This is a genomic window from Aquabacterium parvum, assembly GCF_001447195.1.
Lineage (GTDB): Bacteria > Pseudomonadota > Gammaproteobacteria > Burkholderiales > Burkholderiaceae_C > Aquabacterium > Aquabacterium parvum.
Genome location: NZ_LFRI01000165.1, coordinates 1 through 55,032 on the forward strand (window position 1 = coordinate 1; position 55,032 = coordinate 55,032).

52 protein-coding genes are annotated in these 55,032 nt (G+C 67.4%); 29 read left to right on the forward strand and 23 right to left on the reverse strand.

Going from position 1 to position 55,032, the window contains the following annotated elements:
- Positions 1-251 (forward strand): AzlD domain-containing protein (locus tag ABG80_RS21295; RefSeq protein WP_200964273.1); only part of this gene is annotated, 251 nt, incomplete at its 5' end.
- 89 nt (positions 252-340) lie between these two features.
- On the forward strand, positions 341-1,534 hold the full coding sequence (locus ABG80_RS06365) for a phosphoglycerate kinase (RefSeq protein ID WP_058086920.1): 1,194 nt from the start codon (positions 341-343) through the stop codon (positions 1,532-1,534).
- A gap of 200 nt (positions 1,535-1,734) precedes the next feature.
- Here the strand turns inward: ABG80_RS06365 and ABG80_RS06370 are convergent, their stop codons facing one another.
- From ABG80_RS06370 to ABG80_RS06385, 4 genes are all read right to left on the reverse strand, one after another.
- A complete protein-coding gene (locus ABG80_RS06370) occupies positions 1,735-2,604 on the reverse strand; it encodes a metal-dependent hydrolase (RefSeq protein WP_058086921.1) in 870 nt (289 codons plus the stop codon).
- 37 nt (positions 2,605-2,641) lie between these two features.
- Positions 2,642-3,529, reverse strand: a complete 888-nt coding sequence (locus ABG80_RS06375; RefSeq protein WP_058086922.1) for a metal-dependent hydrolase — start codon at positions 3,527-3,529, stop codon at positions 2,642-2,644.
- 229 nt (positions 3,530-3,758) lie between these two features.
- A complete protein-coding gene (locus tag ABG80_RS06380; RefSeq protein ID WP_058086923.1) occupies positions 3,759-4,856 on the reverse strand; it encodes a helix-turn-helix transcriptional regulator in 1,098 nt (365 codons plus the stop codon).
- Positions 4,857-4,878: 22 nt separating this feature from the next.
- Positions 4,879-5,712 (reverse strand): alpha/beta fold hydrolase, encoded by an 834-nt coding sequence (locus ABG80_RS06385; RefSeq protein WP_058086996.1) that lies wholly within the window; start codon positions 5,710-5,712, stop codon positions 4,879-4,881.
- Positions 5,713-5,937: 225 nt separating this feature from the next.
- Here ABG80_RS06385 and pyk point away from each other — a divergent pair, with 225 nt between their 5' ends.
- Together pyk and fba are read left to right on the forward strand one after the other, a co-directional pair.
- Positions 5,938-7,389: a pyruvate kinase gene (gene pyk, locus ABG80_RS06390; protein ID WP_058086997.1), complete on the forward strand. Its 1,452-nt coding sequence runs from the start codon at positions 5,938-5,940 to the stop codon at positions 7,387-7,389.
- Between the two features lie 138 nt (positions 7,390-7,527).
- Positions 7,528-8,592, forward strand: a complete 1,065-nt coding sequence (gene fba, locus ABG80_RS06395) for a class II fructose-bisphosphate aldolase (RefSeq protein WP_058086924.1) — start codon at positions 7,528-7,530, stop codon at positions 8,590-8,592.
- Between the two features lie 49 nt (positions 8,593-8,641).
- Here fba and ABG80_RS06400 read toward each other — a convergent pair whose 3' ends face one another.
- A complete protein-coding gene (locus ABG80_RS06400) occupies positions 8,642-9,232 on the reverse strand; it encodes a helix-turn-helix transcriptional regulator (protein ID WP_058086925.1) in 591 nt (196 codons plus the stop codon).
- A complete protein-coding gene (locus ABG80_RS06405; RefSeq protein ID WP_058086926.1) occupies positions 9,233-9,649 on the reverse strand; it encodes an AraC family transcriptional regulator ligand-binding domain-containing protein in 417 nt (138 codons plus the stop codon).
- A 243-nt stretch (positions 9,650-9,892) separates the two neighbouring features.
- Between ABG80_RS06405 and ABG80_RS06410 the strand changes: the two genes are divergently transcribed.
- The 4 genes from ABG80_RS06410 (at position 9,893) to ABG80_RS06425 (ending at position 13,958) form a co-directional block, all read left to right on the forward strand.
- The gene (locus ABG80_RS06410; RefSeq protein WP_321166033.1) at positions 9,893-10,720 is read left to right on the forward strand and encodes a lipase family alpha/beta hydrolase; all 828 of its coding nucleotides are present in this window, start codon (positions 9,893-9,895) and stop codon (positions 10,718-10,720) included.
- 106 nt (positions 10,721-10,826) lie between these two features.
- Positions 10,827-11,876, forward strand: a complete 1,050-nt coding sequence (locus tag ABG80_RS06415) for a lipase secretion chaperone (RefSeq protein WP_058086927.1) — start codon at positions 10,827-10,829, stop codon at positions 11,874-11,876.
- Between the two features lie 150 nt (positions 11,877-12,026).
- Entirely contained in the window at positions 12,027-12,998 is a 972-nt protein-coding gene (locus ABG80_RS06420; RefSeq protein WP_200964274.1) for a lipase family alpha/beta hydrolase, read from the forward strand.
- 48 nt (positions 12,999-13,046) lie between these two features.
- Positions 13,047-13,958, forward strand: a complete 912-nt coding sequence (locus ABG80_RS06425; protein WP_058086928.1) for a phosphoribosylaminoimidazolesuccinocarboxamide synthase — start codon at positions 13,047-13,049, stop codon at positions 13,956-13,958.
- A 4-nt stretch (positions 13,959-13,962) separates the two neighbouring features.
- On the opposite strand, the gene yihA is transcribed toward ABG80_RS06425, so the two are convergent.
- Positions 13,963-14,847, reverse strand: coding sequence for a ribosome biogenesis GTP-binding protein YihA/YsxC (yihA, locus tag ABG80_RS06430; protein ID WP_083505879.1), 885 nt, complete (start codon positions 14,845-14,847; stop codon positions 13,963-13,965).
- 137 nt (positions 14,848-14,984) lie between these two features.
- On the opposite strand from yihA, the gene ABG80_RS06435 reads away from it, so the two are divergent.
- From ABG80_RS06435 to ABG80_RS06470, 8 genes are all read left to right on the forward strand, one after another.
- Positions 14,985-15,611 (forward strand): c-type cytochrome, encoded by a 627-nt coding sequence (locus tag ABG80_RS06435; RefSeq protein WP_058086929.1) that lies wholly within the window; start codon positions 14,985-14,987, stop codon positions 15,609-15,611.
- A gap of 200 nt (positions 15,612-15,811) precedes the next feature.
- Positions 15,812-18,028: a cytochrome c biogenesis protein ResB gene (locus ABG80_RS06440; RefSeq protein ID WP_058086930.1), complete on the forward strand. Its 2,217-nt coding sequence runs from the start codon at positions 15,812-15,814 to the stop codon at positions 18,026-18,028.
- 66 nt (positions 18,029-18,094) lie between these two features.
- Positions 18,095-19,459 (forward strand): c-type cytochrome biogenesis protein CcsB, encoded by a 1,365-nt coding sequence (ccsB, locus tag ABG80_RS06445; RefSeq protein WP_058086931.1) that lies wholly within the window; start codon positions 18,095-18,097, stop codon positions 19,457-19,459.
- A 7-nt stretch (positions 19,460-19,466) separates the two neighbouring features.
- Positions 19,467-20,219 (forward strand): Crp/Fnr family transcriptional regulator, encoded by a 753-nt coding sequence (locus ABG80_RS06450; protein WP_083505880.1) that lies wholly within the window; start codon positions 19,467-19,469, stop codon positions 20,217-20,219.
- A gap of 164 nt (positions 20,220-20,383) precedes the next feature.
- Positions 20,384-22,714: a hypothetical protein gene (locus ABG80_RS06455; protein WP_058086932.1), complete on the forward strand. Its 2,331-nt coding sequence runs from the start codon at positions 20,384-20,386 to the stop codon at positions 22,712-22,714.
- Between the two features lie 10 nt (positions 22,715-22,724).
- Complete coding sequence (locus ABG80_RS06460; RefSeq protein WP_058086933.1) at positions 22,725-23,348, forward strand: hypothetical protein; 624 nt, start codon at positions 22,725-22,727, stop codon at positions 23,346-23,348.
- Between the two features lie 70 nt (positions 23,349-23,418).
- On the forward strand, positions 23,419-23,838 hold the full coding sequence (locus ABG80_RS06465; RefSeq protein WP_200964275.1) for a hypothetical protein: 420 nt from the start codon (positions 23,419-23,421) through the stop codon (positions 23,836-23,838).
- Between the two features lie 93 nt (positions 23,839-23,931).
- Positions 23,932-26,022: a TonB-dependent receptor family protein gene (locus ABG80_RS06470; protein WP_058086934.1), complete on the forward strand. Its 2,091-nt coding sequence runs from the start codon at positions 23,932-23,934 to the stop codon at positions 26,020-26,022.
- 21 nt (positions 26,023-26,043) lie between these two features.
- On the opposite strand, the gene ABG80_RS06475 is transcribed toward ABG80_RS06470, so the two are convergent.
- The 10 genes from ABG80_RS06475 to ABG80_RS06520 all read right to left on the reverse strand — a co-directional run bounded on the left by ABG80_RS06475 (position 26,044) and on the right by ABG80_RS06520 (position 37,513).
- Entirely contained in the window at positions 26,044-26,889 is an 846-nt protein-coding gene (locus ABG80_RS06475) for a carbon-nitrogen hydrolase family protein (protein ID WP_058086935.1), read from the reverse strand.
- Between the two features lie 120 nt (positions 26,890-27,009).
- Positions 27,010-27,741, reverse strand: a complete 732-nt coding sequence (locus tag ABG80_RS06480; protein WP_058086936.1) for an energy transducer TonB — start codon at positions 27,739-27,741, stop codon at positions 27,010-27,012.
- Between the two features lie 16 nt (positions 27,742-27,757).
- The gene (locus ABG80_RS06485; protein ID WP_160322468.1) at positions 27,758-32,083 is read right to left on the reverse strand and encodes a pilus assembly protein; all 4,326 of its coding nucleotides are present in this window, start codon (positions 32,081-32,083) and stop codon (positions 27,758-27,760) included.
- A 41-nt stretch (positions 32,084-32,124) separates the two neighbouring features.
- Positions 32,125-32,742, reverse strand: a complete 618-nt coding sequence (locus ABG80_RS06490) for a pilus assembly PilX family protein (RefSeq protein WP_152987494.1) — start codon at positions 32,740-32,742, stop codon at positions 32,125-32,127.
- A gap of 50 nt (positions 32,743-32,792) precedes the next feature.
- On the reverse strand, positions 32,793-33,899 hold the full coding sequence (locus tag ABG80_RS06495) for a PilW family protein (protein ID WP_058086939.1): 1,107 nt from the start codon (positions 33,897-33,899) through the stop codon (positions 32,793-32,795).
- A 4-nt stretch (positions 33,900-33,903) separates the two neighbouring features.
- Positions 33,904-34,335, reverse strand: a complete 432-nt coding sequence (locus ABG80_RS06500; RefSeq protein WP_083505881.1) for a type IV pilus modification PilV family protein — start codon at positions 34,333-34,335, stop codon at positions 33,904-33,906.
- A 14-nt stretch (positions 34,336-34,349) separates the two neighbouring features.
- On the reverse strand, positions 34,350-34,955 hold the full coding sequence (locus ABG80_RS06505; protein WP_058086941.1) for a GspH/FimT family pseudopilin: 606 nt from the start codon (positions 34,953-34,955) through the stop codon (positions 34,350-34,352).
- Between the two features lie 8 nt (positions 34,956-34,963).
- Positions 34,964-35,446, reverse strand: coding sequence for a type IV pilin protein (locus ABG80_RS06510; protein ID WP_083505882.1), 483 nt, complete (start codon positions 35,444-35,446; stop codon positions 34,964-34,966).
- A 164-nt stretch (positions 35,447-35,610) separates the two neighbouring features.
- On the reverse strand, positions 35,611-36,486 hold the full coding sequence (locus ABG80_RS06515) for a sulfurtransferase (RefSeq protein WP_058086942.1): 876 nt from the start codon (positions 36,484-36,486) through the stop codon (positions 35,611-35,613).
- A gap of 28 nt (positions 36,487-36,514) precedes the next feature.
- Positions 36,515-37,513 (reverse strand): tetratricopeptide repeat protein, encoded by a 999-nt coding sequence (locus tag ABG80_RS06520; RefSeq protein WP_058086943.1) that lies wholly within the window; start codon positions 37,511-37,513, stop codon positions 36,515-36,517.
- A gap of 159 nt (positions 37,514-37,672) precedes the next feature.
- Between ABG80_RS06520 and purE the strand changes: the two genes are divergently transcribed.
- The 4 genes from purE to ABG80_RS06540 all read left to right on the forward strand — a co-directional run bounded on the left by purE (position 37,673) and on the right by ABG80_RS06540 (position 41,754).
- Positions 37,673-38,152, forward strand: a complete 480-nt coding sequence (gene purE / locus ABG80_RS06525) for a 5-(carboxyamino)imidazole ribonucleotide mutase (protein WP_058087000.1) — start codon at positions 37,673-37,675, stop codon at positions 38,150-38,152.
- Complete coding sequence (locus tag ABG80_RS06530) at positions 38,149-39,333, forward strand: 5-(carboxyamino)imidazole ribonucleotide synthase (protein WP_058086944.1); 1,185 nt, start codon at positions 38,149-38,151, stop codon at positions 39,331-39,333. The genes purE and ABG80_RS06530 overlap by 4 nt, the downstream gene beginning before the upstream one ends.
- Before the next feature lie 49 nt (positions 39,334-39,382).
- On the forward strand, positions 39,383-40,453 hold the full coding sequence (locus tag ABG80_RS06535; protein WP_058086945.1) for an L-threonylcarbamoyladenylate synthase: 1,071 nt from the start codon (positions 39,383-39,385) through the stop codon (positions 40,451-40,453).
- 95 nt (positions 40,454-40,548) lie between these two features.
- Positions 40,549-41,754: an SGNH/GDSL hydrolase family protein gene (locus ABG80_RS06540; protein WP_058086946.1), complete on the forward strand. Its 1,206-nt coding sequence runs from the start codon at positions 40,549-40,551 to the stop codon at positions 41,752-41,754.
- Here the strand turns inward: ABG80_RS06540 and ABG80_RS06545 are convergent.
- Positions 41,739-42,062 carry a SemiSWEET family sugar transporter gene (locus ABG80_RS06545; protein WP_058086947.1) on the reverse strand — a complete coding sequence of 108 codons (324 nt, stop codon included), beginning with the start codon at positions 42,060-42,062 and terminating at the stop codon, positions 41,739-41,741. The genes ABG80_RS06540 and ABG80_RS06545 overlap by 16 nt on opposite strands.
- 56 nt (positions 42,063-42,118) lie before the next feature.
- Positions 42,119-43,723 carry a D-alanyl-D-alanine carboxypeptidase/D-alanyl-D-alanine-endopeptidase gene (locus tag ABG80_RS06550; protein ID WP_058086948.1) on the reverse strand — a complete coding sequence of 535 codons (1,605 nt, stop codon included), beginning with the start codon at positions 43,721-43,723 and terminating at the stop codon, positions 42,119-42,121.
- 66 nt (positions 43,724-43,789) lie between these two features.
- On the opposite strand from ABG80_RS06550, the gene tsaB reads away from it, so the two are divergent.
- The 3 genes from tsaB (at position 43,790) to ABG80_RS06565 (ending at position 46,121) form a co-directional block, all read left to right on the forward strand.
- Positions 43,790-44,563 (forward strand): tRNA (adenosine(37)-N6)-threonylcarbamoyltransferase complex dimerization subunit type 1 TsaB, encoded by a 774-nt coding sequence (gene tsaB / locus ABG80_RS06555; RefSeq protein WP_058086949.1) that lies wholly within the window; start codon positions 43,790-43,792, stop codon positions 44,561-44,563.
- Positions 44,564-44,629: 66 nt separating this feature from the next.
- Positions 44,630-45,163, forward strand: a complete 534-nt coding sequence (gene rimI / locus ABG80_RS06560; RefSeq protein ID WP_083505883.1) for a ribosomal protein S18-alanine N-acetyltransferase — start codon at positions 44,630-44,632, stop codon at positions 45,161-45,163.
- Positions 45,150-46,121, forward strand: coding sequence for a uracil-DNA glycosylase (locus ABG80_RS06565; RefSeq protein WP_058086950.1), 972 nt, complete (start codon positions 45,150-45,152; stop codon positions 46,119-46,121). The genes rimI and ABG80_RS06565 overlap by 14 nt, the downstream gene beginning before the upstream one ends.
- 30 nt (positions 46,122-46,151) lie before the next feature.
- Here the strand turns inward: ABG80_RS06565 and ABG80_RS06570 are convergent, their stop codons facing one another.
- Together ABG80_RS06570 and hemB are read right to left on the reverse strand one after the other, a co-directional pair.
- Positions 46,152-47,450 (reverse strand): magnesium transporter CorA family protein, encoded by a 1,299-nt coding sequence (locus ABG80_RS06570; protein WP_058086951.1) that lies wholly within the window; start codon positions 47,448-47,450, stop codon positions 46,152-46,154.
- A gap of 39 nt (positions 47,451-47,489) precedes the next feature.
- Positions 47,490-48,488, reverse strand: a complete 999-nt coding sequence (gene hemB / locus ABG80_RS06575; protein ID WP_058086952.1) for a porphobilinogen synthase — start codon at positions 48,486-48,488, stop codon at positions 47,490-47,492.
- A gap of 271 nt (positions 48,489-48,759) precedes the next feature.
- On the opposite strand from hemB, the gene ABG80_RS06580 reads away from it, so the two are divergent.
- The 6 genes from ABG80_RS06580 (at position 48,760) to ABG80_RS06605 (ending at position 53,061) form a co-directional block, all read left to right on the forward strand.
- Entirely contained in the window at positions 48,760-49,206 is a 447-nt protein-coding gene (locus tag ABG80_RS06580; protein ID WP_058086953.1) for a CopD family protein, read from the forward strand.
- 7 nt (positions 49,207-49,213) lie between these two features.
- On the forward strand, positions 49,214-50,371 hold the full coding sequence (locus tag ABG80_RS06585) for a VanZ family protein (protein ID WP_058086954.1): 1,158 nt from the start codon (positions 49,214-49,216) through the stop codon (positions 50,369-50,371).
- A 9-nt stretch (positions 50,372-50,380) separates the two neighbouring features.
- Entirely contained in the window at positions 50,381-50,707 is a 327-nt protein-coding gene (locus ABG80_RS06590; RefSeq protein WP_058086955.1) for a (2Fe-2S) ferredoxin domain-containing protein, read from the forward strand.
- 24 nt (positions 50,708-50,731) lie between these two features.
- Positions 50,732-51,409: an alpha/beta hydrolase gene (locus tag ABG80_RS06595; RefSeq protein ID WP_058086956.1), complete on the forward strand. Its 678-nt coding sequence runs from the start codon at positions 50,732-50,734 to the stop codon at positions 51,407-51,409.
- A 115-nt stretch (positions 51,410-51,524) separates the two neighbouring features.
- The gene (locus ABG80_RS06600; protein WP_083505884.1) at positions 51,525-52,754 is read left to right on the forward strand and encodes a D-alanyl-D-alanine carboxypeptidase family protein; all 1,230 of its coding nucleotides are present in this window, start codon (positions 51,525-51,527) and stop codon (positions 52,752-52,754) included.
- Positions 52,755-52,764: 10 nt separating this feature from the next.
- Positions 52,765-53,061 (forward strand): DUF493 family protein, encoded by a 297-nt coding sequence (locus ABG80_RS06605; RefSeq protein WP_058086957.1) that lies wholly within the window; start codon positions 52,765-52,767, stop codon positions 53,059-53,061.
- 88 nt (positions 53,062-53,149) lie between these two features.
- Here ABG80_RS06605 and ABG80_RS06610 read toward each other — a convergent pair whose 3' ends face one another.
- Both ABG80_RS06610 and ABG80_RS22530 read right to left on the reverse strand, forming a co-directional pair.
- Positions 53,150-53,572 (reverse strand): hypothetical protein, encoded by a 423-nt coding sequence (locus ABG80_RS06610; RefSeq protein WP_058086958.1) that lies wholly within the window; start codon positions 53,570-53,572, stop codon positions 53,150-53,152.
- 7 nt (positions 53,573-53,579) lie between these two features.
- Positions 53,580-54,917 (reverse strand): hypothetical protein, encoded by a 1,338-nt coding sequence (locus ABG80_RS22530; RefSeq protein ID WP_160322469.1) that lies wholly within the window; start codon positions 54,915-54,917, stop codon positions 53,580-53,582.
- Positions 54,918-55,032: the final 115 nt, after the last annotated feature.

A 55,032-nucleotide genomic window follows, 5' to 3' on the forward strand; every position in this document is an offset into this window, starting at 1 on the left:
GGTGTGGGGCTTCATGGGCTGCCAAATTTGCAAGAAAGCGCGGGGCCGGTATTTGTTTCCTTGCAAATATCGCACCACACTTCAACCAAAATAGCATTGCAGATCAATGGCTTGCGAGTTGTTCAGGACGGACTAAGTTGGCTGCAGCGCCCGCGGCGGCGGCCTGGGCCTGGTGGCGCAAGGACATGCTCAGCACCATTTTGGTCGGCATGGCGGTGTACTTGGCGCTCAAGCTGGGGGTGGGTTGGTGAAAGGGGCTGGGATCCTGCAGGCTGGGGTTTTCTATAATCCCGTGGTTTTGTCCCCAGCATTCACCGACACCGCGGACGCGGCCGACACCATGAACATCATCCGATTCGAAGACCTCGTCGCCCAGGGCCAAGCCTCGGGCAAGCGCGTGTTCATCCGCGCCGACCTGAACGTGCCGCTGGACGACGCCGGCAACATCACCGAAGACACCCGCGTGCGCGCTTCGGTGCCGGCCATCGAGCTGGCGCTCAAGGCCAACGCTGCCGTGATGGTGACTTCTCACCTGGGCCGCCCGACCGAAGGCGAATTCAAACCCGAGGATTCGCTGGCTCCGGTGGCCAAGCGCCTGGGCGAGTTGCTGGGCCGCGAAGTGAAGCTGGTGAGCAACTGGGTGGATGGCGTGGACGTGGCCCCGGGCCAGGTCGTGCTGCTGGAGAACTGCCGCCTCAACAAGGGCGAGAAGAAGAACAACGAAGAGCTGTCCAAAAAGCTGGCCGCGCTGTGCGACATCTTCGTGCACGACGCCTTTGGCACGGCTCACCGCGCTGAAGCGACGACTTATGGCATCGCTCAGTTCGCCAAGGTGGCTTCTGCCGGCCCTCTGCTGGCCGCCGAGATCGACGCCATCAACAAAGCCCTGGCTGCTCCGAAGCGCCCGTTGATCGCCATCGTGGCCGGCTCGAAGGTGTCGACCAAGCTGACCATCCTGGAGTCGCTGTCAAAGAACGTGGACGGCCTGATCGTGGGCGGCGGCATCGCCAACACCTTCATGCTGGCCGCTGGCCTGAAGATCGGCAAGTCGCTGGCCGAGCCCGATCTGGTGGGCGCGGCCAAGGCCGTGATCGAGTCGATGAAGGCGCGTGGTGCCGAGGTGCCCATCCCTGAAGACGTGGTGGTGGCCAAGACCTTTGCGGCAGATGCACCAGCCACCGTCAAGGCAGCCACAGAGGTGGCCGATGACGACATGATCCTGGACATCGGGCCGAAGACGGCTGCCAAGCTGGCCGCGCAGCTCAAGGCTGCCGGCACGGTGGTGTGGAACGGTCCGGTGGGCGTGTTCGAGTTCGCTGCCTTCGAGCAAGGCACCAAGGCCATCGCGCAGGCGATCGCCGAGTCGAGCGCCTTCAGCATCGCCGGTGGTGGCGACACGCTGGCGGCCATCGCCAAGTACGGCATCGAAAAGGACGTGGGCTACATCTCGACCGGTGGTGGTGCATTCCTGGAAGTGCTGGAAGGCAAGACGCTGCCGGCGTTCGAAATCCTGACCCAGCGCGCGGCGGGTTGACGCCAGCGGCCTGGGCGCGCGCCTTCGGGTGCTGGTGCCCGACGCGTCCCCCGCCTCCTTGCGCAACCCGATGAGGCAAGCGGGGCGCCGCAAGGTGCAGATCGCAGCCACCCAAGGCAAAAGGCCTCCCAAGCATGGGAGGCCTTTTCGTTTTCAGCGCCTGAACGACGACGCGTGACCGATGCCTGCGGGGCGCGGATTCAGGCGCCAGCCGCGTGCAGGACCTCGCCGGCCTGGATCGGGTCGCCCGTGCGGTTGAAGGTGTCGAGCCAGAGGTGATAGGTGCGCATCTGACCGGCGTGCCAGGGATGAAAGCCGGGTTTGTAGTACTGCAGGTAGTGGCCCAGGATCGGCATGTACAAGCCACCCGGCTTGAAGATCCACCACATGCCCTGGGCCATGAGCTTGAAGCGCTGCCAGCCTTTGAAGCCGTCGACCTTGAGCATGTAGCGCGTGGTCAGCAGCGAGTGGATGTTGAAGCCGAGGGTGACCACGGCCATGGCCCAGACGCGGCGCAGGTAGCCCACCTTGGCGACCTTCTGCATCACGTCGAAGGCCACGGCCTTGTGCTCGATCTCTTCCATGGCGTGCCAGGCGTACATGGCGCGCATGCGTGGGTCGGCCTGTGCCAGCACTTCTTTCTTCTCGAAGAAGCTGTGGGCCATGATGGCCGTCATGTGCTCGGCGGCGGCGGTTTCGGCCAGCGTCTGCTTTTTGGGCAGGTATTTGCGCAGCACGTTGAACAGCATGTTGTGCGTGAAGCGCTCGAGCGCGTCGACGTCGATGCCTTGAGCCTTGAGGCGGTTGTTGTACTGGCTGTGCACGATGCCGTGCTGGCCTTCCTGGCGCATGAAGTCCTTGATTTCGGCCAGCAGCTTGGGATCGCTGACCTGGTCGCGGTAATCGCGCACGCAGGAGATGAAGTAGCGCTCGCCTTCGGGGAAGATGGTGGACATCGCGTCGAAGAAACGGGTCTTGAAGGCGTCGCCGCCGAACCAGTACTTCGGGATGTCGCCTTCGAGGTCGAAGTCGAGCTTTTCGCGCGGGACGATGGGGTGGTCTTGGCTCATGGCAGGGCTCCTGTCAGGCTCCGGGCGATGGTGATGGTCAGCCGTGTTGCTGGCTCAAGGCCAGGCGGTTGCCTGCTTCGATGGGGCTGCCGGTTTCCTTGAGCAGCTTGAGCCAAGGCTCGTAGCTGGGCACCACGGGCTCTTGCCACGGGTGGAAGCTGGGCTTGAGGTAGCTGAAGTACTTGCCCATCATGGGCATGAAGATGCCGCCGGGCTTGTAGAGCCACCACAGGCCCTTGGCCCAGATCTTGGTGCGCTGCCAGCGGCTGAAGCCATCGACCTGGAACATGTGCTTCATGATCCGGAAGACGTGGTAGGGGAACAGGGCCGTGACCAGCAGCATGGAGCTGATGCGGGTCCAGTAGCTGGCCTTGGCATGGTCTTGCAGCACGTCGAAGGCGACGCCCTTGTGCTCCATCTCTTCCATGGCGTGCCAGACGTAGAGGGCGCGGATGCGTTCGTCGGCGTTGGCGAAGATGGCGGGGCGCTCGACGAAGCAGTCGGCCATGATGGCGGTGATGTGCTCGGAGGCCGTGGTGATGCCCAGCGTGAACTCGCGCGAGAACACCTTGCGGATGATGCCGAAGAGGCGGTGCTCCTGGCCTTTGAGGATGGCATCGACGTCAACGCCCTGTGCTTTGAGGCGGTTGTTGTACTGCGTGTGCAGCATGCTGTGCTGGGCTTCCTGGCGGGTGAAGTCCTTGATTTCCTGCAGCAGCTTGGGGTCGTCGATGCGGTCCTTGAAGTCGCGCACGCAGGTGATGAAGAACTTCTCGCCCACCGGGAACAGGGTGGACAAGGCATCGAAGAAGCGGGTCTTGAACGGGTCGTTGTCGAGCCAGTACTTGGGGATGTTGCCGTCCAAGTCGAAGTCCAGCTTTTCGCGCGGGACGATCGGGGGTGGGGTCTGTTGTTCGTGTTGCATGGTTTGTCTCCTCGGACGCGTTGCGCCTGACTGCTAGAGGCAATCGGTCTGATGAGTCCGAACTGTAGGCAGCGCACCCCGGGAAGACCATGCAAGGCAGCGACAGAAAGCGAAATTTCGCGACATCGTCCCACTAGGGAAAACGCGTGGTATCGGGTTTGCCGCGGTTTCAGCTTGACTGGCTGGGGGCGCACGGTCCCCGCGTGTGGGTGGGCTGGTGCGGCTTCGATCAGCGCAGGGCTTTGCGGAATTGGCTGGGGGTCTGACCAGACCACCGCGTGAAGGCAAGCGTGAAGCTGCGCCGGTCCGTGAAACCCAGCCGCTCGCTGATGTCTTCGATGCTGAGCTCGGGCTGGCGCAGCCAGGCTTGTGCCAGGCGATGTCGCACGCGGGACTGGATGGCCGAGTGGCTGTCGCCGATGTCCTTGAGCCGGCGTTGCAGGGTGCGGGGATGCAGGCCCAGTTCCTGGGCCAGGGCCTCGACACCCAGTCCGAGCAGGCGTGGTTTGTCGGCGAACGCCTGCTCGATCTGTTGGGCCAGTTGCTGACCGGGCGCGGTGCCGCCCTCGTTGGCTTCGGGCTGGACGCGTTGTGCCACCTGTTGCACCACCCGCTGACCGGCTTGTTCGTGCAGGCTGGGGAAAGCACCACGCAGGGGCTGGTCCAGCAGGCTGCGTTCGAACCACAGGGCATCGATGTCGGCGCCCCAGGTGATCGGCACCTGGAAGTGGGCGTTGACCTTGTCGGCGTCCTGGTGGGGGAGGTGTCGCAACGAGATGCGCCCGATCAGCGGCTGGCCGCCAAGCAGCATCTTGCAGAACTTGACTACGGTGGTGAAGATGCCTTCGGCGAAAGGCCAGCCGATGGCCGGGTCGTTGTCGGGCACTTCAAAGCTCAGCGCCAGGCGCGCTTCGTGCCCGTGCTCGGAGAGCTTGAAGCGCATGTACGGGTTGACCAGCTGCGGGATCCATTCGAGGGCCCGCGTGGCGTCGCGCAGCGTGGCGCTGGTGGTGATGAAGGTCTCGACGTCTGAGAGGTACTCGAAGGCGAAGGTCTCACCCAGGGCCAGCGGGAAGTGTTGAGCGCTGCCGTTGCGGCGCGTGGCTTCCACGCAATGGTGCATGACGCGCTGGATGGTGACGCGGTCGACGGTGGAGGTGGCAGGGTGCAGGTGCAGGGTGTCGAGGCCTTCCTGGCGGAAGATGGCCTCGATGTCGACGCCGCACAGGCGGGCCGCACGGACCCAGTTCGTCACGGTGACGAAGGGGATGCGTTGTGGCAGCGGGGGCTCACCAGTGGGCGGTGGGGCGGGGCGGGTGTCGGGCACGGTTTGGAGCGATGGGACCAGCTCAATCAGGCGAGGACGCCAAGTCTGCCTCGAAGCGACGCAGCCAGGTCAGCACCTCGGCGACGGTCTCGCGCGGGCGCTCGAAGGGGTAGAGGTGCGAGCCATCGATCCAGGACAGGCGCTTGCCCACGATTTGCCGGGTGCCCGAGAGGCCGACCAGCCGTGATTCACGCGAGCGGGTGCCGCCGATGAAGGCCACCGGGCACTGGAAGGGGTGGCGTTTGAATTCCTGCAGCAGGCCGTGCGGCATGGTGTTGTAGATGGCGGTCTCGACCTCGCGGCGAAAGCTCAGCAGGCGGGCGCGGCCGTCGGCGTGGCCTTCCGTGCCGCGCGCCAGGTAATCGGCCAAGACGGCGGGATCGAACGCTGCGAACTTGCGCTTGGCGGAGAAGTGCTCGTGCACGGCGCGCTGGTTGGGCCACTCCTGGGTGCGCTGGGCCGAGATGCGTGAGGGCATCACCTGACCCATGGTGCGGGTCTGCTTGGCCAGGGCGATGCCGGTGGCCTTCCAGCCGTGCAGCAGCGGTGAGTCGAGCACGACCACGCCGCGCGCCAGGTGCGGGTGGCGGTTGGCCACCATCATGCTCAGGTAGCCGCCCAAAGAATGGCCGACCAGGTAGGCGGGCTCATCGACCTCGTGCTCGATGAACTGCTTGAGCTGCTCGACCAGGTGCGGCCAGTCGGTGGTGACCGGGTGACGCGGGTCGTGGCCCAGCTTGTCGATGGCGCGCACCTCGAAGCCTGCCGCGCGCCAGCCATCGAACAGCACGCGGTAGGTGCTGGCCGGGAAGCTGTTGGCGTGCGAGAAGACGATGGTGCGCTGGGTTGGGCTCATGCCTGGGTTGGGCGAGTTCGGCATCGGGATGCCAAAAAGTGTAAGCGGGTTGACGCAAGGCTGCCGAGTCCAGGCTTGCCGCGAGGGTGCCGGTCGTGAACCAGGCCCGCTGGCGCCAGGTTTGTGGTGCATCGCCACAGTCTGTGATCGTGCGGTTTTTCCGCGATTCACCTCGTGGGATTTGGTGTGACACTGGTGGTCAACCTGACTCTCGAAACCGTCACCATGCCACGTGCCACCAAGATCGTTGCCACCCTGGGCCCAGCTTCCTCCACCCCTGAGGTGCTGGATGCGATGCTGAAAGCCGGGGTCGACGTGGTGCGGCTGAACTTCTCGCATGGCAAGGCACAGGACCACATCGATCGCGCGCAGCTGGTGCGCGAGGCCGCGGCCCGCGTCGGCAAGGTGGTGGCCATCATGGCCGACCTGCAAGGCCCCAAGATTCGCGTGGGCAAGTTCGCCGAGGGCAAGGTCATGCTCGAGCCGGGCCAGCCCTTCGTGCTGGACGCCAGCCGCACCGAACCGGGTGACTTGGGCGGCGTGGGCCTGGACTACAAGGAGCTGCCGCGCGATGTGAAGCCCGGCGACACCCTGTTGCTCAACGATGGCCTGATCGTGCTGACGGTCGAGTCGGTCAAGGGCGACGAGGTGCACACCAAGGTCAAACTGGGTGGTGAGCTGTCCAACAACAAGGGCATCAACAAGCAAGGCGGTGGCTTGACCGCGCCCGCGCTGACGGCCAAGGACATGGAGGACATCCGCACGGCGGCGAGCTTCCAGTGCGACTACATCGCCGTGTCCTTCCCCAAGAACGCCACCGACATGGAGATGGCGCGCCAGCTGTGCAACGTGGCCGGCGAGCCCTGGAAGCACCGCCCGGCGCTGATCGCCAAGATCGAGCGCACCGAGGCCATCCCCAACCTGGAGGCCATCCTCAAGGCCTCGGACGGCATCATGGTGGCCCGTGGCGACCTGGCCGTCGAGGTGGGCAACGCCGCCGTGCCAGCCCTGCAAAAACGCATGATCCGCCTGGCGCGCGACATGGACAAGGTCGTCATCACCGCCACGCAGATGATGGAGTCGATGATCGTCAACCCGGTGCCCACGCGCGCCGAGGTGTCCGACGTGGCCAACGCCGTGCTCGACGGCACCGACGCCGTCATGCTGAGCGCCGAGACGGCGGCCGGCAAGTACCCCATCGAGACGGTCGAGCAGATGGCCAACATCGCCACCGAAGCGGAATGGGCCGAAGAGGTGTCGCTGGACGCCGATTTCAGCAACAAGACCTTCGCGCGCATCGACCAGTCCATCGCCATGGGGGCGCTGTTCACGGCTCACCACCTGGGCTGCAAGGCCATCATCGCGTTGACCGAGTCGGGCTCGACTGCGCTGTGGATGAGCCGCCACAAGATCCACATCCCCATCTTCGCGCTGACGGCCCAGCCGATCTCGCTGCGCAAGATGGCGCTCTACCGCAACGTGCGCCCGCTGCTCGTGCCCAGTTTCACCGACCGCGACGAGGCCCTCAACAAGGCCGAAGCCATCCTGGTCGAGCAGGGGGTGCTGCGACCGGGCGACACCTACGCCATCACCTGTGGCGAGCCCATGGGCCACCCTGGCGGCACCAACATGCTCAAGGTGTGCGAGGTCAAGGCACCGGCCACCTGGCGCTCCTGAAACCGGGGATGGGCCCGGCTGGCGAGCCTCGTTAGAATCTCGGACGGTTTTCAGGGCCGGGTCGGCTGGCGGCGCCACGAGCGCACCCCAGCCGACGCGGCTTTTTCGTCATCCATCTGTCCGATTTTGGGGATTTCCATGCCACTCGTTTCCATGCGCCAGCTGCTGGACCACGCCGCCGAACACAACTACGGCATCCCGGCGTTCAACGTCAACAACCTGGAGCAGGTCCAGGCCGTGATGGCAGCGGCCGATGAAGTCGGCGCCCCCGTGATCCTGCAGGCCTCCGCTGGTGCCCGCAAGTATGCTGGCGAGTCCTTCATCAAGCACCTGATCCAGGCTGCGGTCGAGGCCTACCCGCACATCCCCCTGGTGATGCACCAGGACCATGGCACCAGCCCGAAGGTGTGCGCCGGCGCCATCGACCTGGGCTTCGGCTCGGTGATGATGGACGGCTCGCTGAAAGAAGACGGCAAGACCCCGGCCGACTTCGACTACAACGTCGAGGTCACCCGCAAGGTCGTGGAAATGGCCCACAAGGTCGGCGTGACCGTGGAAGGCGAGCTGGGCTGCCTGGGCAACCTGGAAACCGGTGAAGCCGGCGAAGAAGACGGCATCGGCGCCGAAGGCAAGCTGGACCACAGCCAGATGCTGACCGACCCCGAAGAAGCCGCCGTGTTCGTCAAGGCCACCCAGCTGGACGCCCTGGCGATCGCCATCGGCACCAGCCACGGCGCCTACAAGTTCTCGCGCAAGCCCACGGGCGACATCCTGGCCATCAGCCGCGTCAAGGAAATCCACCAGCGCATCCCCAACACCCACCTGGTGATGCACGGCTCGTCTTCCGTGCCCGCCGAGCTGCTGGCCATCATCAACCAGTACGGCGGCAAGATGAAGGAAACCTACGGCGTGCCGGTTGAAGAAATTCAAGAAGCCATCAAGCACGGCGTGCGCAAGATCAACATCGACACCGACATCCGCCTGGCGATGACCGGTGCCGTGCGCAAGTTCATGTTCGAGAACCCGGACAAGTTCGACGCCCGCGAGTGGCTCAAGCCCGCCCGCGAAGCCGCCAAGGCCGTGTGCAAGCAGCGTTACATCGAGTTCGGCTGCGAAGGCCAGGCTGGCAAGATCAAGGCCATCTCGCTGGTGGACATCGCTGCCGCTTACGCCAGCGGCAAGCTGGCCCAGGTCGTGGCCTGATTCCTGGCGTCTGCCACGAAAGCCAAGGGTTCACCGCCCTCGGCTTTTTTCATGGGCGCTCGGTGCGCCGAGCTTTGCGCCAGGCGCCTGGGGCTTCTCCTGTCCAGCGTTTGAAGGCGTGGTTGAAAGCGCTTTGGTTGGCGAACCCGAGCTTGAGGGCCACGTCGGCCACCGACAGCTGTGCTTGACCGAGCAGGCGCAAGGCGCGCTCTTGCTGCAGCCGATCGACCAATTGACGGAACTGAAGCCCCTCCAGGTCCAGCCGATGCTGCAGCGTGCGAGGGGTCACGCCCAATGACGCGGCCACCTGGGTCAAGCTCGGGCGCGAGCCCTCCAGGGCGCGTCGGATGGTGTGCTTGACCATGCCCAACCAGGTGTCGGGGGCGCAGGCCATTTGCACCAGGCGTTCTTCGGCCAAGGCCAGCAGCCGGGCATGCACCTCGGCGCTCGCATCCTGCAGGGGCAGCCAAGCGTGGCTCGCCGGGGCGATCAGCTGGTTGCTGTCCTGGTTGAAGCGAACGGTGCCGCCAAAGGTGCTTTGAAAGAGTTGCAGATCCTGCGGATGCGGCGGAGGCGCAAAGCCGAAGTCGGCGTCACAAGCCAGGTCCTGGCGGCCAGTCAGGGCCCGTGCCTGGTGCACCTACAAACCGAGCGCAAACATGATGTGTGCCGGGGTCGGCGCGGCCATCACGGGCAGCCAGGTCATGCGAACTTGGCCCTCCTGCAGCGACAACGCCGTCAGGCTGACCTGATCGAGCAAAGGCTCGTATCGGTGCAGCACCAGCGCGGCATCGGCCAGGGTGGGGCAGGCCATCGCCAGGTAGCCCACGAGCCCCAGGTGCCTGGGCTGCACATGTGCGGCCAGCCTGAGGGGGTAGACCGGGTCGTTCAACACCGTGCACACGTGCGCCAGGAGGCGCGAGCTCAGCTGGCCATCCAGCCGCTGGGATGCGGGCGTCTGCAGCAAATGGCGCACCTCGTCGCCGAGGATGCTGACCGGGTCATGTCCGGATTTTTCCAGGTGTTCGAGCAGCGCATGCGCGTAACCCGCGATCACAGCGCCTGATTTGTCGTCAAAGATTCCTGGTGCATTCCCGGGTTTTGCGTCTCGGAACAAGGTGTCTGCGTGCCTTCGCAATACCCCGTTGTGGGGAGGTTTTGAAAATGGTCGCCAGGCCTGCCGCGCTCTATCGGCCCTGGTTCCTCGAAGGACGCCAGTGGATCCCAGGAGTGCTCATTCCCCGAATGGGGGATACCCGGAGGCCAGTTCTCCGCTCTGCAACCAACTGGAAGTCCCCACATGAAACAACAAGTCCGGCTCCTCGCCACTTCGGCGGCCACCCTTGCACTCTGGTCCGCACTCCCGGCTGCGGCCAGCACCTACGGCCAGACGCGCTATCCGATCGTGCTGGCGCATGGCATGACTGGCTTCGACAACATCGGGCCGATCGACTACTGGTATCGCATCCCGTCGAACCTGCGTGCCAACGGCGCCACCGTCTACGTCACCCAGGTTTCGGCGTTCAACTCGTCCGAGTTGCGCGACGAGCAACTGCTGGAGCAGGTCGAGGAGATCGTGGCCGTCAGCGGCAAGCCCAAGGTCAACCTGATCGGCCACAGCCATGGCAACCACTCGTCGCGTTACGTCGCCGGCGTGCGGCCTGACCTGGTCGCGTCGGTGACCTCGGTGTCGGGGCCCACCTTCGGCTCCCCGGTGGCCGACGTGGTGCAGGGCGTCTCCGATCTGGGCGGGCCGACGCTGACCAAGGTGGTTGCATCGGTGGTCAGTGGCCTGGGCAAGCTGGTGGCCCTGCTCTCGGGCAACCCCCAGCTGCCGCAGGATTCGTTCGCGGGCATGCAGTCCCTGACCACCAAGGGCGCTGCGGACTTCAATCGGCGCTTCCCGGGGGGGGGGGGCCCTCCACGCCTTGTGCACAAGGGCCCGAGGTGGCCAATGGCGTGCGCTACTACTCGTGGAGCGGGGTGGGGCAGATCCACAACCTGCTGGATCCGGCCGATTACGCGCTGGCGCTGTCGGGCCAGGCCTTCTTGGGCAAGCCGAATGACGGCCTGGTCGGGCAGTGCTCCAGCCACCTGGGCAAGGTCATCCGGGACGACTACCGCATGAACCACTTGCACACGGTCAACCAGCTCTTCGGGTTGGTGGGCCTGGGCGTTGACCCAGTCGGGACGTACCGCGTTCACGCCAACCGACTGAAGTTGGCGGGCCTGTGATGAAGCGACGCGGGTGGGAGGGGATCGCTGGCCTCGCGCTGGCGGCGTCCGGGGCGCTGTGGTGGGGCTGGCGCCCTGCGAGCGCTCCCGCTGTCGCTTCGCAAGACGGCGGGGATGCGCCGGGCGGATGGCACGCGCTGATCCAGGCGAGTGCCCCATCCGGCCCGGGGCTGCAGTCAGGGGTGGAAGGCTTGCCTGCGTCCCTTCAGGGCACCGAGCTCGATGGTCAGGTGCGTGCCGACGCGCAGGGGCGCTTGGTGGTCGATCGGGCGCTGCGCGACCGGTTTGACTACTTCCTCTCCTTGATCGGGGAGGAGCCCGAAGCCCGGGTTCTGGCGCGGCTGGATGCGCACCTCAAGTCCTTGCTGCCACCGCAGGCCCTGGCCACCGCCCGCGACCTGCTGGCCCGCTACATGGCTTTCCAGCAAGCGCGAGCCCGACTCGGGCAGCAAGACCCCCAGGCCGACGTGAGCACGCTGGAGCCGGACGTGCTCAGGGCCCGTTTCGAGCGCATTCATTCGCTCAAGCAGGCGCATTTCGATGCGCAGGAGCTCGCGGCCTTTTTCGGGGATGACGATGCCGAGGACCGCTACACCCTCGCGCGCCTGAGCCTGTGGCGAGACGCCTCGCTGGACAGCACGGCCAAGGCACTGCGGCTCAAGGCCTTGCAAGCGCAGTTGCCGCCAGCCTTGCGCGAGCGCCTGACGGTGGCCGACACCGTGGCCGATCTGCGTGCCCTGCGCGAGGACTGGCAGTCACGGGGCGGTGACGCCCAGGCCCTGCGGTCTGCGCGGCTGGCCCTGGTCGGGCAAGAGGTCACCGACCGGCTCGAGGCCCTCGATGCCAGGCGCGATGATTGGCGCGAAAGGGTGGCGAGCTACCTGCAGGGCCGCGCGGCGTTGCAGGCCGACCCCAGCCTGAGCACGACCTTGCGCGAGCAGGCGGAGTTGGCGCTCAGGCAGCGGCACTTCACTCCCCAGGAGTGGCCAAGGCTGGAGGCCTGGACGCAGGCCCAGGCTCAAGGCGTCTCGCTCGGGTCACCTCGGTGACACCGCCCGCCCCCCGATGCGGGGGCGGTTTCGTTCGCTGGCGGAGGTAACATCCCGCGCCACTCAGCGGGTGGCGCGGTAACGCCCCTGGCGAAAGGAAACGCAGTGTCGAGCAAGCAAGCTGGGGGGCTCCCCCTGAGAAGAATGGGCGTGATCGGGGCCTTGGTGACCACCATGGCGTGGCCGGTCAGCACGGTGGGGCAGCCAGCGCCAGGCGCCGAGGTGTCCGCTCCCGTGGTGGTCGGTGGGGCTGCCGCATCGCCCTCGGGGCCGCGCTACCCCATCGTGCTGGTGCACGGCATGATGGGCTTCAAGGAGCTGGACCTGGGCTGGCTTGGCAAGCTGCCTTATTGGCGCGGCATCGTCGATGCCTTGGTGGCCGAGGGCGCCACGGTGCGCGTGGTGCAGGTGTCGGCCTTCAACACGTCCGAGGTCCGTGGCGAGCAACTGATCCCGCAAGTCGAGCAGATCCTGCGCGAAACCGGCGCGCAGAAGGTCCACCTGATCGGCCACAGCCACGGCAGCCAGACCAGCCGCTATGTGGCGGGCAAAAAACCCGAGTGGGTGGCTTCCGTGACCGCCGTCGCAGGCCCGACCTTCGGCTCGGAGTTTGGCGGCTGGATGCAGAAACAGGTCAAAGGCGACACCTGGGCAGCGAGCCTCATCATGGGCTTGGGACATCAGATCGGTCGTTTCGTGAACTGGGCCAGCGGCACCGATTTGCCGCAGGACGTCGGGGCAGCGCTGGCTTCCTTGCACAGCGAGGGCGCAGCCGATTTCAACCGGCGCTTTCCTGGTGGTGTGCCGTCCGAGCCGTGTGGTCAAGGGGCCGCCCAGGCGGACGGGATCCGCTACTACTCCTGGAGCGGTGTTGGTGCATTCCACAACTGGCTCAACCCCGCTGACTACCAGATGGCCCTGACCGATCTGGCGTTCAGCAAGGAGGAGGGAGATGGCCTGGTGGGGCGTTGCGCCAGCCACCTGGGCCAGGTCATCCGCGACGACCTGCCGCTCAACCACTTCCAGATCGTCAACCAGATTGGCGGCCTGGTGGGCGAAGGCGCCGACCCGATCGGCCCCTACGTGGAACACGCGCGCCGCCTGAAGGCGCTGGGGCTGTGAGCCCGCTCGCGGGATAATGCCGAGCTGACCTGAACGAAGACCGCTGCCATGACCCAAGCCTTGCACACCTCCCAACTGAGCTCCCTGCCGCTGCTGGCCCGCGGCAAGGTGCGCGACAACTACGCCGTCGGCGACGACCGCATCCTGATGGTGGCCTCCGACCGCATCAGCGCCTTCGACGTCATCATGGGTGAGCCGATCCCTGGCAAGGGCGCGCTGCTGACGCAGATGGCGCTGTTCTGGTTCGAGCTGCTCAAGGACGTGGCCCCCAACCACCTCACCGGTGACGACCCGGTCAGCGTGGTGAGCGCCGCCGAGCGCGGCCAGGTGGAAGGTCGCTCGATGCTGGTCAAGAAGCTCAAGCCCCTGCCCGTGGAAGCCGTGGTGCGCGGCTACCTGGCCGGTTCCGGCTGGAAGGAATACCAGGACAACGGCATGGTGTGCGGCGTCAAGCTGCCCGCCGGCCTGAAGAACGCCAGCAAGCTGCCCGAGCCCATCTTCACCCCCGCCACCAAGGCCGAGGTGGGCGACCACGACGAGAACATCTCGTACGAGAAGATGAGCGAGATCATCGGCGCCGACATGGCCGCCAAGGTGCGCGAGCTGGCCGTGGCCCTCTACAAGAAGGCCGCCGACTTCGCGCTGACCAAGGGCATCATCATCGCCGACACGAAGTTCGAGTTCGGCCTCGATGAGCACGGCAACTTGACCGTGATGGACGAGGTGCTGACGCCCGATTCCTCGCGCTTCTGGCCCATCGAAGGGTACGAGGCGGCCTTTGCCGCCGGCCAGAACCCGCCCAGCTACGACAAGCAGTTCCTGCGCGACTGGCTGGAGCAGGCCACCGTGAACGGCCAGCCCTGGGACAAGACCGCGCCGTCGCCGGCCTTGCCACAAGACGTGATCGAGCACACCTCGGCCAAGTACCGCGAGGCCCTCACGCGCCTGACGGGCGCCTGAGCGCTCAGGCCCGATCGGGGTCTTCGGCAGCGGCCGCTGCGTCAGCCGCGTCGGCTGCTGCAGCCGCTTCCGCCAGGGCGGCGGCTTCGGCGGCCAGGGCCTGGGCTTGTTCCGGGCTCAAGGCCCAGCTCTGCAGCAGCTCGGCCGCGTCGCCCACGCCGGTCTTGTTCAGCGACGAGAACAAAGCGATGCCGATGTCCGCCTCGTCCGTGGCCAGGTCGGCCAGCACCGTTTGCACCTGGCGCAACGAGTCAGCCTGCTCCTTGCGGTTGAGTTTGTCGGCTTTGGTCAAAAGAACCAACAGCTTGACCTCACCGTTGCGGATGCGCGGCGCCACGAACCCCAACAACTGCGTGTCGAGCTCGGTGAAGCCGTGTCGGCTGTCGACCATCTGCACGACGGCGCACAGGTTGCGGCGGCGAGCCAGGTAGTCGGCCATGACCTCTTGCCAACGCAGCTTGGCCGTGCGGTCGACGGCGGCGTAGCCGTAGCCGGGCAGGTCGGCCCAGATCTGGTCGGGCGCGGCCTTGGGGCCCAGGTGGAAGAGGTTGATGTGTTGCGTGCGACCCGGGGTTTTGGACGCGTAGGCCAGCTGGCGCTGCTGGGCCAGCGTGTTGATGGCCGTGGACTTGCCTGCGTTGGAGCGGCCCACGAAGGCCACTTCCGGCAATTCGTGCACCGGCAGCTGGTGCAGCTGGGCGGCGGTGGTGAAAAAACGCGCCGAGTGGGCCCAGGCCAGGGCCAGCTTGGCAGGGTGCTGGGCCAGGTCCTTCGTGGGGGCCGGGCCGGGGTTGGCGGCAGCCTGGCTGGCGTTGGGCGCAGGGCGCGGACGGCGCCTCGGACCGGGGTTTGTGCTCGCCTTGGGGCGAGAGGGTGTCGAACGGGTCATGGGACATTGTAAAATCTCTGGGTTTGTTTGCCCAAACTGCGTTGGCTCTGGTTTTCGCAGGTCCGGGTGATCCCCACCGCGCTCGTTGCCCCGAAAGCCGCGAGCGACCCCAACAACAAGCCCAGACTCCCAACGTCATGAAGCGCTTTTCTCACCTGATCGCCCTGGCCTCGGTGGCCTTGTCCCTGTCTGGCCTGGCGCACGCCTCCGCTGCTGGCAAGGTCGCCAAGCCCGATCTCGCCGCAGGTGAAGCCAAGGCTGCGGCCTGCATGGCCTGCCACACCGCCGACGGCTCGCGTGGTGCGCCCGCCTACCCGATCCTGCAAGGCCAGCACCCCGAGTACCTGGTCAAGCAGCTGACCGAGTTCAAGGAAGGCAAGCGCAAGAACAGCATCATGTCCGGCATGGCCGCGCCGCTGACGCCCGAAGACATGCGCAACATCGCGGCCTTCTACGCCTCCAAGAAGGCCAAGGACGGCTCCGCCAAGAACGCCGCCCTGGTGGCCCTGGGCGAGAAGATCTACCGCGGGGGCATCGCCAAGAAGGGCGTGCCCGCCTGCGCTGGCTGCCACAGCCCCAACGGCGCTGGCATCCCCGTGCAGTACCCCCGCCTGGCCGGTCAGCACGCCGACTACACCAAGCTGCAGCTGACGACCTTCCGCCAGGGCGAGCGCACCAACAACGCCCAGATGGCGACCATCGCCGCCAACCTGAGCGACAAGGAAATCGAAGCGCTGTCCGACTACATCGCCGGCCTGCGCTGATGGGCTTGGCCGTGTGAGCTGCCGCTGTCCGCGCCATTCAGGCGGGTCAGGCGGCCCACGGCGTCAGATGCCTGCAGCCAGCGATGCTGCACACAACACACAGGCGGGAACCCTGAGCGGGGTGGCCCGCTTTTGTTTTGGGCGCTCGCCGCCCACATGACCGATCATTCCAGGCACCAACGCGCCTCACCGACGCACCCATGAACGCCACGGCCCTGCCATCTCACCGCACACCCGCCTCCGACTGGCGTCGCCAGGCGCTGGAGCTGTTGTCGTCGATGCGTTTTGCCATCGCGCTGCTGACGGTGATCTGCATCGCCTCGGCCATCGGCACGGTGGTCAAGCAGGGCGAGCCGCTGGTCAACTACGTCGACCAGTTCGGGCCCTTCTGGGCCGACGTGTTCGGCGCGCTGGGGCTCTACCGCATCTACAGCACGGGCTGGTTCCTGGTGATCCTGGCCTTCCTGGTGGTCTCGACCAGCCTGTGCATCGCGCGCAATGCGCCCAAGATCCTCGCTGACCTGCGCACGCACAAGGAGCACATCCGCGAGCAGGCTTTGCAGGCCTTTCACCACCGCGCTGCAGGTGCGCGTGCTCAGCCGCTGGCTCAGACGCAGACCGAGGTGCTGCAGGTGCTGGCGCAGCAGGGCTGGTCGGTCAAGTCTCAGCAACGCGAGGCCTCGGTCCGAGGCGAAGCGGGCGTGATGATCGGCGCGCGCCTGGGTGCGGTCAACAAGCTGGGCTACATCGCGGCGCACAGCGCCATCGTGCTGATCTGCCTGGGCGGTTTGTTCGACGGCGACCTCATCATCAAGGCGCAGGTGTGGGCGCAGGGCCTCAAGCCCTTCCAGGGCGGTACCGAGACCGAGCAGGGCCGCCTCAGCGTGACCAACCCGGCGTACCGGGCCCAGCTCTTTGTGCCCGAGGGTGCGCGCACCAACGCGGCGGTCATCAACCTCGAAGACGGCATGCTGCTGCAGCCACTGCCCTTCGACATCGAACTCAAGAAGTTCTCGGTGGACTACTACGCCACCGGCATGCCCAAGCGCTTTGCCAGCGACATCGTCATCCACGACCCGCGCGCGACCGAGCCCAAGGCCTTCACGGTCGAGGTCAACCACCCGGTGGTCTACGACGGTGTGACGATTTTCCAGTCGAGTTTCGAAGACGGTGGCTCGTCGGTGCGCCTCAAGCCGCTGCGCCTGGACGCGGCGCCGGCCCAGGCTGCGGCCGAGTCGCTCGAGTCCACGGTCGGGCAAGCGCCGCAGGGGCTGCCGGCGCAGTGGTTCGAGCGCTCGGCGCAAGGGCCCCTGCAGCTGGAGGTCAGCAACCTGCGCATGATCAACGTGGAAAACCTGGCCGAGGCGCGCAGTGCGCAGGCTGCAGGTGAGGCGGGCGAAGCGGCTTCGGGCAGCGCCACCGACACGCGCGGCGTCAACGTGGGCGAGCTCACCAAGCACCTGGGCTCTGGCGCCAAGTCGCCGGGCAACAAGGAGCTGGTCAACATCGGCCCTTCCATCACCTACAAGCTGCGCGATGGCGCTGGCCAGGCCCGCGAGTACCAGAACTTCATGGCGCCCGTGAAGCTCGACGGCCGCATGGTGTTCCTCTTCGGCGTGCGCGACACGCCGGCCGAGGGCTTTCGCTACCTGCGCGTGCCGGCCGACCCCAACACCTCGGTGGACACCTGGTTGCGCCTGCGCCAGGCCCTCAATGACGAGGCGATGCGAGCCGAGGCGGCGCGCCGTTTCGGGCGCATGGCCGCGCCCGCAGACCGCAGCGAGCTGCAGGCACAGTTGGCCGACTCGGCGCAGAAGGCGCTGGGCCTGTTCGCCGGTGCGGTGGCGGCCCGCCAGGGGGCCCAGCCCATCGGTGGCCTGCAGGGCCTGTCGGATTTCATCGAGGTGGCGGTGCCCGAGGCGCAGCGCGAGCAGGCCTCGGCCACGCTGGTGCGCATCCTCAATGGCGCCTTGTTCGAGCTGCTCAACGTCAGCCTGGAGCGGGCCGGGCAGCAGCCCTGGTCGGCCGAGGGCGAGGCCGGCGAGCCCGTGCGCGAATTCATGACGCAAGCCGTGCTGGCCCTGTCGGATGCCTACTTCTACCCCTCGCCAGTGCTGCTGACGCTGGAAGGCTTCGTGCCCAAGCAGGCCAGCGTCTTCCAGGTCACGCGCACCCCTGGGCGCAACGTGGTCTACCTGGGCTGTGTGCTGCTGATCGTCGGGGTGTTTGCCATGCTTTACATCCGCGAGCGCCGCCTGTGGATCTGGCTGCAGGATGATGGCGCCTCTGGCACCCGCATCAAGCTCGCCCTGTCGTCTACCCGACAGACGCTGGACACCGATCGCGAGTTCAATCGCCTGCGCGACACCCTGTTGGGCGCGCAGGCCGATGTGCCCGCACCGGCTGCCCAAGCCTGATGTTTTCCCATTTCGCCTTTGCCCGGATCCCTGGCCAGCGCATCACCGACCGAGGACGCCCCTGACATGAGCACGTCGACTTCACCCGCCGCCAATGCTGCGATCGCCTTGCCCACCCAACGACGCCCGCTGACCGACTGGTTGTTCGCCGTGCTGGTGGTGGCCGCGGCCGGCTGGGGCTGGCGCACCTGGGGCGGCTTCATGGACGTCTACGAGAAGGCCATCCTGGTGGGCATGGTGCCTTCGCTGATCGCGCTGGGCTGGTTCTGGCGTCCGGTGCAGGGCCTGTCGGTGGCCTCGGGTGCGGCCACTTTGTTTGCGGCCACGCTGTACCTGCGCGCGGTCGACGACCACGGCGCTGACCTGGCACAGGGTGAAAACGTCTTCCTGCTCAAGTACTTCCTGTCCAGCCAGAGCGCCATCCTGTGGATGAGCGTGCTGTTCTTCATGAGCACGGTCTTTTACTGGATCGGGCTGGCGGGTAAGAGCGCCACCGGCACGCGGCTGGGTTCGCGCATCGCCTGGGCCGGGGTCTTCATGGCCACCACGGGCACGCTGGTGCGCTGGTTCGAGAGCCACCAGATCGCGCCCGACATCGGCCACATCCCGGTGAGCAACCTGTACGAAGTCTTCGTGTTGTTCGCCTGGCTGACCACGGCCTACTGGCTGTATTACGAAGACCGCTTCGCGAAAATGGGCCAGGCCCTGGGCTCGCTGGGCGCTTTCGTGATGCTGGTGGTCAGCGCCTCGGTGGGCTTTCTGCTCTGGTACGCGCTGGTGCGGGGTGCCCACGAGATCCAGCCCCTGGTGCCCGCGCTGCAGAGCTGGTGGATGAAGCTGCACGTGCCGGCCAATTTCATCGGCTATGGCACCTTCGCGCTGGCGGCCATGGTGGCCTTTGCCTACCTGGTCAAGATGCAGGCCGGCGAGACGCGCTGGTGGAAGCTGGCCCCGCTGTGGCTGATCGGTGTGGTGCTGTGTTTCGAGCCGCTGGTGTTTCGCAGCAAGCCGGGCGCCGAAGGCTTCATGAGCAGTTACTGGGCGATCTACTTCGGCATCGCCGCGCTGATCGTGGCGGCCATCATCGCCGCGCGCAAGCCGATCGCCGAGCAGATGCCGTCGTTCGAGGTGCTCGACGACGTCATGTACAAGTCCATCGCCGTGGGCTTTGCCTTCTTCACCATCGCCACCATCCTGGGGGCCTTCTGGGCCGCCGAGGCCTGGGGCGGCTACTGGAGTTGGGACCCCAAGGAGACCTGGGCCTTGATCGTGTGGCTGAACTACGCGGCCTGGTTGCACATGCGGCTGATGAAGGGCCTGCGCGGGGCCTTTTCGGCCTGGTGGGCGCTGGTGGGCTTGGTGGTCACGTCCTTCGCGTTCCTGGGGGTGAACATGTTCCTCTCGGGCCTGCACTCTTACGGCGAACTCTGAGCCGCCGATGCCGCACTGGCTCAACGACACGCTGGCCGCGCAGCTCCAGCGCGACCCGTGGTTCGGTCAGGTCTCGCATGACTTTTCGCGGGCCCTGCTTGAGATGGGCACGCTGCGCGCGATGCAGCCCGGCGAGCACCTGTTCTTTCGCGGCGATGCGGCCGATGGCCTGTATGCCGTGCTCACCGGCGCCATCCGCATCTCGGGCGTGACGGACGCAGGCAAGGAGGCCGTGCTGGCCCTGGTCGAGCCGACGACCTGGTTCGGCGAAATCGCCGTCTTCGACCGCCTGCCACGCACGCACGACGCCGTGGCCGATGGCCCCACGCGGGTGCTGCACGTGCCCCAGCAGCCCCTGCATGAGCGATTGCTGCGCCACCCCGATGGCTGGCGCGAGCTGGGTGTGCTGATGGCGCTCAAGCTGCGCCTGAGCTTCATCAACCTCGAAGACATGGCCTTGCTGCCTGCTGAAGCGAGGCTGGTGAGGCGGCTGCTTTGGTTGGTGGCCGGCATGATGCGTGGCGCCAGCGATGGTGGTTGCGTGTTGCCCATCAGCCAGAGCGAGCTGGGCTCGATGCTGTCGCTGTCGCGGCAGACGACCAACCAGATCCTCATGGACCTGCAGCAGCGAGGTGTGTTGCGCCTGGCGTATGGGCGCATCGAGGTGCTGGATCGCACCGGGCTGGAGGCCGCGGCGCGCCTGACACCGGCGGAATTGCGCATCCTGCAGCGCTGGGGCACGGACGAGCCTCGGGCCTGATCCCCTGCGGGTTTGCCTGCGGTGATGTCGCGGGCTTGGACGCACGGCGCCACCATGGCGCCCAGCCGTCCCGGTGCTTTCCCGCGTTTGTCGGCTGGCTGACAGAGGCTTTGGTGCGGGGTGGGAATCATCGCGGCTCATCACCACCACACGAGGAGCCGACCATGCATCACCAGGCTTGGCGAACACCCCCCACCGCAACGGCCCTGGCGGCCTTGGCGACCCTCATGGCCGCAACCCTGGCCCAGGCTGCGCCCACCTATCCCAACCAGGAAGTCGTGTGCGCCTTCAACAGCGCTCGCGAGCAGCAGCGCCTGGCATCGGCGGCGAATTTCGCGCAGCCCGTTGTGCAGCAGATGAAGGTCAATGGCGCCGTCGTCTGGACGGCGGGCAGCAGCGCCAAGCCCACGCTCAAGCCCGGTGACGTCGTCACCTTGAGCGGCTCGGGCTTTGGTGCCGGCACCGACATCGACTTCAGCAAGATCATGATCGGCAACAGCCGCGTGCTGGAGACCTCGCTGCAGATGTACGAGCAAAAGCTCGACATCCTCTCGACGCTGAACTACGAGACGGGCGTCTCGCGCAGCAACTGGCCCAAGGACGTGCTGAACTGGTCCGACACCGAGGTGCAGTTCACCGTGCCTTCGCACGCCAGCAAGGGGCCTTTGCGGCTGCAGGTGCAAAAGCGCGCCGGCTTCAACACCTCGTTGACCAAGCCAGGCCAGCCGCACAACGTCATCGACGCGCAGGTCTACCGCATCGAGTCGCCGGCCGATGTCAATTGCGACGTGGTCTCGACGGTGTCGGCCGAGGCCAAGGCCATCGCGCCCATCGACGTGGCCGTGGACAACCCGAGCTTTGCCGACATGGTCAAGCGCGGTCGCGAAATCTTCTGGTCCTACGACTACAACCTGGGCCTGAGCCACAAGTTCAAGAACCTGGAGTGGGACGCGATCATGAAGGGCCAGGCCACCGACCCCTACACGCGGCAGAAGGCCAACCCCACCGTGTTGTTCGGTGCGGTCAAGAACGTGGCCGGCCAGGTGCCTGCCGAGTCGATCAACGACGTCTACTTCAAGCCCTACCCGCAGTTCAACCCGACGCCCGGCTTCCTGGCCATCGGGCAGCAACTGAAAGAAGGCAACACCAAGACCACGGGCTACGCCGGCTACCGCTATGCCGAGTCGCAGCACCCCTTCCTGGGCAAGGGCTCGTGGATCGGCTTCAACTGCGCCTCGTGCCACGGCTATCAGATCAGCTACAGCAAGGGCGCGAGCAACATCACCAAGGTCTTCCCCGGCCTGCCCAACCCCAACTGGACGATGAAGTGGGCGACGCTGGGCACGGGCACCGGCAAGACCACGTCGAAGTTCGCCTACGTCAACGAGACCGAGCACGGCCCCAAGTGGGCCCCGGGCGATGCCAAGGTCGACAAGACGCCGCTGATGTACCTGATGCCGGCCGGCACGGGTGAAGCCACCATCACGCGCACGGCGGGTGAAGGCGGGCTCTACGACAACGACTACATGTTCAACCCCACGGCCATCCCGAACGTGACCTTCCACCTGCCGGTGCGCCGCGCGCTCTCGCACACCGAGTCGTACGTGGGCTTCGAGGGTTCGTACATCCACGCCGAGGAGCCGGACGGCGCCATGGGTTCGATGGACGCGGGCTCGCTCAAGGCGCTGACGGCCTACATGTCGGTGCTTGACCAGGACGACGACGACCTGCGCAACGTGGGCCTGCACCGCTGGCTCAAGTCCACCGGCCGGCTCGAAGCCCAGACGGGCTCGAGCGTGCTCAGCGAAGGCAGCTTCGTGCAGCGTGGCTGGCAGGTGTACGACGGGGTGAAGGCCGCCGTGGCGCGTGGCAAGGGCACGTTCGACCAGTCCTGCGCCAGCTGCCACAGCGACAAGATGGGCCTGAACTCGAGCGAGGTGATGGTGCCGCTGAACCAGGTCGGCCGCTTCTTCGCGCCCACCGACTTCCAGCGCAAGCAGCAGTCCATCCGCGCCACCTACCTGCGCAACCTGTACTGGGTGACCTCGCGCGGCCTGCTGTCTGACGGCCACGTGCGCAACCTCGAAGACCTGGTCAGCCCCGAGCGCTGCACCGAAGGCTCGGCCCTGTACAAGCAGTACTACACGCTGCATGCGCCGGTGCGCCCCGCTCCTGGCACGGTCGACCAGCCCACCCCTGCGCCCGATCTGAACCGCAAGGGCGATGTCTTCCGCGTCTACAAGGACAAGAAGAAGGACATCTTTGACACGACCTACGAGGCCCGCAACCGCTTCGTCGAGCGCCACAAGTACTTCAGCTCCGTGGCCGGCGACAACGACTTCTACTACTGGGACTACCAGAAGATGCGCACGCAGTACGGCCCCGACGAGATGGGCACCCCGGGCCCGATCGGCATGCCGGCTGCACCGCACCCCTGGTGCGCCCCCAACGCCGCCAGTGTGAGCGACCTGGTGCAGTACCTGCTGACGCTGTGAGGCGCAAGTGATGGTGCGGGTGCCGGGGCAGGCGCAGGCGTCATCCCAGGCCCGCGCGAGGGTCTGGGCCCCGCTGGGCCTGCTGCTGGTGCTGGCCTGCGGGGCGTGGTTCTGGAGGGGTGCTGCCTGGCCGGGTGCGGCGGGTTCGCCGGGCGGCGAGGCCCCCATTGCGGGGCTGATCCAGCCATTGCCCGAAGCGACCGGAACGTCGCCCCTTGCAATGGATCGGGCGCACCGGGAGGTCGATCCCGCCGGGCCTGTGGCGGCGCAGGTGCTCGAAGAGGTGGCGCAACGCGGCCGCCAGGCCCCACAGGCCATGTCACCGGCGTCGGCCCCGCTGAGCGCCGAGGCGCTTCAGTCCCGGGTGCGCCGTGACGCGGCCGCCGTGCACCGCCAGACCGCCGGCCAGCGCTTGCGCCTGCAAGGCACGCTGGCTTCCCTGGAGCCCGGAGAGGCGGGCGTGCTCGTTTTGCACCTGGCCTTGGCCGGCGAGGAGGGCACGGTGCGGATGGTGGCTTCGCCTTCGCTGGCCCAGACCGCAGCCAGTTGGGCGCCGCCGCGTGCCGTGTCGCTGGACTGCATGTCGCAGGGCGTGATGATGGGCGAGTGGCTGCTGGTCGATTGCAGGGAGTGAAAATCGACCTCAAGTCCCGACTGGGTGGGCCGATATCCGACTCAGGAAAGCCGCTTCAGGAAGCCCCTTCATGTACCACGTGGTTCGCGACCCGCAAGGGTTGGTCATCAGCCTGCACCGAGAACCGGTCGATGGCGCCGAGTTGCTGCCGTCGAACCACCCGGATGTGCTGGCCTTCCTGGGCCAGGGCGAGGGCCGCTCCTTCGCCGAGATGGACGCCAACCTCGTGCGCGTGCTCGAGGACCTCATCGACGCGCTGCTCAAGCGCAACATCCTGCGCATCACCGACCTGCCCGTGGAGGCGCAGGCGAAGTTGTTCGAGCGCAAGCACTTCCGCGAGAACATGCAGGGCAGCGCCCTCAAGCTGTTTGGAGACGCCCCCGCAGAGCTGAACGTGGGCACGGCCCTGAATAACGACTTCGGCAACGACTTCGGTGACTCGGGGCTGATCCCGCCCGACTGGTCGATGCCCGACGCACCGCCGCGCTGAGCGGACGAAGCGCCCACGCCGCAGCGCCTCGGCGTCGGTCGCTCGCGACCCGGTGCACGCCCGGCGCCACTTTGTGACAGCATCCGCGCTGTCATGTTCCCCTTTGACGCGCCCCCACCCGAGCCCGACCTGCCCGCGCAGGGCGTCACCGCTTCGCGCTCGTCCGAGGCGGTCGTGGACGTGCCCGCCGCGCTCGACGTGATCACGGCCGCGCGGCTGCGCGAGACGGGCCCGGGCCTGCAGTTGTCCGAAGCCTTGCTGAGCGTGCCCGGCGTGGTGGCGCTCGACCGCCGAAATCCGGCGCAGGACCTGCAGCTGTCCATCCGTGGTTTTGGCGCGCGCTCGACCTTTGGCGTGCGCGGTGTGCGCCTGTACGAAGACGGCATCCCGCAGACCATGCCCGACGGGCAAGGCCAGACCAGCGGTTTCGACCTGGGGGCAGCGCAACGCGTCGAGGTGCTGCGCGGGCCGGCCTCGGTGCTGTTCGGCAACGCGGCCGGCGGGGTGGTGCAGGTCTTCAGCCCCGATGCACCCGAGCGGCCCGAAGCCAGCCTGAGCGGCACGGTTGGCCCGGATGGCCTGTGGCGGCTCGCCACCGACGCGGGCGCGCAGGTGGGCGACGTCAACCTGTCGGTGCGCTCGGCCTGGCAGGGCAGCGAAGGCTGGCGCGAGCACAGCGCCTCCCAACGCCAGCAGTGGCGTGCGCGCCTGAGGTGGCGCCTGGACGCCGGTCGCGAGCTGCTGGCCGTGGTCAGCGAGGTGCGCCTGCCCGAGGCCCAGGACCCGCTGGGCCTGACGGCTGAGCAGCTGGCGCGCAAGCCGCGCCAGGCTGGCGCCAATGCGCGCGCTTACGACACGCGCAAGGGCATCGCGCAGAGGCAGGCGGGCCTGGTGCACAGCTGGCGCCATGGGGCCTCTGAATGGCGGTTGATGGCCCATGGCGGGCAGCGCCAGGTCACGCAGTTCCAAGCCATTCCGGCGCCACCGACCAGCCTTGTGCAGACCCTGCCTGGTCACCCGGGTGGTGTCATCGACCTGGAACGGCGCTTTGCAGGCCTCGACACCCGCTGGCGTTGGCAAGGCGAGCTCGCCGAGCGCCCTGTGACCCTGACGGCCGGCTGGGCCTTCGACGAGATGCGCGAGCACCGGCGGGGCTATCAGAACTTCGACGACAGCGGGGGCGCGGTGCGGCTGGGCGTGCCCGGGGCCCTGCGCCGCGACGAAGGCAACACCGCGCGCAACACCGATCCTTATGTGCATGCCGGCTGGACCCTTCACCCGGACTGGACCCTGGCCGCCGGCCTGCGCCGCAGCCACGTGCGCTTTGGCTCGAAGGACCGATATGTCGCGCCGGGCAATGGCGACGACAGCGGTTCGATGTCATTCGAGGCGACCACGCCCGTGCTCAGCTTGACCCATCGGTGGGGCCCGAACGCGATGGCCTATGTCAGCGCGGCGCGCAGCTTCGAGACGCCGACGCTCAACGAGGTGGCTTACGCCAGCACCTCGGGCGCGCAATCAGGCGCGCAATCGGGCTGGAACCGCGGCTTGCGCGCTTCGCAGGGCACGCAGATCGAGCTGGGTGGCAAGTGGCAGGGCGAGGCGGGCCGGGCGGCGCAGGTGGCGCTGTTCCAGGTGCGCACGCAGGACGAGATCGGCGCGGCCGAGAACGCCGGCGGGCGCAGCGTGTTCCGCAACGTCGGGGGGACCGAGCGCGTGGGGCTGGAGCTGTCGGCGCAGGCGCGCATCGCGCCGGGTTGGCACACGCGCGTGGCCGCCGCCTGGACGCGTGCCGAGTACCAGGACGCCTTCTTGGGCGGTGGTGGCACGGTGAGCGCCGGTCGGGCCCTGCCGGGCGTGCCGCGTCGCACCGCCTGGGCCGAGCTCGTGTGGCGGCCCATGGCCACCGGTTGGCACAGCGCCCTGTCCTGGCGCCACAGCGGTCGCATCTGGGCCAACGACGTGAACGACGCGTTCGCGCCAGCGTCCCAGGCCTGGTCGTGGCGCGCGGGCTGGCGTCAAGCCTGGTCAGGCTGGCGCCTGGACACCACGCTGTGGGTCGACAACCTCACCGATGAGCGCAACGTGGGGTCGGTCATCGTCAACGAGGGCAGCCGGCGCTATTTCGAGCCGGCACCGGGGCGCAGCGCCACGGTCTCGGCCACGGTGACGCGCGTGTTCTGAGCGGTGGTATGGGTGCTCGGCTCAGAGCACGCGGTGCGACAGCGCGGGCAGCTGCATGCGCACCTGCTTCTGGCGCTCCAGGCTGAGGTCGGCGAGCACCACGCCCGCGCCTTCGGACAGCACCGCGATCACCTCGCCCCAGGGGCTCACGGCCATGGCGTGGCCGAAGGTGCGCCGGCCGTTTTCGTGCTGACCACCCTGGGCTGGCGCGATGACGTGGCACAGGTTCTCGACCGCGCGGGCACGCAGCAGCAACTCCCAATGCGCGCGGCCGGTGGTGTCGGTGAAGGCGGCGGGCAGCACAATGAGGTCGAGCGGTTTGTCCTCGCCCAGGCGGCGGAACAGCTCCGGGAAGCGCAGGTCATAACAGACGCCCAGCCCGATGCGCCAGACCTCGCCGTCGCGCGAGCGCAGGTCGAAGGCCACGGCCTCGTTGCCAGGCTGCAGCGTGGCGCCTTCGTCGTAGCGGCGCTGGCCGTCGTCGAAGCAAAAGAGGTGGATCTTGTCGTAGCGGGCCACGCGCACGCCGTTGGGGTCGTAGACCAGCAGCGAGTTGAAGACCTTGTCCTGGACCTCATCGGAGCGGATCGGCACGGTGCCGGCGATCAGCCAGACGCCGAACTCGCGCGCGGTCTCGGCCAGCACGTGTTGCATGGGGGTGCTGGGCGTGCCGGGGGTTTGGGCGTCGGCCAAGGGCTCTGCAACATCGAGCTTGTCGGCGTCGCGCTCGCCCATCAGGCAGAAGTACTCGGGCAGGGCGACCAGCTCGGCCCCGGCGGCGGCGGCCTGGGCGATCAGGCTGCGGGCAACCGCGAAGTTTTCATCCACGCGGGGCGTGGAGACCATCTGGATGGCAGCGACTTTCATGCGAGGGCCCTCTCGGCGAAAACGTGGTTTCCATCATGAGGGATGCCACCGGGCGGGCGCAAGCCGCATCGACACCGGGTGTGTGGCGGCGGCGCCGAAAAGCGGCCGCGTCGCAGCGCTTCAGGGCGTGCGTTGGCCCAGCGACGAAACGGCCAGGCCACGCGCTTCAGGTTGCTCGTCGAACACCACCTCGATGTGGATGTAGGACTTGACCGCGCGGCCTTCGAGCTCTCCGGCCCGGAACTGGGCGCTCAGGAATGCATTGCGCGCCGCGTCTTCGAAGGCCAGGGGCAGCGACTCTCCCTCGGTGTGCACCTTGCGCACATGGCCCAGCTCGTCGATGTAGATGGCCAGCACCGCCTTGTGGCGACCGGGCGTGGGCACCCCGGGCGGAAAGACGATGTCGATGGGCGAGAGCGGCTTGGGCGGGCGGCTCAGCTCGCGCCGCGCATGGTAGCGATCGCTGGTGGCGTCTACGGGGCCTTGCGCCACCGGGGTCTCAGGCGCGGCGGCGGCCGTGGTGAGCGGGGAAAGTGGGGGCTGCGGCGGCTGCGCAGCCGGCTGTGTGTCGACCTGCGAGGGCGACGCGGGCTCGAGAGCGGGCTCGGCCAGGGGGGGCTGAATGGGCTCGGCGGTGGCGGCCTCTGCGGCCTGCGCTGCCACCTGATGGGGCTCGGGCACGGCGGGCGCCCGGGACGCGAGCCGCACCGACAGGCTGGAGGCCTGGGCCTGCGTGCGCCCGTCGGCCTTGCCCGTGTCGCCGCCCCGCCACTGCACCACGCCGGTCAGGACCATCGCGTGCAGGGTGGTGGCCAGCACCAGCGGGGGGGCGATTCGCCAAGTCTTTGTCATGGACGCCTGTTCGGGGTCAGTCGATCAGTTCGCGCCACGAGGTGCGGCGAACCGATCCCGGGGGCGCGGAGCCACCAGCGGGCGGCCGCTTGGTGTGGATGCCCATGCGGTTGTCGGGCACCAGCACGGTCGACTTGCCGCCGCCCAGGTCCAGCCAGGTGATGCCGGTGCCCAGGCCCGACGAAATCTGCTCGCCGGCGTACTTCTGATCGACGGCCGTGCTGCCGTTGAGCACGCTCAGGAAGTAGACCCACGAGGTGCCGGTGGGCGCGCAGGCGGTGCCTTCCGGCACGGCGCTCACGGCGGCCAGCGTGTTGTATTGCAGGCTCATGTCGACAGCGACGCGTTCCTTGGAGCTGGGCAGGTCGATCCCCCAGCCCAGGTCGGTGCCCCAGCGAACCTGGTTGACCGGGGTCGCGATGGTGCGGGTCTTGCCATCGGAGCCGGTCTCCAGGCTCTGGCGAACCAGGCGCTCGTTGGCTCGCACGTCGCCCCAGCCCGTGCTGGTCAGGGGGTCGGTGATGGCGTAGATGCTCTGGGTCTGCGTGTCGCTCATGTCGGTCTGGCCCAGGAAGCGTCCCGTGCCCACCAGCACCACGGCGTGCTTGCCACCGCCGTAGCTGACTTCGGCCAATTCCGGTCGCGTGGTGATCGGTTGGGCCTTGGTGGTCGTGACGCCGCTCTTGGTCGTCGAGGTTTGCAGTTGAGCCAGCAGCAAGGCCTTGCCCTTGGGTTCGATTTCGTCGTTGAAGTCGAAGCGCCACAGGTTGCCCAGCAGGTCGCCACCGTAGGCGCGGCGGGCGACGTTGTCGGTCTCGGAGTCGATCCAGACGTTGATCTTGCCCAGACCGCTCGGGGTGGTGGTGTCGCCCACGCCCACTTCGACGCCGCCCTTTTCAACGGTGGTCTGGATCTTCTTGATCAGGCTGCCGGTGTTGGCGTCGACGATGTAGAGCGCGCCCACGCCCGTGCCGCTGCCAGTGTGGTTGTTGTAGCCCGACGAGAACATCACCGTCCAGACTTGCTTGTAGACCTCCTTGTCGGTGGTGCTGGCGGCTTCGTCCTTGACCTTGATCTTGGTGATGATGGGGTTGCCGTAGCTGTAGCCCAGGTCGCCATCGCTGGAGGTGTCGAACTCCCAGAGCAGGGTGGGGCTGGTCGGGTTGGTGATGTCCAGCGCGTAGTAAGCCTTGCCGCCCTTGTTGAGGCCGCCGACCAGGATGGTGCGCCAGGTGCCGCTGCTGTCGGCCACGTCACCCACGATGGGCGAGCCATCGACGAAGTAGCGGTGACGCTCGGCGTAGTCGCTGTCGGCAAGGTGATACAGGTTGGGCATCACGGCCGTTGGCACGAAGGCCCAGCGCTCGGTGCCACCGGAGGTGGAGTCGGCCGAGATGGCGTGCAGCATGCCGTCGTTGGCCGCGATGTAGACCGTCTTGGCACGCGACGATTGGTTGCGCACGAAGTCTGCGTAGCCTTCGTCGGCGTACTTGAACGGCGGGGCGCCCACGAACACCGGCGACGCGTTGACGATGTCGCCGAGCACACCCTTGCGAGCGCGGTAGATGCCGCCCTCGTTGGTGCGGTCACCGCGCAGGTAGTTCACCAGGTTGGCGCCGCTGTTGAAGATGGTGCGCTTGTCGTCGTCGAAGCCTTCGCATTGGGTGGGGGCGGGGCTGCGCGAGCAGGCGTTGGCGAACTGGGAGCTCAGGCCGTCTGCGGTGAGGTTGGTGAAGTTGAAGGGCCTGAGCGCGAGCGACGTGCTGCCCCCGGAGCTCACGCTGCCCTTGTAGTAAATGTTGCGCGAGCTGTAGAGGGTTGCGTTGAGTTGATCAAAGGCGCTCCACAGCTCTTGAGAGGACACCTCGACCCCGGTCAGCACACCGCCATCGGTGACCTCGATCAGCTTGAATGCCTTGAGGTCGCCGACCCAGTTGAGCGTGGTGTACGAAGCCAGGTAGGCCTCGTCGGTGCCAGGCACGGGGCGCAGCGAGCTCGCTGCAGCCGAGCCGCTGTAGCCGGAGGAGTTCTTGATGGTGGTCAGGGTGTCCTTGATGGACTGCTCCAGCACCTTGCTCTCGGAGCCCGAGAAGTACTGGCCTCGGCCGTTGACCGCAGCGTGCCAAAGGTCGTCGATCTTGCCGGGGATGTCGCTGTCGATCGAGCTGGGGTTGTAGGGCGTGGGCCAGTTGTTGGGGCCATTGCGCACGTTGAAGTAGTCACCGCTGGACTGGCTGATGTAGTTGGGGTCGTACTTCATCTGACCGCTCACACCCAGGCCCAGGGTGAAGGTGGTCATGTGCTGGTAGGTGCCGGTGTCCATGCCGCTGGGCGAGAGCTCGCCGCGGCAAGCCTCGTGATCGGGCGTGCGGATGCAGTTCACGCTGGCGTCGACCCGGAACGGCGTGGCGTAGTAGTAGGCGGCCACGTCAGCCAGAGAGTTGGAGGCGCCACCTTCCCAGGTTTCCTGCGTGTTGGTCAGGGTTTCGGCGGTGACGACGTTGTTGAGTGCCGTGGCCGTCGGGTCGACGATCACCGTTGAGGTGGCGGGGCCTGCCGCGTAGGAGGTGCTGTTGGTGCTGGGCAGGAAAGACGAGCAGTTGTTCCAGATCGAGACCGTGCAGGTGGACGAGCTGATCTTCCTGCGCGAGCCGGTGGCTTGCCAGCCGCCGGCTGTTGGTCCGGTGACCTGCTCGTTGGTGTCCGTCACCGAGGTGCCGACGACGTTGGGCGGGTTGGGGCTGGTGATGTCGCGTGTGACCAGGCCGTCGAGGGTTTCGTACGTGCGAGTGGCCTGTGTGGCCTTGACGGTGGTCCGGTCACGTGTGGTGACCGTGGTGGAGGTGCTGTAGCCTGCGGTTTCGTAGTTGGTGCAGGTGTAGGTGGTCTTGCCCGACTTGGTCACGCCCACGCAGACGCGCTCCTGGTAGTTGCCCAGCGGGTAGCTGGTCACCGTGCGGCGCCACTCGCCACTCACGGTCGACTCACCATCGACGCGGTAGGTCTTGACGATGCGCATGCGCGCGCCGTCGTACTGCGGGCGCTTTTCATAGCCGTCGACCTGGCCGACCAGCGTGGTGCCATCCACCTTGAAGGCGCCAAAGCCGTTGGCCTCGTCTTCGTCCGGGGTGTTCCAATAACCGTCGGTGGACAACAGGGTGTAGTTGCGCTGGCAGCTGTATTGAACCGGGTCGTCTGTGGCGGTGGTCTGGCCGGAGATGAGCTTGCCCTCCTGGCCGGGCGCGGCGTTGGCGTAGTAACGACCCGCTTTGGACAGGGCTGCGCGCAGTGGCGTCCAGCTGGTGGCCGGGGTTTCGTACAGGCTGCGGTAGAAGTTGGCTCGCTGGGTTGCGTTGAAGTCACCGATGGCCAGGAAGTGGTTGTTGCCGGTCACCGCAGACGGGTCGGAGATGTTCGAGTAGCCCACGCGGTACTGATCGTCCAGGCCAGCGAACGCGAAACCGGCCGAAGAGCGCATCGTCAGGATGCGCTTGCGGTAGTAGGCGTGCCAGTTGGCGTAGTTGCTTTGCTGTTCAGCGGTCATGCTGCTGACGAGCGCGGACGTGAACACGGTGCCGACGGTGGTCCGGTTGCACTCCGTGTAGAAGGTGTTTTGCACCACCGCGCCACTGGCGTTGTACGTCCAGCCCAGGCGGGGTTGCGAGCCGATGTAGGTGTAGTACGTCCAGCCCGTGGTGTCGACCGCAGACGGGGGGCCCACCCTCCAGCCTGCATAGCTGATGTTGGCGTCGTTGGTGCTGAACGTGACATTGACCGTCACGCTCAGCGGAGATGAGGTGGTGAAGCTGGTGATCGTGCCTTGCATCCAGCGTGCACTCGATCCACCGACCGAGCTGCTGGTGTCCGACACCATCAACAAGGTGTTGCCAACGGCGTAACCCGAGGTGCTGCTGACCGTGAAGGTCTTGCTGCCCAGGCCCATGTTGTGGGTGCTGGAGCTGCTGCGGCTGCTCGACATGCTGGGGTTGAAGCCATCGTTGCGGGTCGCCGAAGCTTGCAGGGTCGGGTAACTGGCGCCGGTGGGCGTCTTGGGCGGGTCGTAGGTGACGTCGGGGTTGTAGGCCAGGCCGTTGCACTGCGAAGAATCCCGTCCGATGGCCCGGCCGTAATCGTCGTTCTGAAGCATGCCGACCGATTCGGGCATGTAGGTGTTGGCCATCGAACCCGAGTTGTCCATGATGAACAGCAAATTGGGTTTGGCCGAGATCTCGGTGCTGGCCAGGGGCTCGTTGGACAGGTCGGTCTCGCCCGCCATCAGGCGGGTGGACAAAGCCATCGTCGTGCTGACAACGATGGCGCAGAGGGTGATTCGAGACTTCATGGCCGTTCCTTTCACGTCCGTGAACCGCTCATCGCACTTCATCAGAAGTGGATGATGGTTTCGGTGTAGCTGACGGTGTTGCGGGCGCCCACGGAGCGCACGATGATCCGGTAATAGGCGTCGGGGGATCCGACGAATCGGGCGTAGTCACCGTAGTCCAGCTTGCCCCGTTTGGTGGAGCTGCCGCTGGACGCATCGGCGGGGGTGATGCAGGCGTTGCCATCGGCGATGGCGCCAGCCTGCTGGCAGAGCCGGAAGATCACGTAGTCGCTGCGCTGATCTCCGTCGGCAGCCAGGCTGCGCGCGCCCAACGTGCATTGGGCGGAGGTGGCCTCGTTCGCATACTTGCAGCCGTCCGCTTCCCAGTCCACCAGCAGGCGGGTGCTCTCGCCGCTCTGGCCGGTCGGGTCCAGCGTGTCGGTCGAGCTGGCGTAGTAGCCCGAGCCTCCGCCGTTGTCGTTGCTGGAGTTCTGGGTCCGATCCGGCACGCCCTGCAGAAAGACGATGGCGGCTTCGGTGGCCCGCTCGGCAGATGCCGTGGCGTCTTGCTTGAAGCCGAGGTTGCCCAGCACCATGCCACTCGTGTCGACCGAGCGGATCAGGGCGACGGCGCCCATCGACAGGGCCACCAGCGCCAGCAGCGCAAAGATCAGGGACATGCCTCGCTGGGCGGCCCTCATCGACGGATCAAGGTGTGATGCGTGCATGGTCAGTTCGCCCACAACATGTTGCGCAAGGGGATGACGGTGTCGAAGACCTTGTAGCGGTAGTGGCGCCACTCGGTGTCGTTGGCCGCAGAGACCTGCAGGGTCAGGCACTGGCTTTCACCGCAGTCGTCGGTGCCGGTGACGGTGACGGTCTGGCCGACGTCCCACAGCGGGTCGCTGGTCGTGACCTCGTCTTTTTCGCGCTGGGCGCTGCGGGCCACCACCGCCATGCGCACGGTGCGCACCTGGCGCCAGCCGGCGTTGTCGGTCGGGGTGGTCTGGTCGTAGCTGTCGACCACGCCATCTTCGTTGGTGTCCTTGCCGTAGTAGGCCTTCATCAGCACGATCTGAGAGGCCACGGTGGCGGTGGCGGGGACGTCGGTGGCGGTGATCAGGTCAACGCTTTGAAGGTCGCTGTCGGCACTGACCTCGTAGCGGCGGCTGACCAGGCGCGAGACGTTGCTCAGCGTCGTGCCGGCAGCGTAGCTCGACGGCATGATGCTGGTGCTCGGGTTCCAGGATGCGCTGGCCGAGATGTGAGGAATGGTCGTGCCCGTGAGCGCGTTGGTGCTGTCGGTTCGCACCTGGAACAGCGTGCACCAGTTGGTGGCCGATGGCGCCGTCGGCATGGCGATGAGCATGTCGCCGTTGGCGATGCCAACCGTCGACTGAACCTCGAAGCTGTGGCTGGTGCTGGAGTGGTTGCCGGTGGTCACCACAGGCAGTGCCGCGCGGGTGCTGCCACTGCGAAGGACGGTGACGCTGTCCGAGGCGTTGGCGGCCCCGCCCGAGGTGATGATCACGGGCGCCAGCGTGAAGGTGCGCGTGGGGTTGGCGTCGTATTGGCCACGCACCTCGCAGCCGAGCAGATCGGGGTTGTTGACCACACCGTAGCCGGCCATCTGAAGGTCGCGCTGCACGGTGTAGAGGGCCAGTGCCCCGTTGACCTGAGCGTCGCTGCCCTGGGTGGTGGTGCGCCGACTGCCTTCCGCCGCCCACATGACCTGAGCGACGATGACGGTGGTGATCAGGGCCAGCGTGATGCCGACCATCAACTCGACCAGCGTGAAGCCAGCCTGTTGTCTCTTGGGGTGCGTGAGGGTGCCCATGGTGTCAGCCCGCCGCGCGAATGAAGGTGGTGGTGACGTACTGGTGGTCGCCGTCGGACGGCGAGGTCCAGCGCACCGTGATGGTCACTTCGCCGGTGGCAGCGTTCACGACATCGATCGTGCCCGTGCCTTTGGGCAAGCTGTTGGCCACCTTGGCCTGCCACTCGCTGCATCGGGCGTAGCCGTCGCAGGTGTCGTAGCTGCCGAGGTTGGTGGTGTCGGACCACATCACCCCGATGAGCTCGTTGGCCAGGTAGGTGGCGTCAGCACGTGACTTGGCACTGCTCTGTGCGTGGGTCATCTGGGCTTGCAGGCCCACCAGGGCCAACACGCCGATGCTGAAGATCAGGATGGCGACCAGGACTTCGATCAGCATGGCGCCGCGAACGTGCCGAGGGTGGGTCGGGTGCGGGCGTGGATGCGTGGGTTGGTGCATGGTGATGCTCCGCGTCAGGGGCAGCGACGTGGGTCGGTGTCGTCGGTGATGCCGGGGTCGCACATGCGCACCATGCCGTTGGCGCTGATGTCGATGCGCAGGGGGCGGTCGTCGCCCTGGCTGACGGCGTAGTCCACGGTGATGCGGGTCAGGTCGCCGCTGCGACGGCCGAAGGCGTCGAAGGTGACGCTGCTCGCGGCGGTGCTGCCATCGGACGCCACGCCGCTGATGCGCACGCCGGCACCGCCATCGGCGCCCACGTGGGTGGCCACGATCATCGGGTCGGTGGCGGACGTGGGGGTGTCGCTGGGCGCCGTGTCGCAAGCGCCTTCCGGGTCGCGCACGCTCACCACCCAGGAGGTGCCGGCTGCCGACAGTGCGCAGTCGCTGGTCAGGGCCGTGGTGCTGCCGGGCGTGACCAGGTGAAAACCGATGGCGCGGTTGCGGCGCACCGCTTCGTTGCGGGCGTGTTGCAGGCCGTTCTGCACAGCCTCGGCCTGGTTGCGCAGTCGGATGTTGCGCAGCCAGCTGTTGATGCTGGGCATGGACGAGGTCAGGATCAGCGCCAGCACGACCAGCACGACCGCGATCTCGATGATGGAAAAGCCGCGTTGACGCATGGCGAACCTCACGAGCAGTCTCCTGTGGACCTCAGGGCCCAGCAAGCCACGCCGGTGGTCGCCGAGCCTTTGAATTCGGTGGTGGCCTTGGCGCCGCGTTCATTGAGCGTGTAGGTGTAGCCCGCTGCCGTGCCTTTGCCGGTAGCGGTCAGCAGGTAAGCCTGGCCGCTGTCGGAGGGCTCGCAGGTGTAATCGAAGTACTTGACCTCACCGCCCACCTCGGCCGACGTCAGGGCCTCTGCGGCGGCGTTGCCGCATGTGGCGGCGTCTGCTGCCGGGGCGTAGCGGCGGTTGTCCTGGTAGAACTGCTCCAGCCGAATGCGCATCTGTGCCAGGTTGGTGAACGCCTCCTGCATCGCGCCACGGCGGATGTAGTCGGTGTAAGCCGGCAGGGCCACCGAGGCCAGGATGGCGACGATGGCCACCACGATCATCACCTCGATGAGCGTGAAGCCGGTGGCGCGAGCGCGTGTGTGAATCGGTGTGGACATGCCAGAAACCCCTTGGTGTGGATCCATGATGTCCACATCGGGAAATTCTGGTCAGGCATGTAGCCGAGCGAGCGGCAGAACAGCGTGACAAAGCACACGCTGTTCAGTCGGGTAACGTCTTGTTGCAGATGGCCCTTGACCGTTTGCGCCGAGGGCCTTGCCGTTCATCCGTTCGAGCCGACCGCTCGGGGGCGGGCCGGGTCGGCGCACCATTCGCTCCAGGAGCCGGCGTACAGCCGCCCCATCGGCAAGCCGGCGTGGGCCAGCGCCAGCAGGTTGTGGCAGGCCGTCACGCCCGAGCCGCACTGGTGCACGAGCCGGCTCAGGTCCTGCCCGGGCACGGTGGATTCGAACTCGGCGAGCAGTTGCGCCGCGGGCTTGAAGCGCCCGTCTTGCAGGTTGAGCTGGAAGAAGCGGTTGGCCGCGCCCGGGATGTGGCCGCCAACCGGGTCGAGCGTTTCGTTTTCGCCTCGGAAGCGGTCGGGGGCGCGGGCGTCGAGCAGTTGCACGCCAGGGGCGCGGCCCTGCAGGCTGGCGAGCACCTCGTCGGCGCTGAGCAGCCAGCCTGCTTGCGGTTTCAGGGCGATGTGGGTGAGGGGGCGTTCGGCAGGGGTGTCGGTGCTCACCGCACCCCCCGCAGCCTGCCAGGCGGCCCAGCCACCGTCGAGCACCTGCACCCGCGCGTGGCCCACCCATCGCAACAGCCACCAGGCGCGTGCGGCGAACATGCCACCTGCGTCGTCGTACGCCACCACGCGCGTGGTGGGCGTCAGGCCCCAGCGGCTCAGGGTGTCGGCCAGGGACTCCAGGGAGGGCAGCGGGTGGCGGCCGTTGCTGCCTGCCTTGGGGCCCGACAGGTCGCGGTCGAGGTGGGCATGCCGCGCACCGGGGATGTGGCCCGCGCGCCAGGCGGCTTCGCCCGCTTCGGGCTGCATCAGGTTGAAGCGGGCGTCGAGCACCAGCACGTCCTCGCTGCCGGGTTGCGCCAGCAAGGTCAGCAGGCTGGGGGCGTCGATCAGCGCAGGCAAGTCGGCGTGCATGGGGTGGCTCCGCAGCAGTCGGTCCAGGTCAGAACAGCGCCATGCTCAGCTTGCGGCGGTAGGCGTCGATGACAGGGTCGCCCTGCGGCACCTCGGCCTTGCCGGCGATCTCCAGTTTGGGCTTGCCGTCGGCCGCGCCAGGGGTCCCCGGGCCGCCAGGGCCACGCCCAGCCGCAGGCTTCGGTGCCGGCTTGCTCATCGTCTCCAGGATGCCGATGTAGAGCTTGCGCGGGGCCTCTTCGCCCCAGGCCTTGTCGCGCATGATGATTTCCAGCAGCTCGTCCATGGCCTCGGTGTTGCGGCCCATGGCCAGGTGCAGGCTGGCGAGCTCCAGGCGTGCGGCGAAGTCGCGCTTGTTGGCGGCGATGGCTTCTTGCAGCGTGCTCAGCGGGCGGCCTTGCGCGCGCACACCGATGACGGCATCGAGCACGCGCACGAAGGCGGCCGGGCGGGCCTCGACGATGGGGCCGCTGGTGCGCGGGCGCAGCGGCTCGGCCACCAGGCTGGCGTGCTGCAAGGCGGTGTCCGAGCCCTCGGCCAGCATCAGCAGGATCAGGTCGTAGCGGGCTTCGTCGTTGTTCGGGTCCTTTTCCAGCGCGTCGAGCAGCATGTCGACGGCGCCGCCGCTCTGGCCGTCGGCGGCCAGCTCTTCGGCCTGCGCGAGCTCGGCTTCAGCGACCACCTCGCCCTCGGAGGGCACGTGCTTGTCCAGGAAGCCGCGAATTTGCTCGGCGGGCAGGGCGCCCACGAAGCCATCGACCGGCTGGCCGCCCACGAACATCACGCAAAACGGGATGGAGCGCACGCCGAACATCTGCGAGAGCTGGCCCGAGATCTCGGGGTACTCGTCGGCGTTGACCTTGGCCAGGATGAAGCGGCCGCCGTACTCGGCTTCCAGGCTTTCCAGCACGGGGCCGAGCTGCTTGCACGGGCCGCACCAGGGCGCCCAGATGTCCAGCAGCACGGGCAGGCGCGTGGAGGCGGCGATGAGGTCGGCTTCGAAGTTCTCGTAGGTGATGTCGATCATGGTGCGATCACAGGGTGAAATGAGGCGGGCCGGGCCCAGCACGCCAGGTGCGGGCCCTGGCCTAAAATCCGTCCTTTGACGAGACAGGAGCCCGCGGTGAGCACATCCCCCCAGACCCAGAACCCATCCAACCCCAACGCCATCGAGGTGGGCGTGGTGATGGGCTCCAGCAGCGACTGGGACGTGATGCGGCACGCCGCCGACATTCTCACCGAGTTCGGCATCGCCTTCGAAGCCAAGGTGGTTTCGGCCCACCGCATGCCCGACGACATGTTCCGCTACGCCGAAGCCGCCGCCGAGCGGGGCCTGGTGGCCATCATCGCCGGCGCGGGCGGTGCGGCCCACCTGCCGGGCATGCTGGCAGCCAAGACAACGGTGCCGGTGCTGGGCGTGCCCGTGCCGTCGCGGCACCTGCAAGGCGTCGATTCGCTGCACTCCATCGTTCAGATGCCCAAGGGCATCCCGGTGGCCACGTTTGCCATCGGCACGGCTGGCGCGGGCAACGCGGCCTTGTTCGCGGTGGCCATGCTGGCCCACGGCAACCCGGCGCTGCGCGCCAAGCTCGATGCCTTCCGCGTCCGCCAGACCGAAGTCGCCCGTGCGATGACGAACGACCTGACCATGGAACCCAAAGCATGAGCGCCGCCAAGGACGTGATCCTGCCTGGCGCCACCCTTGGCGTGATGGGCGGCGGCCAGCTCGGCCGCATGTTCGTGCACGCCGCGCAAAGCATGGGCTACCGCACCGCCGTGCTCGACGCCGATGCCGCCAGCCCGGCAGGCCTGGTCTCGCACGAGCACATCCGCGCCCCCTACCTCGACGAATCGGGCCTGGCCGACCTGGCGCGCGTGTCCGCCGCCATCACCACCGAATTCGAGAACGTGCCGGCTGCCGCCCTGGCCAAGTTGGCTCAAACGCGCCCCGTGGCGCCCTCGGGCAGCGCCGTGGCCGTCTGCCAGGACCGCGCCCGCGAAAAGGCCCACTTTGTCGGCTGCGGCGTGGCCTGCGCCCCGCACGCCGTCATCGAGACGCCCGAGCAACTGGCTGCCATCACCGAAGAGCTGCTGCCCGGCATCCTCAAGACCTCGAGCATGGGCTACGACGGCAAGGGCCAGGTTCGCGTCAAGACCCGCGAAGAGCTGGCCGCCGCGTGGGGCCAGTTGCAGCAGGTGCCCTGCGTGCTCGAGAAGATGCTGCCCCTGGCCTACGAGGTCAGCGTCATCGTGGCGCGTGGACGCGATGGCCAGATCGTGCATTTCCCGCTGCAGCAGAACCTGCACCGAGACGGCATCCTGGCTGTGACGCAAGTGCCTGCGCCCAACGTGACCGAAGCGGTGTCGCAGCAAGCCTACGCCTTCGCTCACCAGATCGCCGCCTCGCTGAACTACGTCGGTGTGCTGTGCATCGAGTTCTTCGTGCTGGCCGATGGCAGCATCGTCGCCAACGAGATGGCGCCGCGCCCGCACAACAGCGGCCACCACACCATCGACGCCTGCGATGTGTCGCAGTTCGAATTGCAGGTGAGGGCCATGACGGGCTTGCCCCTGGTCGAGCCCGTGCTGCACAGCCCCTGCTTCATGCTCAACCTGCTGGGCGACCTGTGGTTCCCGGTGCAGGGTGGCGAGCGCGTGAAGGTGCAGCAAGAGCCAGATTGGGCCGCCGTCCTGGCCCTGTCAGGCACCCACCTGCACCTCTACGGCAAGACCGATGCCCGCGTGGGCCGCAAGATGGGGCACCTCACCGTCACCGGTGCCACGGCGGATGCCGCCCGCGCCACGGCGCTCAAAGCCGCCGCCATCCTCGGCATCGAGCCTTTTTGAAGGCAGACTGAGCACCCGCCCAGCCACCCCGACCGCCGCTTCAGCCACCATGCGCCTGCTCGACCCCGACTCCCAGCCCGACGCCATCGAGCAGGCCGCGCAACGCCTGGCCGAAGGCGGCCTCGTGGCCCTGCCCACCGAAACCGTCTACGGCCTGGGTGCCCGCGCCGACCGCGACGACGCCGTGGCCCGCATCTTCGCGGCCAAGGGGCGCCCGGCCGATCACCCGCTGATCGTGCACGTGCCCAACCAGGCCGCTGCGCTGTATTTCGTCACCACCTTCCCGCCCGTTGCGCAGCGGCTGGTCGAGGCCTTCTGGCCCGGGCCGCTGACGGTCATCGTGCCGCGTCACCCCGACATGGCCCGTGCCGCCGCAGGTGGGCAAGACACCATCGGCCTGCGCTGTCCAGATCACCCGGTGGCGCGCCAGTTGCTCGAAGCCTGCGCGCTCAAGGACATCCTGGGCATCGCTGCACCGAGCGCCAACCGCTTCGGCCGCATCAGCCCCACGCGCGCCAGCCACGTCATCGAAGAGTTCAAGGACCAGGGCGAGGGCCTGGACGAGGTCTGGGTGCTGGACGGCGGTGCGTGCGAAGTCGGCATCGAGTCCACCATCGTCGATTGCTCGCGCGATCAGCCTGTGCTGCTGCGCCCGGGCCGCCTGACGTTGGCCGAGCTCGAAGCCGTTGCAGGCGAGCCGCTGCTGTGGTCCAAACCCGAAGCGCCCGACCCAGCTGCGCCGCGCGCCTCCGGCACGCTGCTGTCGCACTACGCCCCGCGCGCCAAGGTCGTGTTGATGAGTGACGAGCAGATCGACCGCAGCCTCGATGTCATCGAGCCCGAAATCACGGCGGCCCTGCTGCGCGAGCGCCACCCCGGCACCCACACGCCGCCGCGCGTTGCCGTTTATTCGCGCAGCCTGTGGGCGCGCCGTGCGCCGCACAAAGGCGTGCTGCACCGCTCGATGCCCGGCGACGCCGCCACCGCAGCCCACGACCTCTTTGCCGACCTGCGCGAGATCGACGCTGCCGGCGTTGAGCAGATCTGGGTCGAGAGCCCGCCAGAAGGCGCTGCATGGGACGGTGTGAGAGACCGGCTCTCCCGCGCGGCGGCTGCCTGATCTGGCCTCGATCCACCGCCTTCACAAGCCTTCACACGACCGTGGCAGACTGCCGGGTTGAAAAACCGAATCACGAGAATCCCTGGAGAGCGTTCATGTCCCGTGTTGCCACCCGCCATCCGTCCCTGAACCCCAGCCAGCGCCTGGTGCGCCGCTTGGGTGTCGTGGCCCTGGCCTGCGCCAGCGTCGTGCTGGCTTCCTGCGGCGGCGGTGACCGCAAAAGCTACTTCACGCCGGACCGCATCGTGTCTTTCGGCGACGAGAACAGCGCCATTGCTTCCGACACGAGCTCCAACTTGCTGGACAGCACGTACCCCGGCGTGGCCACCGACCTGTCTGGCCTGACCTACACCGCCAAGGCCGTGGTCACGTCAGCCGCCGTGGTCTGCGCCTACGACAACAGCCAGGCCAGGGCCTGCAGCAGCGACAACGGCGTGACCTTCACCTCGGCAGGCACCACCTACCGCGTGCCCGCCGGACTGAACTGGGTCATCAAGTTCGAAGTCGATGCCGGCCCCACCAACCAGCGCACCACCGTCGTCGACTACGCCTGCGACGCCACCAGCACCTGGGTGCAGATCGTTGCTCGCGGCTACGGCAAGGGCTACACCAGCCAATGCGCACAAGACACGCGCGGAGGCGCGGTCAGCTACGCGGCACTGGGCGCCAAGACGGCCGATGTCATCGCCCAGATCAACGCTCACCGAGGCGAGCTCAACAGCAACACCGTGGTGACCATCATGGTCGGCCAGAACGACATCCTGGAGCAGTACCAGGCCATCCAGGGCAGCACGCAGACCGAAGCCGGCGCCATCGCCGAGCTGCAGGCGCGCGCGGCCAGCATGGCCTCGGCCGTTCGCGACGTCATCGGCACCGGTGCCAAGGTGGTGCTGGCGCTCACGCCCGACCTGGGGCAAACGCCCCTGGCCGTGGGGGCCGGCACGACCACGCTCATGACCAACCTCGTGCGCGCCTACAACGACCGCCTCTACATCACCGGCCTGGGCAATGTGTCCGGGCGCAGCCTGGCGGGCGTCAACCCCGAGTCGCTGACCAAACCCGGCACACGCAGCAACGCTTACCAGTACGCCACGCCGCTGTGCGACGCCGCGGCCGTGCTGCGTCCTGACGGTGGCGCACCGGCCAACGACGATGAAAAGCTGCTGTTCTGCACCAGCCAGTACTACACCTCAGGCGCAGCCTCCAACACTGCCATCTGGGCTGACGCCAAGCGCCCCGCCCCGCTGCTGCACAACCTCATCGGCGTGACGGTGTTCAACCGCGCCTACGAGCAGTTCTGATCGGCTGGGCGCCGCCCATACCTGATCTTCATGGCCAGGATCACCGTGGCGAAGGTCAGCGTGATCACGTTGGCCACCGTCACCGGCACCGAGCCGATCGACAGTCCGTAGACCAGCCACAGCGCCACCCCGGTGGTGAAGCAGCTGTACATGCCCAGCGAGATCCCGCTGACGTCGCGTGTGCGAAACGTCAGCCAGACCTGCGGCAGGAAGGACGCCGTGGTCAGCGCCGCAGCGATGGCGCCGATCCATTCGATGGTGGCAGGCGTCAGGGGCAGCCATTCGGGCAGGTGGTTCGCGGCGGGCATGCAGGTGGGGTGTCGAAGAAGAGGGTGGTGCGGGTTGGCGTGTGCGCCGTGCGGCGTCAGCGGTCCTGGCGGGCCCAGTCGATCAGGGCTTGCAACAGCGGCCGTGCCGCGTCGGCGCGAGGGTGGTTGACCAGCCCCACGACGACGATGCGTTGCCCTGATTCTCCCAGCACGTAGCCAGACACCGAGACCACGCCCTCCAGCGAGCCCGTCTTGATGTGGGCCTGGCCGGCGGCGGCCTGCCAGCGGCGCGTGGTGCCGTCGACCCCATTGAGTGGCAGTGAAGCGATGAACTCGGGCATCACCGGGCTGCGCCACATCGCCTGCAGCCATTGCGCCATGCACCGCGCCGAGGTGTGCTCCAGGCGTGACAGGCCGGAGCCGTTGTCGAGCACCAGGGCGTCGCTCTGGCAGGCGGATTCAGCCCCTCCCGTGGCCTCGATCACCTGGTGCGTCACCCGGGATCGGGCTTGGGCCAAGGTCGCCGGGGCGCGTCGGGTGTCACCACCCGCATCGCCAGCGTTGCCGTTCTGCCCGGGGTTGCCACCCGAGCCGCCAGGCGCCAACGCCAGGCTCAGGAACAGCTGGCGCGCCATCACGTTGTTGCTGAACTTGTTGATGTCCCGCACCACGCTGGCCAGCGGGGGCGACACCCAGGTCTGCCAGGTGGGCATGCCAGCGGGCCAGCTGCCATCGCGCACCGCCTGGCCCAGTTGGCCGCCGGCGCCTTGCCAGGCGGTTTCCAGCAGGCGGGCGGCGTGGTCGCCGGGGCCATCCCCGCTCCACAGCAGGGGCCACTCCTTCTCGCCGCAGGCCGCAGGGTAGGCGCCGCTCAGGCGCACATGCCAGCGAGCCCGGCCATCGTGCGGCCAGCCAGCCACGGGGGCGATGTCCAGCTTGAGCGCAGCACGCCAGTCGCCGCAGGCCCCACCGGCGGCCAGGCTCAGTCGGTGTTCCAGTTGCACCCCGTGCAGGGGCGGCTCCAAGGTGGCCAGGGCCTGACCCGGGCGTGCCGCGTCGGGCATCAGGCGCAGCGTGACCGCCTGGTGGTTCAGCAGCAGTGCGTCGGGGCCTGCGTTGTAGGGCTTGAGCGATTGCCCATCGAAGGCGCCTGGGTCGTGAGGCGGCAGCTCGAACAGGCTGCGGTCGATGACGATGCCGCCTCGGATGTCGCGCAGGCCCGCGCTGCGCCAGCGGGCCATCATGCGTTGAACGTGCTCGATGAGCAGGGACGGATCGCCGCCCCCGCGCAGGTGAAGCGGCCCGTCGAGTGCCCCGTTGGCTTGCAGCGTGCCCCCCAGGGCCACGTCGGTGCGCCACACATGGGCCGGGCCCAGCTGCTTGAGGGCCACGCCCGTGGTGAACAGCTTCATCACCGACGCGGCTTGCCGAGGGGCTTCGCCCTGGTGTTGCCAGCGCGGCTGGGGCGCGTCCACCGGCCAGACCATGAGCGAGACGGCCTCGGCCGGCACGCCACTTTGCTTGAGCGCCTGCTGCAGGGCCGGCGGCCAGGCGCCCGAGGGGGATTGGGCCTGGCTGGGCGTGGCGATCAGGCCCATGCTGACAAAGGCGCCGATCAGGACGCTGGCCAACAGGCCTGAGCCCGGGTGGCGCGGCGCTGCGCGGGGGCCGAACGTGGTCTGGGTGAATGGGGTGGGCATGGCCTGGGATCATAGGTCGGTCGGGCCCAGCCCCCCGGCTAAACTCCGTCCATGCCCGCCTCCCCCATGTCCCAACCCGATCCGACCCCCGTTCTGCTGGCCTTGGACACCGCCACCGAGCGCCTGCACGTCGGCCTGTCTGCGCCGGTCACCGGTGTGGCGCCTGAGGCGGGCCGGGCTTCGGTGGTCGCGCAAGAGCTGGCTGGAGGCGCCCAGGCTTCGGCCGGCCTGCTGCCTGCCTTGCAATGCCTGTTGCGCGACGCGGGCCTGGACTGGCCCGATGTGAGCGCCATCGCATTCGGTGCGGGGCCGGGGGCCTTCACTGGCTTGCGCACGGCCTGCTCCGTCACCCAGGGCCTGGCGCTGGGCCTGGGGGTGCCGGTCATCGCGCTGGACACCCTCATGGCCGTGGCCGAGGACGCTCGCCAACGCGCATCAGAGCCCTTGCCCGCAGGCGAGATCGTCTGGGTGCTGCAAGACGCGCGCATGGGCGAGCTCTACGTGGGCTCGTTCAGCTGGGACGGCCAGCGTTGGGCGGTTCACACGCAGGCCGCTTTGTGGCCGATGGGCGAGCCGCGTGCGCGCTGGGCCACTCGCGCCGACGGCGTGCGCGTGTGCGGCAACGCCCTGAGCGCCTGCCCCGGCGCGTGGGAGGGGCTCTCGCCCGAGGACACCCAGGTGCTGGCCCCTGACGCCATGCCGCGCGGCGGCGCGCTGGTCGAGCTGGCCCGCCAGGCCTGGGCCAGCGGCCAGCAGGTGGACCCCGCCCTGGCTCTGCCTTGTTATGTGCGAGACAAAGTCGCCCAGACCACCGCCGAACGCGCGGCGGCTCAGGCATGATGCCCGCCTGATTCGCCTTGCCCATCCCTGCCTGCCCTTGTCGGCCCATTGCCCCCGAGACCCGAGATGAACCGCCCGGTCCTGCGCGACACCGCCGCCTCGACGCCTGATCAGGCCGCCGTGGGGCTGACCGCGCGCGCGCTCACCGACGAGGACGTTGACGCCTGGGTAGAGCAGGAGCGGCAGGCTTGCCTGCACCCCTTGCACGCCTGGACGCCAGAGAACTACCGCTCTTCGCTGCGGGCGGGCTACTGGAGCCGCGTGCTGTGCGCGGGTGACCGCGTCGTGGCCGTGTGCGTGGCCATGGACGGTGTCGACGAGATCCACCTGCTCAACATCGCCGTGGCCCGCGACTGGCATGGTCAGGGGCTGGCGCTGGCGCTGTTGCAAGCCCTGTATGAGCGCTGCCTGCATCAGCGTGCCCAAGCCTTGTGGCTGGAGGTGCGACCCAGCAACGCCCGGGCGCGGGCGCTTTACCAGCGCGAAAGCTTTGTGGACATCGGGGTGCGCAAGCACTACTACCCGGCCGAAGGTGGGCGCGAGGACGCCCTCGTCATGCGCCGCGAGATCCAGCTGGAGGCCGCGCATGCGCTGGACTGAACGTCAACTGGCCATGCTCAAGGAGATGGGGGTGGCCGCCTTCTGGCCGCTTCAGCCGCTCCCTGCTGCCGATGCGACCGCCGCGCCCGATGCGCCGCCTGCCGAGTTCCGGCAGTCCGGTGTCCAGCCGGCCGAGGCCCATGTCCTGGCCGCCGAGGCGATCGCTCGGTCCGAGCGCAACAGCCGCGTCGAGCAGGCTGGTGCCGAAGCCACGCTTGGCGAGTCGCCTGCGCGCGCTGCGCCCCCTGCCACGCGCCCGCCTGCTCGCGTGGCCAAGCCTGCGCCCACTGCGGAGAACGCGAGCGGGGCCGCGTCTTCCCATGCGCCCGAAGCGCAACTGGGCCCTCGCCCGGTTGGCGTCGAGACCATGGACTGGCCCGCCTTGCGCGAGGCGGTGGCAGGTTGCCAGGCCTGCGGCCTGTGCCAGGGCCGTCGCCAGACCGTGTTCGGCACAGGCCATGAACAAGCGCGCTGGATGATCGTCGGGGAAGCGCCCGGCGAGCAGGAGGACCGCCAGGGCGAGCCCTTTGTCGGCCGCGCCGGCCAGTTGCTGGACCGCATGCTCGCGGCCATCGTCCTCACGCGTGGCGAAGCCGGCCCCGATCGCCAGGTCTTCATCGCCAACGTGCTCAAGTGCCGCCCGCCGGCCAACCGCAACCCGCTGCCGCAGGAGGTCGCGCAGTGCGAGCCCTTCTTGCTGCGGCAGATGGCGCTGGTGCAGCCCGACCTGGTTGTGGCGATGGGCCGCTTCGCCGTGCAGTCCCTGCTCAAGACGAGCGAGCCCATCGGCAAGCTGCGTGGGCGCGTGCACGAGGTGGCGGGCGTGCCGGTGGTGGTCACCTACCACCCGGCTTATCTGCTGCGCAACCCGGCCGACAAGGGCCTGGTCTGGGACGACCTGTGCCTTGCGCGCGAAGTGCAGGCCGGCGTGCAGGCGCGGCGCACTGGCGAGGCTTGAGCCGGCCTGCGCAAGGCCCAGGCCAGGCGCTCAGTTGCCCGGCTCGTTCGCATCGAGGTAGCGGCGGCGCCTGAACCACCACACCAGGCCCACGGCCACCAGCAGCATCAGGCCCAGGGCCACCCAGAAGCCGAGCTGGTTGTGAATCAGCGGCAGGCCATCGAAGTTCATGCCGAAGATGCCGGTGATCAGGTTCAGCGGCAGGAAGATGGCCGTGAGCACGGTGAGCGTGCGCATGATGTCGTTGGTGCGGCTGCCCTGCGCCGAGAAGTGGATCTGCACCGCGCTCTCGGCCGAGCTCTCCAGGCGTCGCACATGGGCCAGCACGCGGGCGATGTGCTCGTGCACGTCGCGCGAGCGCACGCGCAGCACTTCGCGTTCGCGCACGGCCAGGGGGTCCGAGGGCGAAGGCCAGTCCTCCAGCGCGTCGATCCACTCCTGCACCGCGCTGCTCTGGTCCTCGCAGGTGTCTTCGAGCATGTGCAGGGTGTTGCGCGCCTCCAGCAGGGCCTGCCAGTGCTTGAACTGCTGGCGGTTGCTCAGCAACTCCTGCTGCAGGTAGGCGAACTGGCGGGTCAGCAGGCGGCGCAGGTCCAGGTAGCTGTCGACCATGTGGTTGACGATGCGCAGCATCAGGTCGGGCGGGCTGGGCGGCAGGCGCGAGGTGCTGCCGCGCGTTTCGTGGAAACGGGGCGTCAGCGTGTCGTGGCCCTGACCCTGGGCGTGGGGCTCGTTCAGGCCATGGGTTGGGCGCTGCTCCGATGGCAGCAGGTCTGCGGGCACGTCCACGGGCGTGTCGACCTGGCTCGAGGGCTCGGCCAGCTCGCCTCCAGCGTCGCTCGGGCTGGCTTCGGCCACCTCGTGCAGGCGCCCGGCTGGCGGGATCATCTGGCTCAGCCGGGCCTCGAAGAAGTCGCGCACCGAGCAGTCGGCCGGGTGCACCGTCAGCAGCACCCGGTCGAACACCGCAAAACCCACCGGGCTGGTGTCGATGGCGGCCATGGCCTGACGCGCCGAGGTGGCCGTGCCGTGCGCCTCATCCAGGAACAGGCGTTGCGTGCCCGGGCCCGCAGCCAGGCGCCTGAACACCAGCAGGTCGTACCAGGAGGTGTAGTCGTACTGCGAGGGCAGCTGCGCGTTGAGCAGGTCGGTGACATGCAGGTCCATCAGGCCGCCGCCGGCAAGCTTGTGCAGCTGCTGCTGGATCTCGGCCAGGCGCACTTCGAAGACGCGCCGGCTGGTGGTCACCCACAGGAAGCCTTGTGCCGGCAGCGTGGTCGGCCAGTCCTGCAGCTCGGTGAACTGTTCGTGGATGTGAAAGAGGCGCACGCGCGACGGACTCCGTCAGGACTGGGGGCTTGAAAGGACTCAGCCGCGCAGGCGCTCGGCGGCGTCCAGCGCGAAGTAAGTGAGCACGCCATCGGCGCCGGCGCGCTTGAAGGCCAGCAGCGACTCCATCATGGTCGCGTCATGGTCGAGCCAGCCGTTCTGGGCCGCTGCTTTGATCATGGCGTACTCGCCGCTGACCTGGTAGGCAAACGTCGGCACCTTGAACTCGTCTTTGACGCGGCGCACGATGTCCAGGTAAGGCATGCCGGGCTTGACCATCACCATGTCGGCGCCTTCGGCGATGTCCATGCCCACTTCGCGCAGTGCCTCGTCGGAGTTGGCCGGGTCCATCTGGTAGACCTTCTTGTTGGCCTTGCCCAGGTTGGCCGCCGAGCCGACCGCGTCGCGGAAGGGGCCGTAGAAGGCGCTGGCGTACTTGGCGCTGTAGGCCATGATGCGGGTGTGCACCAGGCCTTGCGATTCGAGCGCATGGCGGATGGCCCCGATGCGGCCGTCCATCATGTCGGACGGGGCCACGATGTCCACGCCCGCGTCGGCTTGCACCAGGGCTTGCTGGGTGAGCACCGCCACCGTGGTGTCGTTGACGATGTAGCCGGTGTCGTCGAGCAGGCCGTCCTGGCCGTGGCTGGTGAAGGGATCGAGCGCCACGTCGGTCATCACGCCCAGCTCGGGGAAGCGCCGTTTGAGTTCGCGCACCGTGCGCGGCACCAGGCCCGCGGGGTTGAGTGCCTCGCGGCCGTCCGGGGTCTTGAGCGAGGCGTCGATGACCGGGAACAGCGCCAGCACTGGCACGCCCAGTTGCAGGCAGCGCTCGGCCGCAGCGTACAGCGCGCTGCGCCCCAGTCGGCTGACCCCTGGCATGGAGCCCACGGCCTGCTCGCCTTCGTCCTGATCGAGCACGAAAACCGGGTAGATCAGGTCGGCCGATGTCAGTTCATGTTCCCTCACCAAGCGGCGGGAGAAGTCGTCGCGGCGCAGGCGGCGCAGGCGGTGCTGGGGGAAGTGCAGGGGCGTCATCCGGGATGCGATTCACCCCCCACACCGGGCCAGTGGCGTTTGTGTGAAGGATGGCAAAGTTGATAAAAAAACACCCCCCGCAGGGTTATTTCGGACAAGGGGGGCAGCCAAGCTTGAGCAAGCTCCCTATAATGGGAAGTGAATGATACGCCGCAAGGCCTCATTCCCTGCTTTTCCTCCCTGAGCAGGTGCCTTACGTGATGACAGCGTCAAGGCTTCACAGCCCCGGCTTTTGCCGGGGCTCTTTTTTTTTCTGTGCTCATAATCCCCCATGAGCTCCGCCTACCTCTGGGTCAAAGCCCTGCACATCGTCTTTGTGGCCAGTTGGTTTGCTGGCCTGTTCTACCTGCCCAGGCTGTACGTCAACCTGGCCACGGTGCCGCCCGACAGCCATGCAGAGCGCGAACGCCTGCTGATGATGGCGCGCAAGCTCTACCGTTTCAGCACTTTGTTGATGATCCCGGCGCTGGTGCTCGGGCTGCTGCTGTGGCTTTACTTTGGCGTGGGCAAGGGCCCTGGGCAAATCTGGCTTCACATCAAGCTGACGCTGGTCATCGGCGTCATCGGCTACCACCACGTCTGCCGGCGCCTGTTGCGCGACTTCGAAGCGCTGCAAAACCGCCGCAGCCACAAGTGGTTCCGTGTCTTCAACGAGGTGTCGGTGCTGCTGTTCGCAGCCATCGTCTGCCTGGTGGTCATCAAGCCCACCATCGGTTGAGTCCCCGATGTCGGCGCATCGCAGCTCGGCCTGGCCCCTGTCCTGGGTGGCGGGCGGGCTGATTGCCTACGCGACCCTGCACCCGCTGACCGGTTGGCATTGGCCAGGCTGGGAGGCGATCCGCTGGTTGCTGCCCAAGCAGTCCTACGAGGTCATGTCCGACGTGACGGCCAACCTGCTGGGCTACCTTCCCTTTGGCCTGGTGCTGTGCCTGGCCTGGTTGCGCTCCGGTCATGGCACCTTCGCTGCCGCCTGGCGGACCCTGTTCACCGCCTCGGCCTTGTCTTACAGCCTTGAGCTGCTGCAGCACTTGCTGCCGGGCCGGGTGCCCTCGGTGACCGACTGGATCCTCAACACCCTGGGGGCGGCCTGGGGGGTGTTGGGGGCGCTCACCTTGCACGCCCTGGGCCTGGTCGATGTCTGGCATCGGCTGCGCGAGCGGTGGTTCATTCCCCAGGCGGGGCATGGCCTGGCTTTGCTGTGCCTGTGGCCGCTGGGCCTGTTGTTCCCGCCGCCGCTGCCGTTGGGGCAGGGGCAGATCTGGCCGCAGTTGCGCTTGCTGCTGGTGGAGTTCACGCAGGACACGCCCTGGCAGGGGTGGTTCCTGCCCGACGACCCTTTGACGTTGTGGGCCGTGTTGCCTGGCGCCTGGCAGGGCAGCGCATGGGCCCCGGAGGTGGAGGCACTGACCGTGGCCTTGGGGCTGATGGCACCTTTGTGCGTGGCCGGCGCCCTGGCCAGCCAGCGCAGCTTGCGCATCGCCCTGATGGCCCTGCTGGTGCTGGCGGGGGTGGCGTTCACGGCCCTGGCCTCGGCCTTGAACTTCGGGCCGGTGCACGCGCTCAGCTGGGTCACGCTGCCAGCTGCCTCGGGCATGCTCCTGGGTGCGTCGGCAGCGGTCCTGCTGGTCAACCGGGGGCGCGCGACCTGCGCGTTGCTCGGGGTGGCAGTCCTGGTGGGGTTGCTGGTGCTGGTGCACCAGGTGCCGAGCGACCCGTATTACGCCGAAACCCTGCTGGCCTGGGAAAGCGGGCGCTTCATCCGGTTTCATGGGCTGTCTCGCTGGTTCGGCCTGCTGTGGCCTTTCCTGGCCCTGCTCTGGCTGCTGTCGCGACTGCTGGGGCGAGATGCCCCTGCGCCCGCTCGCACGGGCCCCAGCCACTAGAATCCCGGCATGGCCTATTACGAGCGTCACATCTTCTTTTGCCTGAACCAGCGCATCAATGGCGAAGCCTCGTGCGCCGACCACGCTGCCAAGGCCGGGTTCGACCACTGCAAGGCCCGTGTGGCCGCAGCCGGTCGCAACGGCAAGGGTGGCGTGCGGGTCAACAAGGCCGGCTGCCTGGACCGCTGTGCTGGCGGGCCGGTGGCCGTGGTCTACCCCGAGGGCACCTGGTACACCTTCGTCGATCAGAGCGACATCGACGAGATCGTTGACCGTCACCTGATCGGTGGGGAGGTCGTCGAGCGCCTGGAGCTGCCGGACGACGTCGGCCGCTGAGGCGGTCCACCGCTTCGCAACACCATGCTTGGGCGCCCGCAATCCCTGCTCATCGACGGCCCGGCCGGCCACATCGAGGTCGTGGTCGAGGACCCGACGGGGCCAACTGCGCCGCGCGGCCTGGCGGTCATCGCCCACCCACACCCGCTCATGGGCGGCACGATGGACAACAAGGTGGTGCACACCCTGGTGCGCGCTTTCGTGCTGGCGGGCTGGCGGGCGGTGCGGTTCAACTTCCGTGGCGTGGGTCAGTCCGAAGGCCAGTACGACGAGGGCCGGGGAGAAACCACCGACCTGCTCTCCGTGGTGTCCCATCACCTGAGTGACCCGACGCTGGCGGGCAAGCCGCTGGCCCTGGCGGGGTTCTCGTTCGGTGGGTACGTGGCGGCCCAGGCCAGCAGTCGCTTGCTGCAAGCGGCGGCCGACCAGCCTGCGGTGCGCGCACCGTCCACCGTGGTGCTGGTCAGCCCGGCCGCGTCGCGCTTCGACGTGCCAGCCGTGCCCCCTCACACCCTGGTGGTGCAGGGCGAGGCCGATGACGTCGTGCCCCTGTCTGCCATCCTCGACTGGGCGCGGCCACAGCAGCTGCCGGTGACGGTGGTGCCGGGCGCAGGCCACTTCTTCCATGGGCAACTCGGCGGCTTGCGCGACATCGTGTTGCGCCACCTGAGGGCCGATGCCGCCCGCGAGGCCGGGGGCTGAACGCCGCGCTTCGCGGCCGATCCGTTTCGTTCGCCGCCAGCGCGTGCATCACGCGCTTGCAAAACTTTGCATCCTCTTCCTTGTGTTCACCCTTCCTTCCCCCCATATTGCCGGCATGACTGCTTCCCCCTCCCGCCGCCACCTTCTGGGCGCGACCACTTCGGCCCTGGTGGCCGTGGCGCTGTCCCTGTCTTCCCTGGGCGCCGTTGCCCAATCTCCGTCGGGCGCTGCCCCGTTGTTCGCCGAGCCCACCCAGGCCATGCCGCAGCCACCCGAGGTGGCGGCCCGCGCGTTCATCCTGCAAGACCTGTCCTCGCGCCAGACGCTTGGCGCGCGCAACGCCGACCAGGCCGTCGAGCCGGCCTCGCTGACCAAGCTGATGACCGCTTACCTGGTTTTTCAGGCGCTGAAGGACGGCAAGCTCTCGCTGACGCAGGAGCTGCCCGTTTCCGAGCGCGCCTGGCGCACGGGCATGACGGGGGCCTCGCGCTCGTTCATCAACATCAACAGCCGCGTCAAGGTCGATGACCTCATCAAGGGAATGATCGTGCAAAGCGGCAACGACGCCACCGTGGCCCTGGCCGAAGGCGTGGGCGGCACGGTCGAGGTCTTCGTCGAGATGATGAACCGCCAGGCCCAGGCTTTTGGCCTCAAGCAGACCAAGTTCGCCAACCCCGAAGGCCTGACTGCCCCGGGTCACTTGAGCACGGCGCGCGAGCTGTCGATCATCGCCACGCGCCTGATCTCCGACTTCCCGAACTCGCTGCCTTACTACTCCATGAAGGAGTTCACCTTCAACGGCATCAAGCAGGGCAACCGCAACCTGCTGCTGTTCCGCGACCCGACGGTCGACGGCCTGAAAACGGGCTACACCGACAACGCCGGCTACTGCCTGATCTCGACCTCCAGGCGCCCCACCGCCGGTGGCGAGCGCCGCTTGCTGAGCGTGGTGCTGGGCGCTGCGTCGCCCGAGGCCCGCGCCAACGAGAGCCAGAAGCTGCTGAACTGGGGCCACAGCGCCTTCGACGTGGTCAAGCTGTTCGACGGCAACCAGGCCGTCAGCACCGCCCAGGTCTGGAAGGGTGCGGCCAACTCGGCGCGCCTGGGGCGCTTGCAACCCGTCGTCGTGGTGGTGCCGCGCGGCCAGGCTGCTGCCGTCAAGACGGTGGTGACGCGCAATGACCCGCTGCTGGCCCCCTTGAGCAAGGGCCAGTCCGTGGGGCGCCTGCAGGTCACCCTGAACGGCCAGCCCTGGCAGACCCTGCCGCTGCAGTCGCTTGACGACGTGCCGGCTGCCGGCTGGCTGGGTCGCGCCTGGGACGCCATGCGCCTGAGCATCCAGTGAGGCACCTGACATGAGCACGCACCAACCCGTCAACCCACCGATCCCGCCAGAGCAGTCGCTGATCGAGTACCCCAGCCGATTCCCGATCAAGGTCATGGGCCCTCACCACGAGGAGTTCGTGGCTTCGGTCGTGGCCGTGGCCGTGCAGCACGACCCGGGCTTTGACGCCGCCACGCTGGAGCGCCGCCCCAGCAGCAGCGGCACCTACGTCGGCCTGACCGTGGTGGTGACCGCCACCAGCCGCGAGCAGCTCGACAACATCTACCGCGCCATGACCAGCCTGCCGCAGGTCAAGTACGTGCTCTGACGGGTTGACTCATGGCTGTTGACGCTGCCTGCTGCCGGATTCCCCGTGCTGAAGTTGAGCATCTTTGGGGTCCTCTGGCCGAACTGAATCAGGTGCCAAGCGTGGACGTGCCCCAATCGCACACCAAACGCATGGCCTGATCGGCGTTGCCCGGAGCCAGCCGTCGTGCGTGCATGCGCAGCAGCCCTGCACAGGTTTGCAGGCTGTACACACTGGGCGCCGTTGCCGCTGGCAAATCCAGCCACCAACGAACGCGTGCATGCCATTCGCCCAGGTCGTCACGACAATCCAAGGTCATGGGCGCGCCATGGTTCAACATCGAGCCGTGACACTCGACATCCAGGCCCGGCAGCCAATCCTGCAGCAACACCGCTCGCCCGTCGAGCAACGCCGAGCAAGCCAGCCCCAACATGGCCTGCCGGCCCCACTCTGCCGTGTCCATGGCGCATTCAAGGCGCAGCACGGCACCCTCTTCGATCAGGATGCGAACTTCGTCGGGGCCTTGTTGCATTTGACGCTCAAGGCTTGGTTGCGGTGGATGGCGCAGCCACCCCCGCCACGCTCGCCGCCACCGCATCGGCAGGCCGCAAGCTGGACAGCACCAGTCTGAAGTAGGCCAAACCCTGATCGAACGGTGGCGGCTGGAGGCCTCTGATGCCAGGGCGCGCAGGCTTGAAGGGCACCATCTCGAAGCGCTGCTTGGACGGGTTCCATTGCCTGGTTGGCTTGGGATACGGCTCCTTGTCCGGCAGCATGGCGGCCATGCGGATGGTCATGGCGGGCATGTCGGGCCGGCCTTGAACGCCCAATACGTCGGCCTGCATTTCGTAGGCAGCGCCCGGGCCACCGCCGTTGGGGTCCAGCCCACCGTCGTGGTGGTACTCGCGCGCCAGCAGGCGACCGGGTTGGCCGGCAATGGCCACAGGCTCAGGCCCCACGGTTTGCTTGATGCCCATCAGGTTGGCCAACAACAAGATGCCCTCCATGCCCTTGAGCGACTTGATGTCGTCCATGGAGACGTGATTGGGGTCGGGCAGGTCTTTGATGTCCTTGGGGGCGTTGTCGTCGGGTGTCTTCACGCGCACGAAGAACACCAGGCTGGGGTACTTCAGGCTGCGAAGTGGCACCTCGACATCGAAGTCGGGCAGGGGCTGACCCGCTTGTTGGCGGAACAGGCCGAAGGGGGTGCACACGCCGGGCTCGGTGGGAAGCTCTTCGGGGGCGCGGGCGCGGTAAAGGTTGGTGCGCAGGTGTTGGTAGAAGGCTCGAATGTCGGCGTCGGTGAACGAGCGAAACATCCGCTCGTACTCTTCTTGATCAGTAAATACACGAAGCGCGCCAGAGAATGTCCTCAGCCTTTTATCTGAAGAATCCAAGTAGCCAATGTCGTAAATGCCATATTGCCGAAAAGCGTATGCATTTGGGGCGCCAACATCCACCTCGCGCACATGCGCTTTGCGCTCTTCACGTTGCTCGGGGTCAAGGTTCAATCCGGGCTGAACGACAGACTTAAAATTGGCAGCTATCTTGAAGACGCGCAGATTTTCAGCCGTTCCCAGGACGGTTTCTTGATATTCGATATTGCCCACTTTCTGATTGCCGGTTGCGGCGCCCCTAAGCGCTTCACCAAGGCTGTAACCTGTGTCATGCCGCAATGGCGATGCGCCCAAGTGAATTTTGTCGGGCAAGTCCACCAGGATGGTGCCCAGGCACACACTGTTCCAACCTGACTGCTTTGAGTAGGGGGCCGCTTTGTTGGCGTTGCTTTGGCCGCATGCAGTCATGCTGATCAACATCAGCACTGTCAATGCCCATCGCGCGTTGGGTCGAAGGTAGGGCGGCGCTTTGGTCATCATCCAGTTTGCTCCTGCTTGTCGTTGCGCGATGCTTGCGCATGGTAGGTGCCTTCGCTTGGAACCTGGGTGAGCAGGACCTTGTTCATGTCCGGGTGGTTGTTCTCACCCGCAGTCC

What these genes read in the sequence shown, in the direction of transcription:
- purE (WP_058087000.1), top strand. Translation starts at nt 37,673, where the DNA reads ATGGGCTCCAGCAGCGACTGGGACGTGATGCGGCACGCCGCCGACATT.
- yihA (WP_083505879.1), bottom strand. Translation starts at nt 14,847, where the DNA reads ATGACCCGTTCGACACCCTCTCGCCCCAAGGCGAGCACAAACCCCGGT.
- ABG80_RS06475 (WP_058086935.1), bottom strand. Translation starts at nt 26,889, where the DNA reads ATGAAAGTCGCTGCCATCCAGATGGTCTCCACGCCCCGCGTGGATGAA.
- ABG80_RS06470 (WP_058086934.1), top strand. Translation starts at nt 23,932, where the DNA reads ATGTTCCCCTTTGACGCGCCCCCACCCGAGCCCGACCTGCCCGCGCAG.
- pyk (WP_058086997.1), top strand. Translation starts at nt 5,938, where the DNA reads ATGCCACGTGCCACCAAGATCGTTGCCACCCTGGGCCCAGCTTCCTCC.
- ABG80_RS06540 (WP_058086946.1), top strand. Translation starts at nt 40,549, where the DNA reads ATGTCCCGTGTTGCCACCCGCCATCCGTCCCTGAACCCCAGCCAGCGC.
- ABG80_RS06610 (WP_058086958.1), bottom strand. Translation starts at nt 53,572, where the DNA reads ATGCAACAAGGCCCCGACGAAGTTCGCATCCTGATCGAAGAGGGTGCC.
- ABG80_RS06600 (WP_083505884.1), top strand. Translation starts at nt 51,525, where the DNA reads ATGACTGCTTCCCCCTCCCGCCGCCACCTTCTGGGCGCGACCACTTCG.
- ABG80_RS06495 (WP_058086939.1), bottom strand. Translation starts at nt 33,899, where the DNA reads ATGGGCACCCTCACGCACCCCAAGAGACAACAGGCTGGCTTCACGCTG.
- ABG80_RS06450 (WP_083505880.1), top strand. Translation starts at nt 19,467, where the DNA reads ATGCCGCACTGGCTCAACGACACGCTGGCCGCGCAGCTCCAGCGCGAC.
- ccsB (WP_058086931.1), top strand. Translation starts at nt 18,095, where the DNA reads ATGAGCACGTCGACTTCACCCGCCGCCAATGCTGCGATCGCCTTGCCC.
- ABG80_RS06565 (WP_058086950.1), top strand. Translation starts at nt 45,150, where the DNA reads ATGCGCTGGACTGAACGTCAACTGGCCATGCTCAAGGAGATGGGGGTG.
- ABG80_RS06605 (WP_058086957.1), top strand. Translation starts at nt 52,765, where the DNA reads ATGAGCACGCACCAACCCGTCAACCCACCGATCCCGCCAGAGCAGTCG.
- ABG80_RS06365 (WP_058086920.1), top strand. Translation starts at nt 341, where the DNA reads ATGAACATCATCCGATTCGAAGACCTCGTCGCCCAGGGCCAAGCCTCG.
- ABG80_RS06500 (WP_083505881.1), bottom strand. Translation starts at nt 34,335, where the DNA reads ATGCACCAACCCACGCATCCACGCCCGCACCCGACCCACCCTCGGCAC.
- ABG80_RS06385 (WP_058086996.1), bottom strand. Translation starts at nt 5,712, where the DNA reads ATGAGCCCAACCCAGCGCACCATCGTCTTCTCGCACGCCAACAGCTTC.
- ABG80_RS06515 (WP_058086942.1), bottom strand. Translation starts at nt 36,486, where the DNA reads ATGCACGCCGACTTGCCTGCGCTGATCGACGCCCCCAGCCTGCTGACC.
- ABG80_RS06460 (WP_058086933.1), top strand. Translation starts at nt 22,725, where the DNA reads ATGGTGCGGGTGCCGGGGCAGGCGCAGGCGTCATCCCAGGCCCGCGCG.
- ABG80_RS06455 (WP_058086932.1), top strand. Translation starts at nt 20,384, where the DNA reads ATGCATCACCAGGCTTGGCGAACACCCCCCACCGCAACGGCCCTGGCG.
- ABG80_RS06510 (WP_083505882.1), bottom strand. Translation starts at nt 35,446, where the DNA reads ATGTCCACACCGATTCACACACGCGCTCGCGCCACCGGCTTCACGCTC.
- ABG80_RS06520 (WP_058086943.1), bottom strand. Translation starts at nt 37,513, where the DNA reads ATGATCGACATCACCTACGAGAACTTCGAAGCCGACCTCATCGCCGCC.
- ABG80_RS06580 (WP_058086953.1), top strand. Translation starts at nt 48,760, where the DNA reads ATGAGCTCCGCCTACCTCTGGGTCAAAGCCCTGCACATCGTCTTTGTG.
- ABG80_RS06410 (WP_321166033.1), top strand. Translation starts at nt 9,893, where the DNA reads ATGAAACAACAAGTCCGGCTCCTCGCCACTTCGGCGGCCACCCTTGCA.
- ABG80_RS06480 (WP_058086936.1), bottom strand. Translation starts at nt 27,741, where the DNA reads ATGACAAAGACTTGGCGAATCGCCCCCCCGCTGGTGCTGGCCACCACC.
- ABG80_RS06545 (WP_058086947.1), bottom strand. Translation starts at nt 42,062, where the DNA reads ATGCCCGCCGCGAACCACCTGCCCGAATGGCTGCCCCTGACGCCTGCC.
- ABG80_RS06415 (WP_058086927.1), top strand. Translation starts at nt 10,827, where the DNA reads ATGAAGCGACGCGGGTGGGAGGGGATCGCTGGCCTCGCGCTGGCGGCG.
- ABG80_RS06505 (WP_058086941.1), bottom strand. Translation starts at nt 34,955, where the DNA reads ATGCGTCAACGCGGCTTTTCCATCATCGAGATCGCGGTCGTGCTGGTC.
- rimI (WP_083505883.1), top strand. Translation starts at nt 44,630, where the DNA reads ATGAACCGCCCGGTCCTGCGCGACACCGCCGCCTCGACGCCTGATCAG.
- ABG80_RS06375 (WP_058086922.1), bottom strand. Translation starts at nt 3,529, where the DNA reads ATGCAACACGAACAACAGACCCCACCCCCGATCGTCCCGCGCGAAAAG.
- ABG80_RS06590 (WP_058086955.1), top strand. Translation starts at nt 50,381, where the DNA reads ATGGCCTATTACGAGCGTCACATCTTCTTTTGCCTGAACCAGCGCATC.
- ABG80_RS06370 (WP_058086921.1), bottom strand. Translation starts at nt 2,604, where the DNA reads ATGAGCCAAGACCACCCCATCGTCCCGCGCGAAAAGCTCGACTTCGAC.
- ABG80_RS06585 (WP_058086954.1), top strand. Translation starts at nt 49,214, where the DNA reads ATGTCGGCGCATCGCAGCTCGGCCTGGCCCCTGTCCTGGGTGGCGGGC.
- ABG80_RS06595 (WP_058086956.1), top strand. Translation starts at nt 50,732, where the DNA reads ATGCTTGGGCGCCCGCAATCCCTGCTCATCGACGGCCCGGCCGGCCAC.
- ABG80_RS06440 (WP_058086930.1), top strand. Translation starts at nt 15,812, where the DNA reads ATGAACGCCACGGCCCTGCCATCTCACCGCACACCCGCCTCCGACTGG.
- hemB (WP_058086952.1), bottom strand. Translation starts at nt 48,488, where the DNA reads ATGACGCCCCTGCACTTCCCCCAGCACCGCCTGCGCCGCCTGCGCCGC.
- ABG80_RS06550 (WP_058086948.1), bottom strand. Translation starts at nt 43,723, where the DNA reads ATGCCCACCCCATTCACCCAGACCACGTTCGGCCCCCGCGCAGCGCCG.
- ABG80_RS06485 (WP_160322468.1), bottom strand. Translation starts at nt 32,083, where the DNA reads ATGAAGTCTCGAATCACCCTCTGCGCCATCGTTGTCAGCACGACGATG.
- ABG80_RS06530 (WP_058086944.1), top strand. Translation starts at nt 38,149, where the DNA reads ATGAGCGCCGCCAAGGACGTGATCCTGCCTGGCGCCACCCTTGGCGTG.
- ABG80_RS06425 (WP_058086928.1), top strand. Translation starts at nt 13,047, where the DNA reads ATGACCCAAGCCTTGCACACCTCCCAACTGAGCTCCCTGCCGCTGCTG.
- ABG80_RS06465 (WP_200964275.1), top strand. Translation starts at nt 23,419, where the DNA reads ATGTACCACGTGGTTCGCGACCCGCAAGGGTTGGTCATCAGCCTGCAC.
- ABG80_RS06535 (WP_058086945.1), top strand. Translation starts at nt 39,383, where the DNA reads ATGCGCCTGCTCGACCCCGACTCCCAGCCCGACGCCATCGAGCAGGCC.
- ABG80_RS22530 (WP_160322469.1), bottom strand. Translation starts at nt 54,917, where the DNA reads ATGATGACCAAAGCGCCGCCCTACCTTCGACCCAACGCGCGATGGGCA.
- ABG80_RS06490 (WP_152987494.1), bottom strand. Translation starts at nt 32,742, where the DNA reads ATGTCCCTGATCTTTGCGCTGCTGGCGCTGGTGGCCCTGTCGATGGGC.
- ABG80_RS06435 (WP_058086929.1), top strand. Translation starts at nt 14,985, where the DNA reads ATGAAGCGCTTTTCTCACCTGATCGCCCTGGCCTCGGTGGCCTTGTCC.
- tsaB (WP_058086949.1), top strand. Translation starts at nt 43,790, where the DNA reads ATGTCCCAACCCGATCCGACCCCCGTTCTGCTGGCCTTGGACACCGCC.
- fba (WP_058086924.1), top strand. Translation starts at nt 7,528, where the DNA reads ATGCCACTCGTTTCCATGCGCCAGCTGCTGGACCACGCCGCCGAACAC.